At 61.7% G+C, this 50183-nt stretch carries 53 protein-coding genes and 1 pseudogene (1 of these 54 only partly in view); 20 read left to right on the top strand and 34 right to left on the bottom strand.

Annotated features, from left to right (window positions below; translation table 11 throughout):
• The first annotated feature begins 224 nt into the window (after positions 1 to 224).
• On the top strand, positions 225 to 1157 hold the full coding sequence (locus ACO2Q5_RS18470; protein ID WP_423293767.1) for a DUF2493 domain-containing protein: 933 nt from the start codon (positions 225 to 227) through the stop codon (positions 1155 to 1157).
• Positions 1158 to 1664: 507 nt separating this feature from the next.
• Here the strand turns inward: ACO2Q5_RS18470 and ACO2Q5_RS18465 are convergent.
• From ACO2Q5_RS18465 to ACO2Q5_RS18440, 6 genes are all read right to left on the bottom strand, one after another.
• The gene (locus tag ACO2Q5_RS18465; RefSeq protein ID WP_423293765.1) at positions 1665 to 1814 is read right to left on the bottom strand and encodes a hypothetical protein; all 150 of its coding nucleotides are present in this window, start codon (positions 1812 to 1814) and stop codon (positions 1665 to 1667) included.
• A gap of 136 nt (positions 1815 to 1950) precedes the next feature.
• On the bottom strand, positions 1951 to 3486 hold the full coding sequence (locus ACO2Q5_RS18460) for a GTPase (RefSeq protein ID WP_423293763.1): 1536 nt from the start codon (positions 3484 to 3486) through the stop codon (positions 1951 to 1953).
• Entirely contained in the window at positions 3473 to 5374 is a 1902-nt protein-coding gene (locus ACO2Q5_RS18455) for a TerB family tellurite resistance protein (protein WP_423293761.1), read from the bottom strand. The genes ACO2Q5_RS18460 and ACO2Q5_RS18455 overlap by 14 nt, the downstream gene beginning before the upstream one ends.
• Complete coding sequence (locus tag ACO2Q5_RS18450) at positions 5371 to 5793, bottom strand: hypothetical protein (RefSeq protein WP_423293759.1); 423 nt, start codon at positions 5791 to 5793, stop codon at positions 5371 to 5373. The genes ACO2Q5_RS18455 and ACO2Q5_RS18450 overlap by 4 nt, the downstream gene beginning before the upstream one ends.
• A gap of 233 nt (positions 5794 to 6026) precedes the next feature.
• Positions 6027 to 7082 (bottom strand): Fic family protein, encoded by a 1056-nt coding sequence (locus ACO2Q5_RS18445; protein WP_423293757.1) that lies wholly within the window; start codon positions 7080 to 7082, stop codon positions 6027 to 6029.
• Positions 7083 to 7225: 143 nt separating this feature from the next.
• Complete coding sequence (locus ACO2Q5_RS18440; RefSeq protein ID WP_189382947.1) at positions 7226 to 7426, bottom strand: hypothetical protein; 201 nt, start codon at positions 7424 to 7426, stop codon at positions 7226 to 7228.
• A 264-nt stretch (positions 7427 to 7690) separates the two neighbouring features.
• On the opposite strand from ACO2Q5_RS18440, the gene ACO2Q5_RS18435 reads away from it, so the two are divergent.
• Positions 7691 to 8053, top strand: coding sequence for a bactofilin family protein (locus ACO2Q5_RS18435; RefSeq protein ID WP_423293755.1), 363 nt, complete (start codon positions 7691 to 7693; stop codon positions 8051 to 8053).
• Between the two features lie 6 nt (positions 8054 to 8059).
• Here ACO2Q5_RS18435 and ACO2Q5_RS18430 read toward each other — a convergent pair whose 3' ends face one another.
• The 4 genes from ACO2Q5_RS18430 to ACO2Q5_RS18415 form a co-directional block, all read right to left on the bottom strand.
• The gene (locus tag ACO2Q5_RS18430) at positions 8060 to 8320 is read right to left on the bottom strand and encodes a WGR domain-containing protein (RefSeq protein ID WP_423293753.1); all 261 of its coding nucleotides are present in this window, start codon (positions 8318 to 8320) and stop codon (positions 8060 to 8062) included.
• A 158-nt stretch (positions 8321 to 8478) separates the two neighbouring features.
• Positions 8479 to 8715, bottom strand: a complete 237-nt coding sequence (locus tag ACO2Q5_RS18425) for a hypothetical protein (protein ID WP_189382953.1) — start codon at positions 8713 to 8715, stop codon at positions 8479 to 8481.
• Entirely contained in the window at positions 8712 to 9425 is a 714-nt protein-coding gene (locus tag ACO2Q5_RS18420) for a hypothetical protein (RefSeq protein WP_423293751.1), read from the bottom strand. Before ACO2Q5_RS18420 ends, ACO2Q5_RS18425 begins: the two co-directional genes overlap by 4 nt.
• Positions 9425 to 10150, bottom strand: a complete 726-nt coding sequence (locus ACO2Q5_RS18415; protein WP_423293749.1) for a division plane positioning ATPase MipZ — start codon at positions 10148 to 10150, stop codon at positions 9425 to 9427. The genes ACO2Q5_RS18420 and ACO2Q5_RS18415 overlap by 1 nt, the downstream gene beginning before the upstream one ends.
• Positions 10151 to 10854: 704 nt before the next feature.
• On the opposite strand from ACO2Q5_RS18415, the gene mobC reads away from it, so the two are divergent.
• The 3 genes from mobC to ACO2Q5_RS18400 all read left to right on the top strand — a co-directional run bounded on the left by mobC (position 10855) and on the right by ACO2Q5_RS18400 (position 15323).
• A complete protein-coding gene (mobC, locus tag ACO2Q5_RS18410; RefSeq protein WP_423293747.1) occupies positions 10855 to 11253 on the top strand; it encodes a plasmid mobilization relaxosome protein MobC in 399 nt (132 codons plus the stop codon).
• On the top strand, positions 11246 to 13072 hold the full coding sequence (locus ACO2Q5_RS18405; RefSeq protein WP_423293745.1) for a relaxase/mobilization nuclease domain-containing protein: 1827 nt from the start codon (positions 11246 to 11248) through the stop codon (positions 13070 to 13072). Before mobC ends, ACO2Q5_RS18405 begins: the two co-directional genes overlap by 8 nt.
• A gap of 157 nt (positions 13073 to 13229) precedes the next feature.
• A complete protein-coding gene (locus tag ACO2Q5_RS18400; RefSeq protein ID WP_423293743.1) occupies positions 13230 to 15323 on the top strand; it encodes a UPF0149 family protein in 2094 nt (697 codons plus the stop codon).
• Between the two features lie 135 nt (positions 15324 to 15458).
• Here ACO2Q5_RS18400 and ACO2Q5_RS18395 read toward each other — a convergent pair whose 3' ends face one another.
• A complete protein-coding gene (locus ACO2Q5_RS18395; protein WP_423293741.1) occupies positions 15459 to 16295 on the bottom strand; it encodes a universal stress protein in 837 nt (278 codons plus the stop codon).
• A gap of 177 nt (positions 16296 to 16472) precedes the next feature.
• Between ACO2Q5_RS18395 and ACO2Q5_RS18390 the strand changes: the two genes are divergently transcribed.
• Both ACO2Q5_RS18390 and ACO2Q5_RS18385 read left to right on the top strand, forming a co-directional pair.
• Positions 16473 to 16715 carry a helix-turn-helix domain-containing protein gene (locus ACO2Q5_RS18390; protein ID WP_423293739.1) on the top strand — a complete coding sequence of 81 codons (243 nt, stop codon included), beginning with the start codon at positions 16473 to 16475 and terminating at the stop codon, positions 16713 to 16715.
• 232 nt (positions 16716 to 16947) lie between these two features.
• Complete coding sequence (locus tag ACO2Q5_RS18385) at positions 16948 to 17310, top strand: bactofilin family protein (RefSeq protein ID WP_423293737.1); 363 nt, start codon at positions 16948 to 16950, stop codon at positions 17308 to 17310.
• Positions 17311 to 17333: 23 nt separating this feature from the next.
• On the opposite strand, the gene ACO2Q5_RS18380 is transcribed toward ACO2Q5_RS18385, so the two are convergent.
• From ACO2Q5_RS18380 to ACO2Q5_RS18365, 4 genes and pseudogenes are all read right to left on the bottom strand, one after another.
• Positions 17334 to 17633: a type II toxin-antitoxin system RelE/ParE family toxin gene (locus ACO2Q5_RS18380; RefSeq protein WP_423293735.1), complete on the bottom strand. Its 300-nt coding sequence runs from the start codon at positions 17631 to 17633 to the stop codon at positions 17334 to 17336.
• A complete protein-coding gene (locus ACO2Q5_RS18375; protein WP_423293733.1) occupies positions 17630 to 17887 on the bottom strand; it encodes a type II toxin-antitoxin system ParD family antitoxin in 258 nt (85 codons plus the stop codon). The genes ACO2Q5_RS18380 and ACO2Q5_RS18375 overlap by 4 nt, the downstream gene beginning before the upstream one ends.
• Before the next feature lie 151 nt (positions 17888 to 18038).
• Positions 18039 to 18818, bottom strand: a pseudogene (locus tag ACO2Q5_RS18370) (IS481 family transposase); the annotation flags it as partial.
• 57 nt (positions 18819 to 18875) lie between these two features.
• The gene (locus ACO2Q5_RS18365; RefSeq protein WP_423293731.1) at positions 18876 to 19613 is read right to left on the bottom strand and encodes a TrmB family transcriptional regulator; all 738 of its coding nucleotides are present in this window, start codon (positions 19611 to 19613) and stop codon (positions 18876 to 18878) included.
• Between the two features lie 350 nt (positions 19614 to 19963).
• On the opposite strand from ACO2Q5_RS18365, the gene ACO2Q5_RS18360 reads away from it, so the two are divergent.
• The 6 genes from ACO2Q5_RS18360 (at position 19964) to ACO2Q5_RS18335 (ending at position 25355) form a co-directional block, all read left to right on the top strand.
• Positions 19964 to 20734, top strand: a complete 771-nt coding sequence (locus ACO2Q5_RS18360) for an ABC transporter permease (protein WP_423293729.1) — start codon at positions 19964 to 19966, stop codon at positions 20732 to 20734.
• Between the two features lie 7 nt (positions 20735 to 20741).
• A complete protein-coding gene (locus tag ACO2Q5_RS18355) occupies positions 20742 to 21566 on the top strand; it encodes an ABC transporter ATP-binding protein (protein WP_423293727.1) in 825 nt (274 codons plus the stop codon).
• Positions 21563 to 22615, top strand: coding sequence for an ABC transporter substrate-binding protein (locus ACO2Q5_RS18350; RefSeq protein ID WP_423293725.1), 1053 nt, complete (start codon positions 21563 to 21565; stop codon positions 22613 to 22615). The genes ACO2Q5_RS18355 and ACO2Q5_RS18350 overlap by 4 nt, the downstream gene beginning before the upstream one ends.
• 50 nt (positions 22616 to 22665) lie before the next feature.
• Positions 22666 to 23367 carry a flavin reductase family protein gene (locus ACO2Q5_RS18345; protein WP_423293723.1) on the top strand — a complete coding sequence of 234 codons (702 nt, stop codon included), beginning with the start codon at positions 22666 to 22668 and terminating at the stop codon, positions 23365 to 23367.
• Positions 23354 to 24277: a carbon-nitrogen hydrolase family protein gene (locus ACO2Q5_RS18340; protein WP_423293721.1), complete on the top strand. Its 924-nt coding sequence runs from the start codon at positions 23354 to 23356 to the stop codon at positions 24275 to 24277. Before ACO2Q5_RS18345 ends, ACO2Q5_RS18340 begins: the two co-directional genes overlap by 14 nt.
• Before the next feature lie 178 nt (positions 24278 to 24455).
• Entirely contained in the window at positions 24456 to 25355 is a 900-nt protein-coding gene (locus tag ACO2Q5_RS18335) for a type IV secretion system protein (RefSeq protein ID WP_423293771.1), read from the top strand.
• Positions 25356 to 25562: 207 nt separating this feature from the next.
• Here the strand turns inward: ACO2Q5_RS18335 and ACO2Q5_RS18330 are convergent, their stop codons facing one another.
• Entirely contained in the window at positions 25563 to 26282 is a 720-nt protein-coding gene (locus ACO2Q5_RS18330) for a hypothetical protein (protein ID WP_119136622.1), read from the bottom strand.
• A 152-nt stretch (positions 26283 to 26434) separates the two neighbouring features.
• Here ACO2Q5_RS18330 and ACO2Q5_RS18325 point away from each other — a divergent pair, with 152 nt between their 5' ends.
• Positions 26435 to 27295, top strand: a complete 861-nt coding sequence (locus tag ACO2Q5_RS18325; protein ID WP_199725322.1) for a LysR family transcriptional regulator — start codon at positions 26435 to 26437, stop codon at positions 27293 to 27295.
• 92 nt (positions 27296 to 27387) lie between these two features.
• Here ACO2Q5_RS18325 and ACO2Q5_RS18320 read toward each other — a convergent pair whose 3' ends face one another.
• Positions 27388 to 28020 carry a tyrosine-type recombinase/integrase gene (locus ACO2Q5_RS18320; protein ID WP_058099359.1) on the bottom strand — a complete coding sequence of 211 codons (633 nt, stop codon included), beginning with the start codon at positions 28018 to 28020 and terminating at the stop codon, positions 27388 to 27390.
• A 173-nt stretch (positions 28021 to 28193) separates the two neighbouring features.
• Positions 28194 to 28871, bottom strand: a complete 678-nt coding sequence (locus ACO2Q5_RS18315; protein ID WP_058099360.1) for a TetR/AcrR family transcriptional regulator — start codon at positions 28869 to 28871, stop codon at positions 28194 to 28196.
• Between the two features lie 65 nt (positions 28872 to 28936).
• On the opposite strand from ACO2Q5_RS18315, the gene ACO2Q5_RS18310 reads away from it, so the two are divergent.
• The 3 genes from ACO2Q5_RS18310 (at position 28937) to ACO2Q5_RS18300 (ending at position 31793) form a co-directional block, all read left to right on the top strand.
• Positions 28937 to 29656, top strand: a complete 720-nt coding sequence (locus ACO2Q5_RS18310; protein WP_058099361.1) for an SDR family oxidoreductase — start codon at positions 28937 to 28939, stop codon at positions 29654 to 29656.
• A gap of 561 nt (positions 29657 to 30217) precedes the next feature.
• The gene (locus ACO2Q5_RS18305) at positions 30218 to 31285 is read left to right on the top strand and encodes an AAA family ATPase (protein ID WP_423293717.1); all 1068 of its coding nucleotides are present in this window, start codon (positions 30218 to 30220) and stop codon (positions 31283 to 31285) included.
• Entirely contained in the window at positions 31278 to 31793 is a 516-nt protein-coding gene (locus ACO2Q5_RS18300; RefSeq protein WP_423293715.1) for a hypothetical protein, read from the top strand. The genes ACO2Q5_RS18305 and ACO2Q5_RS18300 overlap by 8 nt, the downstream gene beginning before the upstream one ends.
• A gap of 315 nt (positions 31794 to 32108) precedes the next feature.
• Here ACO2Q5_RS18300 and ACO2Q5_RS18295 read toward each other — a convergent pair whose 3' ends face one another.
• From ACO2Q5_RS18295 to ACO2Q5_RS18225, 15 genes are all read right to left on the bottom strand, one after another.
• Positions 32109 to 34091 carry a type IV secretory system conjugative DNA transfer family protein gene (locus ACO2Q5_RS18295; protein ID WP_423293713.1) on the bottom strand — a complete coding sequence of 661 codons (1983 nt, stop codon included), beginning with the start codon at positions 34089 to 34091 and terminating at the stop codon, positions 32109 to 32111.
• 2 nt (positions 34092 to 34093) lie between these two features.
• Entirely contained in the window at positions 34094 to 36253 is a 2160-nt protein-coding gene (locus ACO2Q5_RS18290; protein WP_423293711.1) for a hypothetical protein, read from the bottom strand.
• A gap of 63 nt (positions 36254 to 36316) precedes the next feature.
• On the bottom strand, positions 36317 to 37303 hold the full coding sequence (locus ACO2Q5_RS18285; protein ID WP_189382240.1) for an ATPase, T2SS/T4P/T4SS family: 987 nt from the start codon (positions 37301 to 37303) through the stop codon (positions 36317 to 36319).
• On the bottom strand, positions 37303 to 38622 hold the full coding sequence (locus ACO2Q5_RS18280; protein ID WP_423293709.1) for a TrbI/VirB10 family protein: 1320 nt from the start codon (positions 38620 to 38622) through the stop codon (positions 37303 to 37305). Before ACO2Q5_RS18280 ends, ACO2Q5_RS18285 begins: the two co-directional genes overlap by 1 nt.
• Entirely contained in the window at positions 38619 to 39335 is a 717-nt protein-coding gene (locus ACO2Q5_RS18275) for a TrbG/VirB9 family P-type conjugative transfer protein (RefSeq protein ID WP_423293707.1), read from the bottom strand. The genes ACO2Q5_RS18280 and ACO2Q5_RS18275 overlap by 4 nt, the downstream gene beginning before the upstream one ends.
• 1 nt (position 39336) lies before the next feature.
• Positions 39337 to 39996, bottom strand: coding sequence for a virB8 family protein (locus tag ACO2Q5_RS18270; protein ID WP_423293705.1), 660 nt, complete (start codon positions 39994 to 39996; stop codon positions 39337 to 39339).
• Between the two features lie 68 nt (positions 39997 to 40064).
• On the bottom strand, positions 40065 to 41063 hold the full coding sequence (locus ACO2Q5_RS18265) for a type IV secretion system protein (protein WP_423293703.1): 999 nt from the start codon (positions 41061 to 41063) through the stop codon (positions 40065 to 40067).
• Entirely contained in the window at positions 41063 to 41542 is a 480-nt protein-coding gene (locus ACO2Q5_RS18260) for a hypothetical protein (RefSeq protein WP_423293701.1), read from the bottom strand. Before ACO2Q5_RS18260 ends, ACO2Q5_RS18265 begins: the two co-directional genes overlap by 1 nt.
• Positions 41543 to 41544: 2 nt before the next feature.
• The gene (locus tag ACO2Q5_RS18255; RefSeq protein WP_423293699.1) at positions 41545 to 42342 is read right to left on the bottom strand and encodes a type IV secretion system protein; all 798 of its coding nucleotides are present in this window, start codon (positions 42340 to 42342) and stop codon (positions 41545 to 41547) included.
• Complete coding sequence (locus ACO2Q5_RS18250; RefSeq protein WP_423293697.1) at positions 42339 to 43430, bottom strand: lytic transglycosylase domain-containing protein; 1092 nt, start codon at positions 43428 to 43430, stop codon at positions 42339 to 42341. The genes ACO2Q5_RS18255 and ACO2Q5_RS18250 overlap by 4 nt, the downstream gene beginning before the upstream one ends.
• 242 nt (positions 43431 to 43672) lie before the next feature.
• Positions 43673 to 46015, bottom strand: a complete 2343-nt coding sequence (locus ACO2Q5_RS18245) for a type IV secretion system protein B4 (RefSeq protein ID WP_423293695.1) — start codon at positions 46013 to 46015, stop codon at positions 43673 to 43675.
• Positions 46005 to 46271, bottom strand: coding sequence for a VirB3 family type IV secretion system protein (locus ACO2Q5_RS18240; protein WP_423293693.1), 267 nt, complete (start codon positions 46269 to 46271; stop codon positions 46005 to 46007). The genes ACO2Q5_RS18245 and ACO2Q5_RS18240 overlap by 11 nt, the downstream gene beginning before the upstream one ends.
• 15 nt (positions 46272 to 46286) lie before the next feature.
• Positions 46287 to 46586 carry a TrbC/VirB2 family protein gene (locus tag ACO2Q5_RS18235; protein ID WP_423293691.1) on the bottom strand — a complete coding sequence of 100 codons (300 nt, stop codon included), beginning with the start codon at positions 46584 to 46586 and terminating at the stop codon, positions 46287 to 46289.
• 21 nt (positions 46587 to 46607) lie between these two features.
• The gene (locus tag ACO2Q5_RS18230; protein WP_423293689.1) at positions 46608 to 47222 is read right to left on the bottom strand and encodes a lytic transglycosylase domain-containing protein; all 615 of its coding nucleotides are present in this window, start codon (positions 47220 to 47222) and stop codon (positions 46608 to 46610) included.
• A complete protein-coding gene (locus ACO2Q5_RS18225) occupies positions 47206 to 47544 on the bottom strand; it encodes a hypothetical protein (protein ID WP_423293687.1) in 339 nt (112 codons plus the stop codon). The genes ACO2Q5_RS18230 and ACO2Q5_RS18225 overlap by 17 nt, the downstream gene beginning before the upstream one ends.
• A 197-nt stretch (positions 47545 to 47741) precedes the next feature.
• On the opposite strand from ACO2Q5_RS18225, the gene ACO2Q5_RS18220 reads away from it, so the two are divergent.
• The 3 genes from ACO2Q5_RS18220 to ACO2Q5_RS18210 all read left to right on the top strand — a co-directional run bounded on the left by ACO2Q5_RS18220 (position 47742) and on the right by ACO2Q5_RS18210 (position 49840).
• A complete protein-coding gene (locus tag ACO2Q5_RS18220; RefSeq protein WP_288998113.1) occupies positions 47742 to 48146 on the top strand; it encodes a hypothetical protein in 405 nt (134 codons plus the stop codon).
• Positions 48143 to 48781 (top strand): hypothetical protein, encoded by a 639-nt coding sequence (locus ACO2Q5_RS18215; RefSeq protein ID WP_288998115.1) that lies wholly within the window; start codon positions 48143 to 48145, stop codon positions 48779 to 48781. Before ACO2Q5_RS18220 ends, ACO2Q5_RS18215 begins: the two co-directional genes overlap by 4 nt.
• Before the next feature lie 216 nt (positions 48782 to 48997).
• Positions 48998 to 49840: a hypothetical protein gene (locus ACO2Q5_RS18210; protein WP_423293685.1), complete on the top strand. Its 843-nt coding sequence runs from the start codon at positions 48998 to 49000 to the stop codon at positions 49838 to 49840.
• 71 nt (positions 49841 to 49911) lie between these two features.
• Here the strand turns inward: ACO2Q5_RS18210 and ACO2Q5_RS18205 are convergent, their stop codons facing one another.
• Positions 49912 to 50183, bottom strand: partial view of an efflux RND transporter permease subunit gene (locus ACO2Q5_RS18205; RefSeq protein ID WP_423293683.1) — the 3' portion only. Its footprint extends 2902 nt past the window's final position; the window shows 272 of its 3174 coding nt (coding positions 2903-3174); the start codon falls outside the window, past its right edge — the gene reads right to left on this strand; the stop codon is at positions 49912 to 49914.

The raw sequence follows: 50183 nt of genomic DNA, 5'->3' as shown, positions 1-50183 counted from the left end.
CGGACATATCCAACCACTCCTTCTTCCCGGGGAACCGTTGAAGCCAGACTCGACGGTTGGGGTGGGGGTGTCCACATCATCAAATCAGCCGCCCCCCGTCCTCCTCCACATGCGTTCCGGCCCCGAAGGCGGGGTGAAGGGGCGTCCCCCGTGACAGCTTTCGCAGCCCATGAAGGCCGCGCGGGATGACGCGCGGACGAGAGAGGCCCGGAGGCAAGAAACCAATGACGATCCACACCCACGACGACGCGTATGAACCCGCCCACACCGCATCCCAGACCGCCCATGCGCTCGACGAGCTGCAGCTCTATGGCTACCGCCCCTTTGACGAGCCCGATCCGCGCCCGATGCCCGATGGGCAGCGCCTCGCGGTCGCCGTCGCCGACATCTTCGATGCCCTCGTCGCGACCCTGGAAGACACCCGCATGGAACCCGACCTCGAAGAGGTGCTCTGGGGCCAGGTCAACCTCTTCCACCGCGCGACGGCAAGGGTTGAGCGGTCGCTCGATGAGAATGAACAAGCGCAGCGCCGCCTTCAGCGCGAGCAGGACGGCTCCGAGGTGAAATCGACCGAACTCGAGCGCCTGACGGCCGAAGGCCTGACGCTGATCGAACGGCGCAACTGCATGGACATGATGCGCGATCACGCTGCCACCGAGTTCGTCCATCACACGGGATCGACTTGGCGCCCCCGCACCGGCTCGATGGTGAACCGCCAGCACATGACCGCAGCGCTGATCGACAGCCGCGACTTCCTGGCCGCCAAGCGGCGCGCGGAGACCGAGGTAATGCTTCCCGCAGGTCCAAAGGTCGCCCTCACCGGCGGGACCGACTTCAACGATCACCGCCTGATCTGGGGCAAGCTCGATCAGGTCCGGACCAAGTATCCCGACATGGTCCTCCTGCACGGTGGCAGCCCGAAGGGCGCAGAACTCATCGCCGCCAAATGGGCTGAGGCCCGGGGCGTGACGCAGGTGGCCTTCAAGCCTGACTGGACCAAGCACGCCAAAGCCGCCCCCTTCAAGCGCAACGACGCCATGCTGGACGTGCTGCCCGTGGGCGTCCTTGTCTTCCCGGGCAATGGCATCCAGGAGAACCTCGCCGACAAGGCCAAGAAGCTCGGGATCCCGGTCATGAAGTTCGAGAAGGGGGCGTGAGCCCCCTCAGTATCCGCTTACGGCCCTAAGCCGCCGGTCAGCGCGCCACGATGCCGCACTGCCGAATTCTCCAAAGCCGCCCTTCGAGGGGTGGCGCGGCGAGACACGCGACTGGCATGGCTGATGTAGCCCTGATGTTGTCGAGAATGGACCGCAGAATCACAAGCCGCCGGCTTCTGGGCGAGGCGCTGACGCTGCTAGACCAGACGGGCGTCTTGTCGAGAGGCCCTCTGCCCGCAGTCAATTTTTCCCGCATGACGCAGCAGTTCTAGCCGGTTCATGATCTGGCATGCCTGCTCCTGCGCCATTCCTGGCAAAGCACCACGTCGGGAGGGCAGAACGGAATCGCGATCCTGTTCTCGACGAACCAGCTGTCGAGGCCTGGATCGGCAAACTCCTGCACCGTGGCCTGTCTGCCGAGGGCTGGGATGATCATGATGGTCAGGCTTATCTGAGCGCGGGTCATGGCCACATGAAACAGTCGGCGCGGCGCTCCGGATCGTCGCCCTACGCGGGCCTGTCCCAGTCGCCATTCAGGATCACCACATGGTCGACTTCCAGCCCCGTCGCCCGGTGCGCCGTCAGCAGAAGCAGCCCCCGCTGTTCGCCGAGCGTGTCGCGGGAGCATTCGGCCAGCCCGTCGATGATGTCCGGCATCTCTGCGGTGTCCTGGTTTGCGTGGCTTCCTGGTCGAAAGAGCCGGTTTGCTTCACGATATGCGTGGCAAGTAGGTCACGGGCCTTAGGGGGCAGTGCGGCTGTAGCTCAGAGTCTGAGCACGATCGGGATGGACCTCAGCTACGCCAGCCCCTCCACAGCAGCTGTCCGGCCTTCAAAACCCCTTTCCCAGCGGTGCTCGTTTCCGCGAGCAAGCCTCCGGCCTTGGCCGCGCTGCTCAACCTGCGCCGGTTGCGCTGGACCAGCATCGCCTCCGGAACGGCGAGGCCGATCTGCGTTTCAAGCTGCGCGATGTTCCAGCTTGGCGTCGTGGCCACGGCGGGCACAGGCAGGGGTTCACCAAGGTCATGGGAGATGCTGCGCATCACCTCGGCCACCAGCGCCTGGTCCTGCGGGCCCATCAGGTTCTCAGGCAATGGCCAGGCCGGGATCAGCTGGTCGATCCCGGTGACCACGACGATGATGCGCGGCGCCCGGCGCGCGGGGTTGTCCGCCATGGCTTTGCGGAAGGCGCGCAGCAGGGCAAGGTCCGGCGCGCGGGCGGGTCGGTTCGCCCGCACGACCCAAAGCAGCAGATCGGCCCCGGACAGCTGGGCCAGCAGCCGTTTGTTGACCGCCTCGCTGCCATCTATCCCTTCGGTATCGGCGAAGGTGAACCCCTCTCCCGCCAGATCCAGATGGTGACTGACCAGCGCGGGCGTGGTCGGCGTCACATCGGTCTCGCCCCGGTCCTCGCCGGCCAGGGCATTGATCAGGCTGGTCTTGCCCGAGCTAACCTGACCCACCACCACCACGCGCAGAGGCAGATCCTCCTGCGCCTGATGGGCAAGGTCCGCAGTCTGGGACTCAAGGGTGATCTCCAGAAGCTCCGCATCGGAAAATCGCAGATGGCCGCCGAAGAGGTCCAGCGAGGCCTTAGCCACTTCTTCAAGGAGCAGGCGCTGCACGATGGCCTCTCCTGTGCTTTTGACAGTCTCAGCGTCCACGCCCAGCATCAACCCTTGCGCCTCGTTAGCGATCGCAACGGGCATGTTCCTGTAGGCCTTGTAGAGACGGTGCGCGGTTACTGCGTGCCCGATCCATTTGCGGTGACGCCAGATCCAGAACAGCGTCGTCAGGCTGACCGTCTCCGCCAAGGGAACATACTTGCGGATATCGGACCGTAGCTGCGCCGTGACGCGGTTGGCCAGCAGCAGCGCCTCGGGGATGGAGAAACTCAGGACATCGCGCTTCCCGTCCGAATGCAGGACGGCGGCACGCTTTGCGGTCTCAAGGGCCTCGTTCTGCATCGCAGGCCAAGGCAAGGGGGACTTCAGCTTGTCCCGGATCTCCTGACAGAGGGTCTGGAAGGCCTGCCGTTCACGATGGGTCCAGTCCGGGTTTTCGGCGACGAGAGGCGTGTCATCGGCGGGTGGGGCGGGCGGCTGCGCCGAGGCGCGGCGCCGTTCAACCCAAAGCACCAGAAGCGCCACAAGCCGGTAGAAAACGATGAGCCCGCCGGTCACCAAAGCGAAGGTCAGCGCCAGACCATTCTCGGCCAGCCAGACGATGCCCAGGGCGAAGAGAAGAAGGAAAGGCAGCGCGACGACGGCCAGAGTGACCAGCTGCCGCCCGCGCAGAAACTGCCGGAGCAGCGCCTTAATCGGCAGCACGGTTCTTCCCCTTCAGCGCCGCCGCAAAAATCTCGCGCAGCGCGGCTTCATCCACAGGTCTGTTTTCCCTTGCATAGTATAGGTAGTAGCCTGCCGCCCGGCCAAGCGCCCATGTGGCGGCCCCGCTCCAGCCCGCGCTGACGACCGGGGCGACGGTCTGGCCGAACACCGGCACCAGCTTCGCAAGTTCCCGCGCGCCCAGGCCCAGGGCCTGGGACCCGACCACACCCGCGCCGAGAGTGGCCGCAAACTTCGCGAGGGCGGATCGGTCCCATTCCACATCGTAGCGCTTGGCAAGCGCGGTCAGCATGGCCAGCTGCAGGCCCGGCACCGAGAACAGCCCGACCAGCGGCAGGGCCCCGCCCGCCGTGGCGCTTCCCGCATAGCCCAGCACCAGGGCGCGGTTGCGGGCGAACTCCGCCTCCTCGGCGGTGGTGGCCTCGGCGGCATGCAAGTAGATCGCGACCGAGGGCAGGATCTGCTCCAGCTCGGCATGAAGTGCGGACAGGTCGGCCGTGCGCGGATCCTTCAGTTCAAGCCGCAGCTTCGGCAGCGCCCTGCCCCATGCCTTTTCCACCGCCTTCTGGTTGATCTGCTCCATGCGGTCCCGGCTTTGCGGATCGGGCAGAAGGTCGCCCGCCGTATGCAGCACGACGATCGGCAGCTTGCCGTCCTTCTTGCGGATCTTCGCCAGCGCCTCGGTGATCATGCCCTGCACCGGATCGTCCAGACGCATCAGCACCAGCATCAGATTGGCCGATTTCTGGATCTCGGCCAGATCCGCCGCCGGATCATAGGCGATCTCGCCCAGCCCCCGGGTGTCCAGAAAGCGCAGCACGGGATCGGTGGCCGGAAACTCGAAGGCCTGCGCGGTACGCGTGCAGGGGACGAAGCCATTGCCGATCTCGGCCGTGCTGGCCCCGGTCAGCGCCTGCATCAGCGAGCTTTTCCCAGCCGCCGTTTTCCCCAGAAGCCAGATCACCGGCACCGGCGGCCTGACCAAGGCGGGGACCTCGGCCTCCCCTTCCGCCTCCGCGCCGCCGAACAGACCGGAGGCCCGATCCCAGAGCCATCCCCCCGCCGAGGAGACCTGATCGGCAACCGACCCGGCAAGCCCGGTGATGAACCCCCGGTCGCCCGCATCCAGCACCTTCCGCACCCGGTCGATCGCCGCCTGCTCGGCCTCGGACACCGCACCATCGGCCTCCGCGATCTCGGTCAGGAAGGCGATCAACCCTGCCGACATGGTCTGATAGTTGCAATCCGGGTTCTGCCGCTTGAACTCGGCCAGGACCTGCGCGACCTCCTCGACGGATTTCCCTTCCGTGCTTTCTTCGATCAGCGGCAGGGCCGCGGCGATGTAGTCGGGGGCCAGCCCCCAGCCGGTGGTGAAGTAATCCCGGATCGTCTCGCGCTCGGCCTCGTCCAGGTGACCGGCATCCCGTGCGACCAGAACCGCCAGCCCGGCCATCAGGTCGAAAAGCGTGGCGCCGAGCAGGTCGAGGGGCGTGTTGATGAACTTCGGCACCACCTCGACCCGCGACCCGGTGTAGCCGCGCCACAGGCGCAACACGCCCCAGCTGAGCGCACCCGTCGCCGCCGCCCCGCCCACCACCCAGCCGATGGGCGTAGCAGCAGCCAACCCCAAGGCGACGCTCAAGCCGCCCAGGAAGGTCGAGGGCGCGGCCGCTGCGCCTGCGACGGCCCCGCCTGCCGCGGCACTGGCCCCCACATGCCACAAGTCCGCCAGCGCACGACCGGTGGTCAAACTGCCGTAAGCCGCTTCGCCGATGCCAAGCCTGGCCTTGAAGGTCAGAGGCACGGCCACAACCTGCCGCACCCCGTCAAATCCGACCGGCCGCGCCGGGGCAGCTTCGGGTTGCGTCACGGGGCCACCGTCGCCAGCTTCCGCTCCAGATCCCGCAGGCTACTTGCCCAATTGGCCTGGGCGAAATCCGCCATCATCCCCTTTGTGACCGCAAAGATAAGCATTAAGGGCGTCAGAACAGCCCCGAGAGCCACTGCAATCTTCCCCATCGAACCCAGCACAAGCCCGACCGCGACTGTGACGACAATGCCGAACACCGTGTTGGGGAAAGATCTCACGATCTCCAGCGCCAGTGTCAGGATCTTGCGGCCGATCGGGATCAGCACGCGCCCGAAATGGACCGTGATCCGCGCCAGATCGCTGAGCAACGCCTTCGCATCCGCGGAAAGCGCCATACGCTCGATCAGATCGTCCAGGATCCTCAACGGCAATGATGAATTTGGATCATCGGCAATCTGCTCGGCCGGCGTCTGCGTCATGAATACCCCGAAACGAAAACCAACAGACGACCATCAAACCGCCGCCCCAACATGACACTAGGAAGATCGCCGTGCTCCGGCAAGGCCACTCCGTTAGGAAACTTGCAGCACTGTCAGCTTGCCTCTTCCGGGCAAGTCCAATGTCTGCTTTCCGAGGTCGCTGCGACTGCCGTGCCACAGCGCTGTCAGGCCGCTTTCCGCCCATCGCGTCGATGGAGATTGCATAATCAAAATTATCGGAGCGAATACCAAGCCCCCCTCCCGGCTCCGTTCAGGCTCAGGTGGCCATCTGCCACCAGCGCGCGGAAGTGCTGCTTCAGTGTGTTGCGATTCTGGCCGGACAGGCGCTCGGCGTCGCCGATGGTCAAGCGACCGTGGTCTCGCACGAGGTCCAAGAGTTGCGCCGAAACTTCCGGGAGGCTACCCATCAAAAGTCGTTCACGCTCAATCTTTACGCGCAGACGATGCATCTGGCGCTGCAGCGCGGACAGGAAGAAGCCGAGCCAAGGTTCCCAGTCCGGACTGTCAGACCTGATCGTTCCCTGGGTCTGTCGAAGGGCCAGATAGTAGGCCTCCTTGCTTTGCTCGATCACGCTTTCGAGGGAGGAGTACGGTACATAGGCATAGCCTGCGCGCAGAAGCAGGAGGGTCGTAAGGATCCGACTGAGACGTCCGTTGCCGTCCTGGAACGGATGGATCTCGAGGAAGACCACGACGAAGACTCCGATCAGCAGCAGCGGATGCAGTTCACGGTCCCGGGTGGCGGTGTTGTACCAGTCGATCAGTTCAACCATGCGGCCGGGGGTGTCGAAGGGGGTGGCGGTCTCGAACACGACGCCAATCTGCCGCCCTGTGTCGTCGAAAGCCGCGATCGAGTTTGGCGCGGTCTTCCAGGCTCCCCTGTGGCGCTGATCCTTGCCGCTGTGCCGCAGAAGGTCCCGGTGTAATTGGCGGATATGGTTTTCGGTCACGTCCATGTCGCGCCACGAGGCGAAGACCGCATCCATGACCTGGGCGTAGCCTGCTACCTCCTCTTCGTCTCGGGTCGAGAAGGTCTGGATGTCGAGGTTGGAGAGAAGACGCTGGACCTCCTGATCTGAGAGTCGGCTTCCTTCAATGCGGGTCGAAGAGCCGATGCTTTCGATCGTAGCGACGCGGCGCAAGGCGGACAGCCGCTCGGGGGCGAGACTTCCGAGCGCGCGCCATGCGCCCTTGAACTCGTCGATTTCGGCGATGATCGAAAGAAAGTTCGGGGTGATGCGGAGCGTATGGATTTGGATCATACCCATTTAAATACCCAATAACACCCATTTTCCGCAACCCATTTCTTGACCCAATTACACCCGATTAGCGGCGGAACCACCGGTCGCGCATGGGATCCGGACAAGTGCAGACAAGTTGGCGGTCGACTACTGGGCCCGACCCGAGCGTATCAGGCCATGCCTCCGTTGCCGGCTTCGGCAAGGCGGGCCAGATGAGCGCGCGCTCCGGTCGTTATAGGCCCTTCCCTGCCAATGGGCTCCCAGGCGTCAAAGGGAACGGCAAGGCGCAGCTTCATCTCGCCTTCGAACTGCGTATGCCTGAAGTTGGAGGCGGGATCAGTCAAACTATTGCGCTCTTCGTGTTGCATCATCACCCTCGCCGGAAGTTCACGGCAATACGTTAGCCCTTCGTTTTCATCGTGGACAACACCAACCAACAGCCTGACGTACCCTCATGAGCGATCGGCGCAGACTCTAAGGTTCATGAGGGACGACCGGCGATGACCCTGGCCGGATGAGTTGTACAGCGCCGAAGGCTGCCGCCCTTCTTCGCCGATCACAGCGCCGCGTGTTGCCCTTTCGTTTCGATTCTGGTCCAGTCGTGCGGCACGAAGTTGAGCTGAGGCGGCACCAAGATGAAGACACCACATGGCGATCTGGACCGATGGCCGGACCCGGTAAGTCCGAACGCTCGCCGCAGCATCTTCGCGCAGGACCTTGTCGTCGAAGGCGATGCCACCTCCAGTGGACCGATCGAGATCCAAGGCAATGTCGTTGGCTCACTGCGAGCGCCGGAGATCGGCGTGACTGGTTCAGGTCGTGTTGAAGGTTCCGTCGCCACCCACGACCTCGTCGTGCTTGGGGCGGTCTCTGGTATGATCTCGGCGCGAAACGTTCAGCTCGCGCCGAGCGCAGTCGTGCAGGCCGATGTCATCCATGAGCGGATCGCCATCGAGGCCGGTGCGGAGCTTGAAGGCAGGCTTCAGCGGAAGGCCTGACCGATCTCACACCGCAAGGTATGGCGGCAGCAACTCGCCGGACGGCCGATAGCCCCGCCGCACCTTCTGGCGAAGCGTTCGGACTGCAGCCTTCTCCGCCTTTGCGGCAGACAGGCAAGTTTCGACACTTGTCCGACCGCGCGTCCCGATCCTGCCCCAGGTCCGAAGAACGGAGACCTCGCCGAACAGTGTCGGTGCGACGTCAATGCAATAGAACCGGGCCATATTGGCATCGGGATCGATGCGGTGCAGATGTGCCAGAACCATGTGGGCCTCCCAACACAGAATCCTCCCTGCGTCGCAGCAAGTCCAATTACTTTTCTGAATCGAAACCAGCGGATCGATTCAGAAACTTCATGGCTTGCCCCCCCCCGGTTCGCGCGCATTGGCCACCAAGTGGTTGCCCACGTTGCGACCTGTCATTGTCAGGTGGTCTCCTTTCCGAGCAACTGTAGGACCTCCAAAACAATGAAGCACTTCGCGCGCCGCTTGTTCGCTGTGTACCAAACCGTCTTGCGCTCGCCGGTATGGCTGAACTCATAGGTGACGCCGAGGATCTTCTCGCGATGATCCGGGTCGACCATCCATTCCACAGGCCTGCCAACATCAAACTTGGCTGCCGACGTGTCGTCGTCGAGGGCATTCGATTTCTGATCAGTCATTTCTCTTCTCCCTCGGTTGTCGTGTGCAGCGGCGCCTTGTCCAAGGCGATGTCGAATGCCTCCTGGAACCGCGCGCGGAAGGCCGGGCCCATGACCCGCGCCAAACCAAGAACCCCAAGCGGATCGTGCCGGGCGGCCAGGTCGGCTGCAAAAGGCGGTCGCAGGGTCAAGGTCACGCTGGTCGGATGCTTGCCCCGTGCACCGCGAGGTTCACTGACTTCGGGCATGCCATCGCGTTCCCAGTCGTCAAAGGCCTCGTCACGCAGTCCCTGCGCCACGCGACGGATCAGGAACTGGACCGAGCACCGCGCCACTGAGGCCCAGGCTTCAGCGAGATGGGCTTGCCTGGCGGTGAGCGACACCGCGACATAGACGACCTGACCCCGGGCCGTTGCGGATGGGGCAGGCACCGCATGGCGCTGCGCCAAGTGCAGTGGTGTCCGCGGTTCACCCTCCTCTTTCCGGGCTTCTTCTTGGCCGCGGATGGGCAACCCGCCATCATCATCGCGTTGGGGCATGACATGTGCGGCGGCTGTCACGATTGCCGGTTGCTCGGGCTTCGATTCTGGCCGGGAGCAGACCGGCGCCGACGGCATCGCGCTCGGTCTTTCAACCTCCGCCGGGGGCGCGACCATCCCACCAAACCCAAGCTTCGCTGAAAAACCCGCGTCCTGCCGGATGATCCGCATCTGATCTTTACGCGGTGCCATTATGCGACCTCCGCCGGGGCCGCGATCAACTGATCGATTTCGTCGAGAAGCTCCCCGGCCTCCTTCACGGCTGTCTGCAGATGCGCCGCCAAGCCGCGATTTGGCGTCTTGTCCGCGATCGGGCCGAGGAGCCCTTCCTTGTCCATCCGGACATAGGCGCTGCGATTGGACAGCCAGGCCTCGCAGGCAGGCAGCGACCGGAAGAGTTCATCCGCCACCGCGCGCTCCGCTTCAGAGAGCCGGACCTGCACGCGACTGAACACCACGGAGAAGCCGGCAAGCTCATCCGGATTGTCGACCCGCCCGCGCAGCTTCAAATACCAGTTGGCGGTCTCGAGCGTCTCGCTGAGATCGCCGCGCGACAGCATCATCGGGCAGATGATCCGGTGGGCGGCAACGGCCAGCACATCCTGTGCCTCTGACCCGCCGCCGAAAGTGTCGATCAGGATCAGATGCTCCTGGTCTGGCTGTTCATAGATATGGTCAATCGCCTCGACGACCCGGTGGGCATCAAGTGTGTGGATCACCTCAACATGGGGTGACCAGTTTCCGGCCTCTTGCCCCGCCTGCATCCACTTGAGGCAAGACTTCGAGGCATCCGTGTCGAAGATCGTAACCGTCTCACCGCGACTTGCTGCGGCAGAAGCAAGGGCGCGGCAGAGCGTGCTCTTGCCCGATCCGCCCTTCCTGTTCATCACCAGCACAACCCGTATTCCATAACCCATACCACCTTCCTCACTTCGCAAATTAACGATCCCATTTTTCTGAATGCAGATCGCTGAAAACTTTTATCCTAAATCGCATCGCATAAATCCGAACCACGACAGCGGATATCAGAAACCATCTCGCGCAACTCCTATTGCGCAAGGCGTATCTCTTTAATCACTTGTCTGATTACTGGATGCGTATGTCTTTTATCTGATCGCGCAATGCGTGTATCATAAGGCGTAGCCCTGATCACACGTCGCCGATGCCACAAGACGCATCCCACACTTCCTTTCTCCGAACCCGCAACACTGAACGGTTGGGTCCGTACATCAAACAAAACAGGGCGTTACCGCCACTTCTGCCCGGGAAATGCCCTCCTGCCAAGGGCTTGGAGGTGCACCTTCTCCGGTTGCGCCTTGTGCATTCAGCGATCAGCGAAGTGCACTCGGTAGCAGGTGAGTTACCCAAGGTTAACACAACCTGCAAGGGTTCATGTCGCGCATAGATTGTGCTTGATCAAGGGCTGAAAGAAGGGGATAGAGAAGGTGGCAGGAAATGCGATGTGTCTACAAATAATCGGTGGCGGAAGTTGGCAGAAAAATCAGAGCCGCGCAAAATACGACTTAAGTCTGGGTCCGGTGTTTCAGCCAAAGCGAATTGCGATCTGGCTTATTCTGCAGCGCAGCAAGTGGCGCACCGCGGGCGACCGCGAGCCGAGAGTTTGGGCCAGGTTGTCAGCTGCCGTCTGCCTGCCGAGGAACTTCAGGCCTTCGATGCGCTCTGCACCCAACTGGGCGCGAAATCCCGTTCTGACGGTGTGCGGTCGGTGGTGCGGATGGCGTCGGGCTTCCTCGACTTCAGCAGGGAAGACAGCACGCGGCTGGAGGAGATCCGCTACGAGCTGGCCAAGATCGGCACCAACGTGAACCAGATCGCGCTGGCTGCAAACCGGGGCAGGGCGCCGATGGTCAAGGCGCAGTGGGCGTCGGTGGAAGAGCTGCGCCGGTCGCTGCCAATGGTGGCAAAGGCGATGAGCCAGATCATCGCGGAACGCCGGCGGCAGGGCGTGGCGCTGTTCCGCAAGTTTGTCGAAACCCAAGAGGGCGCGCGCCATGGTTAAGCTTGGATCGCGGCCCATCGGGCTGGCAGAGGCTGTTCTTGGCGACCTCGACTTCCTGCGTCCCCAGTCAGGGCGCGTGAAACCCGGTCCTTCTTCCTCCTCTCGGCAGGGCTTTCGATTCTCGCCGCGCGCCAGCCAGCTGTGGCGTTTTTCGCTGGGATCGAACGCGGCGGTCATCAAGAAGATCGGCAAGGGTGGCACGGCGAACGCCAAGGAGCTGGGGGCCCAGATGGACTACCTCTTCTCGAAGTCGGCATCGATCTTTGGCAACGGGGTCGTGCTGGATGCAGATGCCAAGGGGCTGACCAAGGACGAACGAAAAGACATCATCGGCGACTGGGTCGAAGATTGGCGTGGGTCGCCCAAGAACGGGCACACCAGCCATCTGCTTCTGAGCTTTCCGTCCCATGTGCGGGCCGAGAAGGCCAAGCTGATTGCCGAGATCTGGGCCTTCGAGATGTTCCAGTCGGGTGACCATCAGGACGATGTCTGGTCCTACGTCGCGGCATTGCACACCGACCGGGCACATCCGCATGTCCATATCGTCGTGAACAACCGGGGCACGCTGAACGACAGCTGGTTTTTCATGGCGAAGGAGCATGCGTTCAACCTCGACACGATGAAAGAGCGCATGGTGGCCATTGCGGCCGAAGAAGGTGTGTTCCTGGATGCGACCTCGCGGGCAGAGCGGGGGTTGCTGACCTACGGTCCTTCGCGGGCAGAGATCGAACGGGCGCGGGAAGAAGGCAGGGCACCGGAGGTGCGGCCGCGTGAGGGCAGGGCGCTGGAGGATGCACTCGCTACCATGGCGCGCACGGCAGACGTCATGCGCAGCCTGAGCCATGTGGCGGCACTGACCGGGTTGCCGGAGATCGCCGAGAAGATTGCCAAGGCCGAGGAAGTGCTTCGACAGGGCGGAATACTCCACCCTTTCCCGGCAGAGGCAGCGACGCTGGAGCGCGCTGACTTGGAGCGGCATTTCAGCGGATGGATGACCGAGACGGAGGGCAGGATCCGCAAGGCCCCGGTGGTCGAGCGCAAGGAACTGCGGGACGAGCTTTATGGCTATGCCATCGACATCGCCCGTGGCCTCGGTGATGCCCGCGGCGCGCAGCTTCTGCAGATGATGCCGCAGTCTGCAGTCTACGGCATGGCGCTTGAGGACGATACCCTGACGCGGGGCCGGGCGGAAACAGCCCTGCAGCCCGGGGCGGCGGAGCGGCTGCGCGCGGAGATCGTTGCGGGTGCAAGTGCGATCGGTCTGAGCGGTGAGCGCATCGCCAGCCGTCTGGAAACGGGTGCGGCGAATGCCTGGGAAGAGCGGGACTGGGTCCGGAGTGATCTTCTGATCCTCGCTGGCCAGCGGCGGCTGGACCTGCGTGATCTGGATCAGGGGAAGCGCGTGGCCGACGAGCTGCAGGCATTCTATGACCGCGCGGCGGCGGCGATTGACCACACCGTTTCCCATGAAACCGTGCCTGCTAACGACCGACTTGTGCGCACGCTGCGGTCGATGGGTCGGATCCTGCAGACCGAGGGCAAGGTCGAGTTCCGTGGGGATGCTCATGCGGAGCGTTTCGCAGACGAGCTTCGGCGGCGCTATGGCGAAGCCATCGTGGCAGATCTTGCCGCGGGTCGGACGGACGTGCTGGCGCGGGATGTCGAGGATGAAGCCGAGCGACGCTGGATCGCGCGGGCAGTGGTCTCAGCGGCGAAATCGCATGTGGCCTTGGGTCTGACTTTGCGGCAGACGACGGTGGCAGAGCGCGATTTGGCCGGACAATCGGAGCGCAAGGGCGCGACGGACTGGGATCTGTGATCCGGTCCCGGTGCCCTCCCGGTTTGCTCCTGCGGCTCTCGGCCACGGTCGGCGTTCTCACCATTCTGTCGTCAGACATCGCCGCCATATCTTCCTGACAAGCCAAAGCCGCTTCGCTAGGCTGGTCGCCGAATTCGGACTGTTCGGCGGGTGGGACGTGGCAAAGAGTCGGATCGATGAGGCATTGGCCGCCCTTGCGGCTGCGGGCGACGATGGCTTCGGCGCGCGGCGCGACGTTCTTGAACGCATGAGTTTCGACCTCTTGCATCGTCCGGCCCTGGGCGGCCAGATCGTCGCGCAGCTCTGTGCTATCGAAACGCCTTCGCCGAATGACGAGGGCTTTCTGGATCTTCTCGGCGCAGGCCTCAATGCCGCCCGTATCGCCAGGGAAAACGGCAAGGCGCGCGGCCAGACCTTTCTAAAAACTGTCGAAGACGCGCTTGATCTTGCGCGACGACAGGGGCGGATGACACCAACTCACAACCTCATCTTCGCCCAGCTCTGGACGCGCAATGGCCTGACCGCCCCGGCTTCTCTGGAGTTGCACCGCGAGGAGGTCATTTCGGAAAATGGGCGACGTACGGCCAATCCCGTCGAAGGCGAAGCCCTGCTTGACGGGCTTTTCGCTGAATTGATCCAGCAGGCAGACGGCGATCCACTTGCATTGCACCAGGCCCTGACCGAAAACTTTCCGGCCATGCCCCCGGAGATGCGCGATCATGTGGTGGCCTATTCGGTGGGCCGCAGCGATGCGCTGCATACTGATCTGGCCTGTTTGTGGTTGCTCGACCCGGCACCGCATATCCGTTTTGCCGCAGCGCAAGGTCTGGCCGATCGGCTTGCGCGCGGCGACCTTCCGGGTCGCATTCTGGCAACATTGGTCGTGCTGCGGAGTTGGATGCCCGAGGATGCGGCACGGGGAAGGGTCGATTTGGTCATCAAGGAGGCCATGCGCAAAGGCGTTGTTGCCGACCCGGCCCAGACCCCATGGAAGATCCACGGCATCCGCATCACCTTACCGGATGGAGGTGGGGCGCAGAGCATCGGTGTCGCGCTGCAAGCCGGATCGCAGCGCAAGATGGCGATGCTGCTCCTGAAACAAGGGCAAGGCGTAAAGGACGCCTACACCATTCCATGTGCCAACGCCCGGGAGCAGAAGTCTATCATCGAGCGCATGTCGGAAGATGTCGGCGCATTGACCGGGACGGCCGACTGTTTGCGCCGGGCCGTGTCTCTCGCGCTTGCCGATGGTCTTGCCCGCGATCTGCCTCCAGTGCCGGGGTTGATCGAGGTGGCGCGCCTCTGCGGCCTCGACGGGCTGCGCCCGGAGGCCAGATCGACGCCAGATCTTATTGCCGGCATGGGATCGTTCGCGACCGTCAAGGCGCTTCCGCTGCGGAAACAGGGTGCCCTGATCATGGCCAGCGAAGACTGGTGGGATCGGCACGAGATCATCGAAAGCTGGTTCGAGGACAGCGATGAAGCCCGTGCGGTCCTCGACAAGGCGCGCAGCGCCCGCTCGGCGGAGGCCGCGCTCTGGAAATGGCTCGAGACCCGGCGCGACTGGTGGGCCCGTATCATGGCCCGCAGCGCCGATGTGCTGGAGACAAGCCTTCACCCGGATGCGACCGGTTTTGTGGCTTGCGCCATGGCGCTTCTTGATGGCCGGGAGCTGAAGAAGATCCCGCTCATGCTCGATATACACGAACAGACGATCGAGGCCTGGGTGCGGGATGATCCGGATTTCGATCCGGAGGCCTCGCTCGAGGATCTGGCCGAAGTGGCCCCCGAACCCGAGAAGAAGGGTGAAGTTGCAGCGCTGCTGCGCGGAACGGGTCTTTCGTCTGACTGGCTTGATGGCTACCTGACCGGGATCGTCATCGCGCCGAAAATCATCATGCCGAACCAGTGGCTGCCCCGGATACTCGACGCCGTTCTGCCCCGGATCGACCCGTCCCGCTTCCAGCGGTTCATGGACCTTCTGATGATGCGAGCCCAGGCGGTTGCCGAAATAGCGTCTGAGCCCGCCGAGTTCGCGGCCTCGATATCCAGTCGATCGAAGAAGGCGCAGGGCGATTGGGCCTCCGGGTTTTCTGAGGCCTTGGACAGGTTCCAGTCGGCATGGCCGAAGAAGGGCATGACCAAGGAGGACCGCAGATTGATTGAGATCGGCGCGGTGGGCCTCTCTGGTGCCGATCTGCCTGAACTCGCGGCTTTGATCGCAGAACGGCAGGCGAAAAACTCAGGGTGAAGATAGGGCGAGAAGCGTCGCGAAGGGCGGAAAGCAGCCCTTGAGTGAGGTCCACGGTTGTCGTGGAAGCGGACGCTCGTTGGAGGGAACCGGACTCCTGTCCAACCTTCTTCGCCTTTTGCGAGACACCCGCGGTCAATGTGAAAGCAAAACCGCCAGTCGCAGATCAGAAAACACTCCCTTTGTTGCGCCACCGAGGATGAAATCGCGAAGGCGCGAGTGGCCGAAGCCACCCATGGCCAAAAGCTGTGCCCCTTCGGCAATCGCGGTATCCTGCAGGGCTTTTGCTATGGACCGGCCATCGAGCGAGATGTCGATCGCCTTGGCGGCATATCCCCGGCGTTCCAGAGACGCTGCAAGCGTTTGCGCAAGGCCAGAACTATCAAGTGACTTCTCCCCCTGAACCGTCACCACAGAAATCCGGCCACCATCAGACAGAAGCGGAAGGGCATCGGACAACGCCCTGGCAGCGACCCGGCTTCCATCCCACGCAACGACAATGTGATCGATGGAATGCGGTACATTCGTCGCGGGAACAAGGATCACCGGGACGCCCGCGTCGAATACGACGGAATGCGCCAGGTCCTGTGTTGACAACGCGTCAGCCGACCACGGCAGAATGGCCAGATCAAAGACCCGTGCCTCGGTCGATGCCGCGTCCAGGGCCGCGCCCATCATCGCGGTATGGCTGCTTGCCGACAGGTCGCGTTCTGTACCGAAGGCACCCTTGATCAGGGTTTGCAGGCGGGCGCATTCTGCCTTGCTGCGCTCCTCGGCGGCACGCGCCATTCCTTCCACGTTGATCAGGTAGCCGCTGGCCACAGAGCCTGTCTTCGGGACATCCAGAGCAAACGTCGAGACATGCAGACCGCATCCCAGCGCCGCCGCCAAGTTGACCGCAGCCAGAACAGCCGGATCAGGTGCTGCTTCCGGATAAGTGTTCAGCGGCAGGTATGCGATGCGATGGGACATTGTTGTTTCCTTTTCTGAAGCGGCAGTTCACCGGCAATCAGCCGTCTGGCCGCGATGGGGCGCGACATCGGCTGCTGAAATGAGATTATGCGATCGGAAGATGACCATCATTGATCCAAGTCAATCAAACGTGGCCATACGTCAGTATAGATGTCTTTCAGGACGGAGAGTTAGAGAATGCCGCAGGACAGGTATCAGACGGTACAGGACGTAGCCGACAGGCTGAACGTCGCAGAGGCCACTGTGCGGCAATGGATCAAGTCTGGCGCACTCCGCGCCATCGATATCGGCAAAGGCTGGCGGATCGCGGATACCGATCTGGCACAGTTCCTGAGGGCGCACGAAACGTCACCCCGCCCGTCGGAAACCCGTCCCGGACAAACCGCAGAAAAGCAGAACGACAATGAACCGCCTCGCTGACAAGACCGCAATCGTGACTGGAGGTGACCGATGTTGCCGGCGAGGATGACGATGTTCTGCATGCTAGGACCCATAGCTCATGAGGGACGACGGGCAGACGATCTTGGCCGGACGAGTTGTGCGACCATGACGACTGCCGCGCTTCTTCGCCGATCACAGCGCCGCGCGTTGCTCTTTCGTTTCGCATCTGCTGCAGTCTGGAAAAGCGAAGATGAGCGGAGGCGGAACCAGCATGAAGACCCCAAATGACGACCTCGACCGTTGGCCTGATCCTGCTGGATCGAGCTCACTTCGCAGCGTTCTGGCGCATGACCTGATCGTCGAGGGTGATGTCATCTCCAGCGGTCCAGTCGATTTCCAAGGCAAGGTTGCTGGCTCGGTGCGCGCGCCGGACGTTGTTGTTGCTGATTCAGCTCATGTAGAAGGCTCCATTGTCGCGCACGACCTCTCTGTGCTCGGAGCGGTTTCCGGCACGATCTCGGCGCGGAACGTTCGACTCGCGCCGAGTGCAGTCGTGCATGCCGACGTCATCCATGAACGGATCGCCATCGAGGCTGGTGCAGAGCTGGAAGGCAGGCTACAGCGCAAGGCCTGACAGGCTTCAGTCCGCCATCCCTGTCATCCGTCTGGAAACAGGATTGCCTCGACGTCCATCGCGCCATTCAGGATGTGCAGGATCGTGATCCGCGCGTTGCCAATGCGATAGAAGATCAGGTAGCGACCATGGACGCGGCGTCGAATTCCATGATGTTCGTAGCGTGCCACCACTGGCCAAGCTTCGGGCAGGTCAGCGATGTCGAGACAGCTGCGATAGAGTTCACGCACGAAGCTTGCCGCACGCAGTGGGTTGTCGCGCGCGATGTAGTCGCCGATCGACTCGAGCTCGGCCTCGGCGGCCGCCGTGAGTTCGACAATCATTCCCGAACGGGACTCATGGCCTGGTACTTGGCCTCCAGCCGTGAGGCGACCTCAGACATAGGTTTGACGCGACCGGCCTCAGCGTCTGCAAGTCCTCGCGCGAGGGACTGATCAAGGACTGACAAGCGCGTTTCGCGTTCCTGAATCAAGCGAATGCCCTCACGAAGCACTTCGCTCTTCGAGTTGTAGCGGCCGGTCTCCACCAGTTTGGCGACGAAACGTTCGAGTTGCGGTCCAAGGTCAGCACTAATCATGGCGCCCTCCTATCCTCGGACCAACATGACAATCTTGATAACTGTTATCAACTCTCATCTCGATGCTTGCTGATTAAGTCGTTCGACGGCATCGGCAGGACTGCTACTCAGTGATGCGTCGCGGTACCCGCGCCGCACTTTCTGACGAACAGTAGTGGAAGCGCTTGACGGTCGCCTCCTTGATCGTGCGGTTCATCCGCTCGACCTGGCCGTTGGTCCAAGGGTGGTTCGGCTTGGTCAGGCGGTGCTCGATGCCGTTTGCCTCACAGATCATGTCGAAGCGCATCGGCCTGGAGTAGATAGTATTCCGGTTCCGAGGCTGCTCCGCGAATTGAATGCCGTTATCCGTGAGAATGGTGTGGACCTGATAGGGGACGGCCTCGAGCATATGCTGCAGGAACTCCCATGCGGTCTTTCTGTCAGCCGTGGCAACGAGCTGCGCGACCGCAAACTTTGACGTTCGGTCGATACCGACGAAGAGAAAGAGCTTGCCCTCGGCGGTCTGCACCTCGGCAATGTCGATATGGAAGAAGCCGATGGGATAGCGTTTGAACTTCTGTCGCTTGGGCTTGTCCCCTTCGACATCTGGCAAGCGCGAGATGCCGTGCCGCTGCAGGCACCGATGCAGCGCCGAACGGGTCAGGTGCGGAATCGACGGCTGCAGGGCATAGAGGCAGTCATCAAGCGGAAGCAGCGTATGGCGCCGGAACGCCACAACCGCCGCCTCTTCAGCCTCGGTCAGCACTGTGGACCGCGGCTCCGTCGGCCCGGTCTTCATGTCCTCGACCGTCGCGCGCTTGCGCCACTTCGCCACCGTCTTCGGGTTGATGCCCAGTTCGCGGCTCAGCTGCGAGAGAGAAGCTTGCGATCGCTGTATTGCAGCTCTGACGGCGTGCGTGGTCGTGGCGCTCCCGTGACGAACTTGTCCCATAGTGCTTCCTTCCATTCCCTCGAAAGGATCGCACCATCAAACCGTGGGATCAAACACCTAGGCCTCACGGCTTAGCGCCCACATCGCGTCGAACATCGCGGTCTGGAAGGCGGCAAATTCGGCGCTGTCGATGACCATGCCGTAACTTTCACGCGCCGATGAGATCAGGCAGACCTTGTTGCCATAGATCAGCGTCGTCATCGCCAGCGCATATTCGGGCGGGGCATAGCGCAACTTGCGCAGCCATGTGTCGCTGGAAGGCCAGATCGGTTCCAGATCATTTGCCTCGGATCGGATCACATGCAGCCAGACGCCCCGGCGGGCACGCTCCTCGAAATAACGTTCGATCTCATCCAGCCCGGGCTCGACCATCAGCTCTTTCATCGAGAAGGTCGCGCGCAGCACCTTTTCCTCGCCCGCGATCGTGTCCCAGAGCGCGGTCATGATGCCCTCACGCCCGGGATGAAAGCGCACATTGGGTTGGCCGCGTTCGTGGTGATACATCGACCGCAGGATGGGCATCATCTCGTCAAGCATCTGGCGCCGGGACTCGGCCCGCTCCAGCAGCACGCCGGGTTCGCGCGCAAGCACCAGCCGCCGCTTTCCGCGTTCGACAAATTCGACCAGCCCCTCGGCCTCAAGCTTCAGCAACCCGTCATGCGCGGTCGTGCGCGCCATGCCCGCCTTGGCCGCAACATCGCTGATCGAGGCGCCGCCAAGATTGATCGTCGTCAGATACAGCCGGTGCAGCGTGCCGGTGATGCCGATTCGCGCGAGTTTTTCTTCGATATCCATTCTGTATCCAGTCTGTCCCCTGAAGACCCTGCCCGAGTCCTTGTCGCAGCGCCACCCGCAGTCAATATGTCGGAATGATCCGACAGAATATGGGGACATTCAGGTCGGGAGGCAAGGATTTTTGCCAAAATTCCAAGTATAGTGCCTATTATATAAGCATATATAGGCGCAAACCCAGATTTTATCCTGTCATCTCTCGATTCTTATTTGACGGCTTTCACCGACACATGATCAACCCGACAGCAAGGCGGCAGATCGCAATCCACCCGCTTCCCATTACGGAGACAGACATGCAGAACAGCGCTGGATCACCAGCCCTATCGCCGCAAGCCGTTGCACGCCAAGGCGGCATGGCGCGGCTATTCAAAAACCGCAGCTTCCGGGGCGCGGTGGGTCTTTTGTCGTTCTTTGCGATCTGGCAGCTGCTGACCAGTATCGGCGTGATCGATGCCTTCCTGCTGCCGTCGCCCGTCGCTGTGGCCGGGGCGCTGTGGGATATGGCCGTGGACGGCTCGCTCTGGATCCATCTTGGCGCCAGCCTGCGGCGTGTTGCCATCGGGTTCGTGCTTGCCTGTATCGTGGGGATCGCGCTTGGTCTGGTCAGCGGCTGGTGGCGCGGTGTTGCCGATTTCCTGCGCCCGGTGATCGAGGCCCTGCGCCCGATTCCGCCGCTGGCCTGGATCCCGATCACCATCCTGTGGTTCGGGCTGGGCGACAGTGCCTCGTATTTTCTGGTGTTTCTGGGCGCGGTGTTTCCGACCTATGTCGCGACCTATACGGCGGTGCGCGGGCTTGACCGCAACCAGATGAATGCCGCGCTTTGCCTTGGAGCCAAGCCCTGGCAGCTGATCTGGGACGTGCTGGTTCCTGCCTCGCTGCCGATTGTCCTGCCGGGGATGCGGATCGCCCTTGGCATCGGCTGGATGTGCGTGGTCACCGCCGAGCTGATCGCCGCGCAGACCGGGCTTGGCTATCTGATCCAGCAATCGCGGATGCTGTTCCAGATCAACAATGTGGTGGCGGGTATGGTCACCATCGGGCTGGTCGGCTTTGCCATGTCGGCCGTGCTGGAAATGATCGAGCGCCGGGTGAATGCCTGGGCCCCTTCGGAACGGAGCTGAGATCCTGATGATGCAGACAGTCATTACCTCTGGCACGCCCTCGGCCGCCCCCGTCCAGATCGACATCCGCCATGCCGGCAAGGTTTTCGGCGGCAAGGGCGGCGACAGCGCCGTCATCGCGCTGGACGATGTGAACCTGACCATCCGCAAGGGCGAATTCATCTCGCTTCTGGGGCCGTCGGGATGCGGCAAATCCACGCTCCTCAGCATTGTAGCGGGCTTTCAGGGCGTAAGCTCGGGCAAGATCGAACAGAACGGCCGCCCGATCCTGCGCCCCGAGCCGTCGCGCACCGTGGTGTTTCAGGACTATGCCCTGTTTGGCTGGATGACCGTCCAGCAGAACGTGGAATTCGGCCTGAAGGCCAAGGGCATGGCCAAGCGCGACCGGGCCGCCATCGCCCGCGAACTGATCGCGCTGGTCCGGCTTTCGGGGTTTGAAGACAAATACCCGCATCAGACCTCGGGCGGGATGAAACAGCGCGCGGCGATTGCCCGGGCGCTGGCCCCCGATCCCGACATTCTGCTGATGGATGAACCCTTCGGGGCGCTTGATGCCCAGACCCGGGTGCTGCTGCAGGAAGAGATCGCCCGGATTTCATCCGAGGCCGGAAAGACCGTGCTTTTCGTCACCCACGGGATCGACGAGGCGGTGTTTCTGGCCGACCGCGTGGTGGTGATGAGCCCGCGCCCGGGTCGGGTGCGCCAAGAGGTGAACGTGCCGTTGCCGCGTCCGCGCACGGCCGAGATGCGGTCCGATCCATGGTTCGTTCAGACCGTCAATGAGCTTTGGGAAACATTGAAGCCGGACTGGCAAAAAGGGGAAGAAGAATGACGTCGATGATCACACGCCGCCGTTTCGGCCAGCTGGCCGCAGGCTTTGCCGCGACCGCGCCTTTTGCGGCCCCCGCAATCCTGCGCGCGCAGGAACTGGATGTCGTGCGGATGGGCTGGTTCAACACCACCACCGTTTCGGCCCAGATCGCCCATGTGCTGATCCGCACCGATATTGCCGAAAAGCACGGGATCAAGATGGAGATGCTGCAGCTTGCCGCATCGCCCGCCATCACCGAAGGTCTGGTCTCGGGCGCCTGCGACATCGGCACGCTGTCGGACTTCGCCGCAGTCACCACCATGGCCATCGGCGCGCCGGTCACCACCGTCTCGTCGCAGGCGCGGTTCCGTTCGGGTGTGCTGGCGACCACCAAATCGGGCATCACCTCGGTCGAGGAACTGCGCGGCAAGCAGGTTTACGGCACCTTCGGCATCACCGCCTTCCAGAACGCGCAGGATGCGATGATCAAGGCGGGGCTGACGCCCGGCAAGGACATGACCTTCGTAAACGTCGGCCCGGCCGAGCTGGCCGATGCCGTGGGGTCGCAGCAGATCGATGCCTTCTTCACCTATGACCCCTTCGTTGCCTTCTTTGAAAACTCGGGCATGGCCAAGGTGATCTCGCAGGATCTGTCGCCGGTCATCGCCCTGACCGCGCGCAATGAATTCGTCGAAGGCCGCCCCGACGTGCTGAAACGCTATCTGGTCGCCAGCAACGAGGCGCTGTTCTTCGCCAGCCAGAATCAGGAACTGGTCAATGGCTGGTTCCGTTCGCTTGAACCGGCCAAGAACATCCCGCTCGAGGTTCTGCAGGAGGCGTCAAGCTATGATCCCGCCTGGGGCGCCAAGACGCTGACCGATGTCCGGGCCGAACTGTCCGCCGAGCAGATCGCCAAGATCGGTGTGCTGGGGGTCTGGGGGGCCGAGAACAAGCTTCTGCCGCGCGAACCTGTGGTGGCCGATTTCATCAATACCGAAATCGCCGCTGCGGCAGATGCCGAGTTCTGGGCCAGCGGCTTTGACGCGGCCTCGGTCAAGGTTCTGGGCTGAGGACATGGATCCGGGGGCGGTGGCAGAGCCGCCCCCGGGACCCGCACGATATGACCGATACCCCCCTGAACCCGCCCGACCGGCATTTCGACATGGCAGCGCTTGGCGGTGACGAACGCTATCGCCTGCTGGCCTCGTCGATCATGCCGCGCCCGATTGCCTGGGTCGTGACCTGCGATGCGACGGGCCGGGTGAATGCCGCACCCTATTCCTTTTTCAATATGTTCGGGTCCAACCGCCCGGTGGTGGCGCTTGGTCTGTTGCCGCGCCCCGACCGGCCCAAGGATACGGCGGCGAATATCCTCGCGACCGGCGAATTCGTCGTGAACCTTGTGCCCTATGCGCTGGCCGAGGCGATGAATCAGACCTGCATCGACGCGCCCCCGGGCACGGACGAGCTCGATCTGGCCGGGCTTGCGACCAAACCTTCGCTTGCGATCCGTCCGCCCCGGATCACCGCATCCCCCGTGGCCTTTGAATGCGTGCTGCGCCACCGGATCGAAACCGGGCCCGGCCAACTGCTGATCGTGGGGGAAGTGCTGCACGCCCATTTCGCCGGGCATCTTCTGACCGGCGACCCCGCCCGCCCGCGCATCGATGCGGATGCGCTGGATCTGGTCGGCCGGATGCATGGCCCCACGGCCTATACCCGGACCCGTGATCAGTTCGATCTGTCCCGCCCCGTCTGGCAGGACAGCCTGCCCCCCAAACAGGGGGAACCCAAGGAGAAGCTAGAAAATGACAACGGTTAAGGTGGCCGCCGTTCAGGCCGCAACCATTCCCTTTGATGCCGCTGCGGCCACGGCCCGCACCATCGCGCTGCTGGAAGAGACCGCAGCCACCGGCGCGCGGATTGTGGTTTTCCCTGAAGCCTTTATCGGGGGCTATCCGCGCGGCCTTGATTTCGGCTGTGTCGTCGGCCGCCGCACGCCCGAAGGGCGCGGCGATTTCGCCCGCTACGCCAAGGGCGCGATCACCGTGCCCGGCGCCGAGGTGGATCAGATCGCCGAGGCCTGCATGCGCCTTGACCTGACCGTGGCACTGGGTGTGATCGAGCGGGATATGGGCACGCTTTACTGCACGATCCTCTACTTCACCCCCAAGGGATATGCGGGCAAGCACCGCAAACTGATGCCCACCGGATCCGAGCGGCTGGTTTGGGGTTATGGCGACGGGTCGACGCTTGAGGTGGTCGATACCGAATGGGGTGTCTTCGGCGGCGCGGTCTGCTGGGAACATTACATGCCGCTTCTGCGGGCGGCCTTTTATGCCAAGGGTGTGCAGATATGGTCCGCCCCCACCGCTGATGACCGCCCGACATGGGTATCCACCATGCAGCATGTCGCGATGGAGGGGCGGTGCTTCGTCATCTCGGCCTGTCAGGTCATGCAGCGGTCAGATTATCCCGAGGATTACGACAGCCGAATCGAGGCCGCGCCTGCGGATTACATCATGCATGGCCGGTCGGTCATCGTCGGGCCTTTGGGCGAGATTCTGGCCGGGCCGCTGGTTGATGCCGAAGGTATCCTGGCCGCCGACATCAATCTGGACGACATTCTTGGTGCCAAGCTGGATTTTGATCCGGTCGGTCACTACGCGCGCCCAGATGTCTTTACGCTGCATGTGAACGAGCGGGAAAACCATCCGGTGATCAGCAGTTAATTGTCAATCCCAGCCAAGACGGCCGTGCCGTACTAGGCGCGAAGGCGGGTTTCTGCAGTAAGGGCCTAGGGCTGGTGGACATCGGCTGGCTGAGAGAAAGAGTACGGCTGCGCTATTCGTGACGGGTCCGGGAATGAGGATTGGCCTCAGGCGGCCCGTCACGGAGCGACAGCCATGAATAATATGCAGTTATCGTTACTTATTTACAGCAGCTGCCATTCTGGTTGCTAGGTTCTTCTGGTACCTGATCAAGCTGACGCTGATAGGTCTCTTTGCCTTCAACTGGGCCAACTTCAACGCAGTTGCCAATGCCGTCATCGGCGGGCTCGACTACGTCGCCGGGGCCCTGATCTCCTCGGTTGGCGGCGGCGGGGCAGGGGCCACGTACTTTGCCGCCGAGTTCGATGATCTCATCACGGAGTTCAGCCAGTACCTGAACGCTATCGGTAACAACCTGAACTGGATGACTGGCGCGATCCTCGGCGGAATCGGCCTCGTGTTGCTCAGCCTCCTTGGCTTCATGACCGGCATCGTCCTCATCTTCGCCAAGATGATGCTGACCCTAATGCTCGGCCTTGCACCGATCATGATCGCGCTGTCGCTCTTCGATGCAACCAAGGATTTCTTCCACAGATGGGTCTCGACGACGATCAGCTACGCCTTCTTTCCCATCGTCATCGCCGCCATGTTCTCGACCGTCGTCGGCATGGCGAATTCGCTGCTGGCCCAGCTCGGCGATCCGAACTCAGCCACCAACATCGGCTCGCTGGTGCCGTTCTTCGTGATGGTGTTCCTGGCCAAGGGCTTCGTCGCGGCAACACCCCTGATCGTGCGGGGGATTTCGGGGAACCTAATGGTGGCCGCGGCACCCGCGATCGTCAGCGGTTCTGCAGGAGTGCTGCGGGGGCTCGTGAATACCGCAGGTGTGCAAGGCAGGGCGCGGATCGGAGCGCTGACCACGGGTGAGGCGATCGGGCGGGGGGCGGTGCAGGCCCCTGCAGCTGTGCGGAGCGCCGCAGCGACCGCGAGCGCACAGGTGGTCAGGATGGCTGAGAGAGCAAAGCGGTTGGGGCGGTAAAATCCAATGCGCCGCCGCCATGATGCCTTCTCGTTGATGCGAAGGGCGGGAAGTGTGCATTCGCTGCGCCGGTCACGAACGGCAGCAGTGCGAACAAAGCGCCAATTCGCTGCAGTTACTCGAACGACCGCTTCACGATGATCTAAATTCGTTCGGGAAAGCGCCTGATGCGTTGCACCAGGCGCCTCTTGTTCCTGTCACATCGCGTTACTTGATGGCGAGGATGTCGAAGTTGTGGACGTTAGCGACCACACCGTCGTCCCACCCGCCAGCGACCAACTCCGCTGCCCGTTCGTTCAGCAGCCCGGCGACTTGACCGGCAAAGTGTGCTTCACGGCCAGCATTGTTGGCGAAGATGTCGAAGATTGCGAAGGATGTCTCGTCAATCTGCAGCGCCGCCCAGAACAGTGTGCCGGGTTCGCTTTCTCCGACGATGGGACCAGCTGCGGTCAGCAAGGCTGCCAATTCCGGCCCTCTGCCGGGTGCTGCTTCGAGCGTGATGTACGTGGCTGTCGTGGCCGAGTAGAGATCAACCGGTTCTTTCACCGACAGGACATCGGAATTGTTGATATTCGCGACAACACCATCGTCCCAGCCCCCGGCGACCAGCGCGTCGGCATTTTGGTTCAAAGCCGCGGCTACAGCGCCGGAGAAATGCGCATTGCGCGCTTTTTCATCCACGAAGATATCAAAGATCGCGAGCGTATCGTCGGCTTGCAAGGCAAACCAAAGCACGGTGCCTGGTTCGGTGTCCGCGACAATCGGGGCGGCTCCGGCCAGAAATTTGGCGAATGCTTCGGTCTGGCCTTCAGCGGCGGGCATGGCGATGTAGCTGGCAGTGTGATTTTCCATTGGGGTTTCCTGTGCGAGTGCAGATGTCGTGATCAAGGCCAAAGCGGCGAGTGTCTTGAGAATTTGGGCTTTCATGGTCGCCTCCTGATCGACAGGTCGTTGTGGTTTCGATGCACCCTTTTCCCATGCCGAATGCCTCAGACACCAATCCCGAACTTCTATTCTTTGATAGACATGTGCTATGGTGAACCTCATGGCGGAAAGTGACGGAGACCGTGGCAGTGGAGATGAACCAGATCAGGTATTTTTTGGCTGTCTGCCAGCATCGCAACTTCACCCATGCCGCTAGCGCCTCAAATGTTTCCCAACCGTCCCTGACGACCGCGATCAAGAAACTTGAACACGAGCTCGGTGGTGATCTGTTTGTCAGGGACCGCGCGGGATGCAGGTTGACGGCACTCGGAAAACTCATGCAGCCAAGGCTACAGAAGGCGCATGACGAAACGCAGGCAGCTAAGGCAGAAGCCGTCCGCCACACGCGACTAGAGCGGGTTCCTGTTTCTGTCGGTGTTGGCGAAACGATTGGTCACAACCGGATTTCAGCCGCCGTGGAACGCTTCCGTACACGATTGCCGCAAGCCGAAATAGAGTTGATCGTGGCGTCGGCCTCCAAGCTTCTGGCCGGATTGCGAGAGGGTGAATTTGACGTCGTAGTCACAGCAGCGACGGTCAGTGAAGACCTCTATCGAATAGACCGGCTCTATGACGAGTCCTACAAGGTTGTGGTGTCCAAGTCGCATCCGTTGTCTGAACGAGACGCTGTTTCTCTTTCGACACTCGCTGAAACTGACATGCTCGATCGACCCAATTGCGAAATGCGCGATGCGTTGCATCGGGCATGTGCAGACCAAGGTCTCGAACTCTACGCAGCCTATCGGTCAAATCGCGTGGATTGGTTAGTCGAACTCGCGCGGCAGGGATTAGGCGCGGTGATTTTGCCAACCACGGCAATTCCAGCAGACAGGGGCCTCGTTTCGATACCCATCGACGGCCCTGAAATTTCGCGAACTGTTTCTGCTCTTCGTTATCGGCACCAAACGACGAGACCAGAGACAAATGATCTGATCCGTGAGATTGCGCGTGTGTAGGCGTAGTATCATTGATGGCCGACATTCGCGCATAGTGCAGTAACTGGTACTTTGGGCCGACCAGCGCGGAATGCGCCGGTCGGATTAGTTTTCTAAAGGTCGATCCCCTCAGAGAGCGTCAAAGCATCCTCGATGTCGACACCGAGATAGCGCACCGTGCTGTCCATCTTCGTATGGCCAAGCAGCAGCTGGACCGCCCGTAGGTTTCCGGTCTTCTTGTAGATCTGCGCCACCTTGGTTCGCCGCATCGAATGTGTACCGTAGGCGCTAGGCTCCAGTCCGACCGATACAACCCATCCCCGGACGATCCGGGCATACTGTCGCGTCGACAGATGCGGACTGCCATGGATTCGGCTGGGCCAAAGGAACTCCAGGCCGATCATTTCGGGGTCGTGGATCCAGCGCTCGAGAGACAGCCGCGTCGTCTCGGTGATTTCGAACCGGACCGGCTTCGCGGTCTTGCTCTGGATCATCGACGCTCGTTCCTTGACACGCCCAGCAGCGAATACATCCCGGACCCTGAGACTGACGAGATCGCAACCACGCAACTTGCTGTCCACGGCCATGTTGAACAGCGCTAGGTCACGTAAATTGCCTGCCATCTCGAGGCGAACGCGTATGGACCAGACATGCCGGGGTAGAAGCGGGCGTTTCTGGCCAACAATACGTCCCTTGTTCCAAGGCGCACGGACGGGACGAAGGATAGGAAGAAAATCAACGGGCATGGGACTACCTCCAGTCCACCGGCCCCACCCTTCTTCGGTCATGCCGACCACGAGACTGTATCACGTTTCGGGCCAAGACGGGCATCGTCGGCCTGAGTGCGCATGGATGCAAGTGCGAACGCCTGCTCGCGACAAATGGCCGACGAGGTCCGTCATGCCAATGCGGATCGCACCTACTGTAGCGTGCGTTGGCGCAAAGAGTCCTTTGCGGTCATCTGTATCCGATGCTGGAAGCTGATCAGCCAGGCACAACACATATCGGTCAGGCTGGCCTTCAGCGCCGTAATTTGTTCCATGCCCAGCTGGCGCTCAAAGGCGTTGCGCACGGCTCCGTAGACCACGGTGGTCAGGGTCAGGTTGATCTCTGCGGCATGCTCCGGCGGCAGATCCGAAGCCTGACGAAACATCTTCGTCGTTGCTGCATCGACCCGCGTTGCGAAAGCCTGCATCAACTCACTGTTGTCGAGCGCCGCAACTGAACGATAAAGGGCTTGCGTCAGATCGGCCCGCTCGGTCTTGGTGGTCCAATAGGTCTCAATCAGCGCAGAGACCATTTTTGATGCGGGTTGGCCCGCCATGAGGGAGCAGGTTCCTTCAACACGTTCTGCCAAGGTGTTGAGGTAACGCTCGTTCAACGCGATGATCAGCGCCTGCTTGTTCGGGAAATACTGATACATCGTCCCGACCGATACGCCCGCGCGCTCGGACACGCGCGTTGTCGTGAGGCGCGCCAGACCCTCGGCCAGCAAAACCTGAATGGTCGCCTCAAAAATCGCGTCCACGGTCACGCGCGAGCGGCGTTGCACGGGTGTTTTACGGGGCTTGGACCATTGCGATACTTGGGGTGGCATATGCGAATCCAAAACCTGAAAACTCCTTCATATATTGTTCGCAGAGCTATGAAGGGAACACAAAAATGGCAGAGAACCGCATTGCGCTCGTGACCGGCGCCAACAAGGGCATCGGGTTGGAGATATCCCGCAAGCTGGCGCAAGCCGGTGTTCATGTGCTGATTGGCAGCCGTGACAAAGCACGTGGAGACGAGGCCGCCGCCGTTCTGGCGCGGGATGGACTGACCGCAAAGGCGGTTTTGCTGGACCTCGACAGGCCAGAGACCATTGCCGACACGGCCGAAGCCATCGCTGCCGATTACGGCCGTCTGGATATTCTGGTCAACAACGCGGGCATCTTCGATTTTGCTGACGCGACACCCAGCAAAGCCTCAATAGACGCCGTGCGGCGCGTGATGGAGGTCAACTTCATCGGCGCACTGGCTGTCACGCAAGCGATGCTCCCGTTGCTGCGCGCCGCGCCTGAAGCGCGGATCGTGAACCTATCGAGCGCGCTTGGGTCGCTGACGATGAACGCCGATCCCACCTCGCCCTACTATTCACAGCAGTTCATCGGTTACAACGCCTCGAAGGCGGCACTGAACATGTTGACGATCCAGCTGCATGAAGAGTTGCGGGGCACGAAGATCAAAGTGAACTCGATCAGCCCCGGTTTCGTGAAAACCGACCTGACCGGCTATGGCACGATGACCCCCGAAGAAGGCGCGAGGCTTCCGGCGGAATATGCGCTGAACGCTAAAAGCAGCGGTGGCTTTGTAGAGCCGGACGGAAGATCGCCGTGGTAATGGGAGTGGGACGGGGCGGAGTTACTGCTTCGTCCCGCATAGCCGACGGTGGCGGCGTGCTCAGGCCGCATCAAGCCTAAGCGTCAGCTTTCGGGAATGCTGCATTGCAGTAGCCGCAGGCGCCGACTGGCAGGTAAGGGCCGCGCTCGCTTGTCGTGACGAGCAAGACGGCTGAGGGGCCGAACCTGACAGTTGCTGTGGCGCAGCATGTTGCTCGCGAGCCCAAAGCTGCCGTTCACCCCGTTCCGTTTGAACGTCCGTTGTTCAACTTTTGTGCCCGTGGCCAGTGCAGCGGCCTGCGCCGCGTTGAAATGCATTTCTGGCGATACAGTCCCGTGTTTGGCGCGTCTCAGGGCCTCCTTGAGTTCCACTCGTTCTAGGATCATCGTAGATCGGAAGCCGAGTGTGCAACTGGCGTACATCGGCTGTCGCAGGTAGCGAGGTGCGCGGTCTTTCGGTTCCAGAAATCTATCCCAAGTGGGAATCCTTGAATACTTAAAGCTTGCTAAGAGACTGAATTTTCGTGAAAATGATATCAGACATAGATCGAGGGCCAGGATCATGCTGAAGAACGCTACTTTTAGCAATTTTACAAGCATACCGAGTGATAAGTGGGAATTTTCTCCTGGACTCAATGTGATTGTCGGGGAGAATGGTCTAGGTAAATCTCACGCTCTTAAAGCACTTTATTCAGTTTTGAACTCACTGAAACCAGATGGCTCGCAATTTAGTAGCCCGCCCCCTGAGAAGATTGGGAAATCTCAACTTGAGAAAATAATTGCAGATGAGTTGGTCGGTAATATGCGACCAGATAGCTTGGGGCGATTGGTAAAGCGCAAGCAAGGCAGGAATAGGGCCGAAGTCACCCTCAATTTCAAAGACAAGGCGCTCGATTTAAGCTTTGGCTTCGCAACAAACTCAAAGACTCAGGTAGAGATTGCCGATCTACCTACTGCAGCCTTAGCCAAGCCCCCGGTATTCATTCCCACCAGGGAGTTGATTACTCTGTGCCCGTGGTTTGTTTCACTCTTTGACACTTACAGCGTGCCTTTTGAAAAAACATGGCGTGACACAGTTCTTCTGCTGGGGGCCCCAAGTTTGCGGGGGGCGCGCGAAAAGAAGATTGGTGAACTCTTGTCTCCCATTGAAGACGCCATGGGGGGCAAGGTTGAGGTAGATGCGAACGGTCGATTTTTTCTTAGAGTAAATGGCGGGCGTATGGAGTCCGCATTGGTTGCTGAAGGCCTTCGCAAGTTCGCGATGTTGGCACGCTTGATAAGCACAGGTGTTTTGCTGGAACAAGGCTATCTCTTTTGGGATGAGCCGGAAACCAATCTTAACCCAAAGCTCATAAAGGTTCTTGCGGCAGTTATCGTCAGCCTAGCAGATCAAGGCATTCAAATTTTCCTCGCTACGCACTCAGTATTTCTTGTAAGGGAGATTGCGATCTTAACCGACGGTCGCAAGAAGAAGTCGCAGTCGCGTTACTTCTCTTTGGCTGCTTCGGGGGATGAAGAGGTTTCCCGGCTCGAGCAGGGCAATGAAATTGATGAACTGAGCACCTTAGTTCTGCTTGACGAAGATCTTCTTCAGTCGGATCGATATGTGGAGTCATCTCTACATGATTGATATAACGTTGATTGAAGGCAGATTGTCATTTGATTTTGAGCAAGTTAATTTTGCACAAAAATATGATGATTGGCGCCACTACAGGAAAGTCTTCAATTCAGCTTGTGAGTCGTCAAAAGCTGTTGACTTTTTGGCATCAAAGGCGGGCACTCTCTGGCTTATAGAGGTCAAGGACTACAGGAGGCATTTGAGAACGAAGCCTTCTGATCTGGCAGATGAGGTCATGTTAAAAGTCCGTGACACAATGGCGGGCCTTGTCAGCACTGCGTTCGTTGGGATGGATTCTGATGAGAAAAGTACATCGCGGAGTGCGCTTTCACATCGCAAACTCCGAATTATTTTTCACCTTGAGCAGCCGTCTAAACCATCGCGACTATTTCCAAGGTCAGTAGATCCAGCTGATATTTTAATGAAACTAAAGCAAAAGCTTCGCTTCGCTGACTATCACCCGATTGTAGTAGATAGAGCGACGTTTCCTGCGTCACTTGGGCGAGTGACCAGCATATAAAGGACGTCTTGGTAGTTGCTGTCTAAGCAAAGGCGTTCAATGCGACCGAAATGGACAAAATGACTGGCAGCGACCGTCCCAGTGCTGGCATTGGTGAACGCTGTAGCGTACGTCCGCTCTCCGTCCGACAGGCCATCTTGGTGAGGATGGCGCGCCTTCCTCTGCCGCAGATGCAAAGGGCCGCTTTTCCGCATCGCAGACGTTCCGCAGCTCGAGATGCTGCGCCCCATGTCCAATGGCCGGTTCGGGGAATGCCGCCGCGCAGCACCGGTGAGGCTCGACCGTCAGCTATGGGCCGGGTTCTGCTAGAGGTTTTCAAGCCTCCATGCCTGTTAGCTTTTGAGAAAACTTGCTCATCTTGGCGACTGCGATCGCGACGGATGGCTTCAGGGCATCGAGATCAACCGCGGGTGTGGCGACCGCTTTTCCTCCAGCCTGCGCTTCGGCACCGGTTTCTGCCCGCACCGCCTTCGCGGAGATGTCTGGCCGCGCGACAATCTCCGCTGCGAGTTTTGGCTCAGGCTCCACCGGGGCGTCCGACTTCGGCTTCTCCGGCCTTACAAAATCGACGACCATCCTTTCGGCCAAGCGCCGCTCCAACGCTTCCATCCGCGCGGTCAGCCCCTGAACCGCGGCGGTCTCCTTCGGCGGGTAGGGCAGCGGCCCGGATTGCGCTTCGAACAGCGTCTTGAAAGTCGGGTCTTGGAAATACACGATCCGATGGACGAGGAGCGGGTTCTGCCGCTCCGGGATGAGGATGGCCTGATCCGGGTTCAGCCGCCGAACTTCGTCGGGGGTCAGGAGGGGCCGCTCCTCCATCCTCCGACTGACGGACCGCCGCTGCATGAAATCCCGATCCCTCGACACGCTGTCCGACACAGAAAGCTTGGTCGTCTTGCCCAAAGCATCCGAAATCTCCCCGGCGGTCTTCTTGTCGTTGGCCGCGAGGTAGAGCTTCATGCCGGCGGCGGATTCGAGCGACATGCGGACGTTTTCGCCATAAATGTTGTCGAGGCCGGGGATCGACTGGGTGATGATCGAGACCCGCGCGCCGTGGCCGGCGAGCTGCTTCAGGGCCTGCTCGACGATGGGCATTGGCCCGAGTTGGTCGAACTCGTCGAGCATGACCATGACCGGCCAGGGCTCGACTTTTGGGTCAGGAAGGGTCGAACGCATGGTGGCAATGAGTTCGCCGAAGAAGAGCCGCACCAAGGGTGACAGTGTGCGGATGTCATCGGCGTTGACGACGACATAGATCGACATCGGGCGTTTGCGCAGATCCGTGAAGGAGAAGTCGTTGCCGGAGGTAGCCCGGTCCACGGCCGGGTTGTTCCAGAGCGTCATGCCTGCGCCACCCAGGACTGAAGCGTGGGACGACAAGGTCCGGTCGGAATAACCTGCGAACTTGCGGAATGTCTGGGCGGCGTTGGGGTGTTTCACCTCCTCGGCATGCTCGCCGTAGACCTCCTGGGTCGCACCCCGACCAAAGAGGATGCGGCTGATTTCGCCGATGGTGGGCTTGCCGCGCTCAATCGCCAGAAGCCCTGCAGCCACGAACAGCTCGCGTCCCTCGGTCAGGAAGTCGCCAGCCGTCCCTTTGTCCGAAACCGTCAGGAAGTAGTCCGAGATCTTGGCGAGTTCCGTGTATCGCTGTTCGGGGTTTTCAATGCGGGCGACGCGCTCGAGCGGGTTGTAGCGATGGGTCGGGTGTTCGAAGTCGAAGGGCGAGAAGCGATAGACCGCATCGCCCTCGGCTTGCCGATGCCGCGAGGTGGCCTCGAAGATCTCCCCCTTCACGTCGAGAACGACGATGCTGCCGTTGAACAGGAGCGTGTTCGGAATGACATAGCCCACGCCCTTGCCGGCGCGGGTGGGTGCGACCACGAGGCAATGCGGGAATTTCTGGAAGGTGGCGCTGACGTAGGGCGCGCGCTTTGAGGGAGCCCCGAGCTTACCGAAGACCATGCCTGCGCCTAACGGCTGCAAAAGGCCATTCGCTTTCATCTCGGCGCGGGCCTGGAACTTGGCCTGACCATAGCCGGTGAGCTGCTGGCGGAAGGTCAGGGCGACGGCGGCGATCGTGAAGACCACGGTCGAGGCACCGACGATCTGCCAGGGCAGCACCCAAGGCACGGACGTCAGCCGCGAAAGCCCGGGAAATTCCTCGATCAGAACAAAGATGCCAGTCGCGTTCGGATCGCGACCGAGGATCAGGTTGAGGACGAGGCCTCCGGCAATGAGGCCGACCAGAGCACCGGCCGTCAAGCCTAGCGGAAGAAGGAGCGCGATACGTTGCATGGTCAGAACTCCCGGTCCTTGGCATGCGTCCGGTCGTGAACAGGCGCGCGCGCATGTTCCGGCGGCTTGGGCGCGGCATCGGTTGCAATGCGGCGCTCAGCGGCTTCTACCTCATGGGCGCTGAGGCCGAGAGCGGGGTGTTCCTTTGCCGCGGAGATGACCGCTGCGGCCATGGCCTGGCGGGCACTCGCGTCGGGAACATCCTTGGCCAAGGCCTCGGTGCGTCCGGCGGCGATGTCTTTCAGCGCGTTGGCACCGTACCGCTCCTTCATTTCTTCCGCGAAATCCCGCGCTTGGGTCTCGTTGCGGAAGGCGACCGAGCCTTGCTGGGCATGGAGTTTCGCCATCTTGTCCAAGGCCTCAACCATCGGGTCAGGGGCTCGCGAAACGTCGATGCCGCGGGCGGACTGGATCATCTCGGCGGCGCGTTCGTAGAAACGATCCAGGCGTTCGGCGGCTGCACCGCGCCCTTGCGGGTTGTCGAGGTCATAGCCGTGACGCTTGGCGACGTCGCTGAGATCGGATTTCACCCAAGCTTTCTCTTCGCGGGCGTTGGCGGCCCCGGTCTCCAGGCGCTTTTGAAGCTTTTCGGCGTCGAGACCTGCGAGGCGGGCGTTGAGGGTCAGACTTGCCTGCAGATCGCCGGCGCCGCCGGTTTGAAGTGCCGTTTCTTCGCCGGCTATCGTCAACGTCGTTGGACTGATTGTCGTGCTGTAGAGGGTCGAACGGGGAGGGGCCTCGCGCCCGGTCTGCTCCCGATCCAGACCAAAGGCTTCTGCTGCATCTTTGGCGATGCCCTGCAGTTCCGATCGCAGTTCTTCCTGCCGGTCCGACGGCAGCCTGTCGATCTGTTCGCTCGACCTTGCCACCCAGGCGGATATGGCCCTCGCCGGGTCTGCCGTGAAGTCGCTGCGCAGCCGTTCTTCCTCTGCGTGGCCCATGAGAACCGGGCTTTCAGCCAGATGCCTGGCCAGGGCTTCACTCAACGGACCCTCGTCCGGAAACTTGGCCAGAACCTCGGCACCTCCATCGCGACCATAAGAAGTGACCGCAAGGAGTTCATCGGGCAGAAAGCCTGCGGATCCTTCGCCGTCGACAAACCGGCCCGTGCCAAGCGTGGCCTCGGCATCTGGAATATGCTCAGCCACCACTTGCCGCAACGCGGGATCGGCAACCAGACGTTCAGCATGATCACGGGTCGCCTCGGTGTCGCGGCCGAGGGTCAGTACCAGTTGAGCCTCTTCACCTGCATAGATCGCGGTTTCAGGTCGGGGGAATTCCGGCTGTTCCCGATGCTCCAGGACGAGGCCTGAGGGTATGCGTTCTGTGTCTTCGTCAAGGTCGCGTTCTGTCGCGGCCACCCGGCTTACAGCAATTTCCAGCCCCTCTTCGCCACCTTCGTAGAAATCCCAGGCGTGACGCAGGGCGTCCCGGCTGGTCGCAAAGGTCCGGTCCGAGAAGCTGATTTCCGTTTCCCCGTCAGGCAGCTTGGCTTCAAAACCCACATGCAAGCCCTTGTCGGTCGCCACGGCCACCGGGCGCAACTCGACATCCCGGTCCGTAATTACCCAATCCCCAGTGGCAATCACCGGCGACTTCTCTGCCGTGACGGCCTGACCGACCTGCGCTTCGGCGTCCACCACCCCTTCCCGGGCCTTCACCGCCGCCTGCAAGATGGACCCTGGTGCAGGTTCCTCCGTCCGATCTGACCAAAGGCTTGCCGCCTTCTCGGGTTCGCGGCGCGCGAAGGCCTCGAGGTCGTCTTTCAGCCCGGCGTCCAGCCGCTCGACGACATTTTCGCCATTCCGACCGGCTTGGACCCTCTCCAGGCGCTCGGAGATCGAAGCCTCCATAGCCGCCAGAAACCCGGCCCGAAATTCCGCATCGGGGGCATGCGAGTCCGGCAGCGATTTGAAATACCGCGTCTCGCCGCCCCCGTGGACCCCATGGAGTTCCGTGCGGGCCATGGTCCGGGCGGTGTTGCCGTCGACATGGGTGACCGAAGGCCGCTCAGCCGGATCGGCCCGGAAGAAGGCTTCGCCGGCTAGACGCGGGTCTTCGAACTCCTGCGAAGTCCCGGAGAAGGTCAAACGGACGGAGAAGTATTCCTTCCTCCGATCAGCGGCCCCGTTCGTCTGCAGGCCGTCAAAGTCCTGATCCATGAATGCAACCTTTCGGCCCGCTGGCCGGTCAAGAGAGGAAGAGGGTGGGCTGGGCGGTGCCTGTCAGTCGTCGAGCCCAGGGAAATACATCTCCATGATCCCGCGGCGGTCGCCCTGGCGGCCCATCTGCAGGATCACGTCGATCGATGTCTCGAGGTAGCGGATGACCTCGGCGAAGCTGAGTTTGGTGCCCTGTGCCATGACGAGAAGCGCCAGCCGGTCCATCGCTTTGCGCGCCGAATGGGCGTGGAGCGTGGTGAAAGAGCCGGAATGGCCGGTGTTGATCGCATCGAGAAACGTCGCGGCTTCCGCCCCGCGCAATTCGCCGAGGATGATCCGGTCTGGCCGAAGCCGCAGGGTCGCCTGCAGAAGCTTGTCCGCCGAGCGGGGCGAGGCCTCGTCACGCTGCGCGATCAGGCTTACGGTATTGGGCTGGCCGGGCAGGAGTTCGAGGGAATCCTCGATGGTGACGATGCGCTCATCGGGAGCGACCATCTCCAGAAGCTTGCGGCCGAGCTCGGTCTTCCCCGTCGAGGTGCCGCCCGAGACGATGACGTTCAGCCGCTCAGAGACGAGCCGCCCGAGAAAGGCATCGACATCCGCCCCTTCGGATCCGGCACGGATTTCCGCGACCATGACCCGCCGTTCCTCTTCCAGAGACTTCTCCTGTCCCCGCAAGAAGCTGAAGGAGCGCGGCGCGCGCCGATGATCCCCTTGTCGCGATCGAAACACCCGGATGCCGATGACCGTGCCGCCAGAGACAGCAGGTGTGCCGACCACCTGACAGCGCAGCATCAGATCACGGTAGCGAACGGCGGCCGAGACAAGCGGTGCGGCCTCTGTGAAGGTGTTCGAGGTCGAATTGGCGATCTGCGCGGCGAGGTCGCGCACTGAGCGCGCGGGCAGGGGTGCAAGCCCGCTCGGTCCCATATGGATTTGCCCCGACCTCTCGACCCAGATCGTGCCATCGGCATTGATCGCAAGTTCCATGACGGCCGGGTCAGCGAGTGCCGCGTCGAGTTGCCCGAGATAGGTATCGAGATAGCTCATCAGTAGAACTCGATATCGGCGTCGACCCGGACCATGACGACAGCCCCCTGATTGACGCTGATCGTCGGCGGGATGCGCAGGTAGTCGGCCATGACATCATTCACCGCCTCACCGAGGTCATTGCCGACGTTCTCGGCGGTGTCGGATGCCACCTCGTCGCCTTCGTATCGGGCGGCGGCGATCGCAGGGACGGCCCCGATCACCGAGATTAGGGCGGCGGTGCCGAAGCGCTGCAGGAAGTGGTTGCGCACCTTGCCGGGAAGGCCGGAGCGCCCGATGCGGTCCGTGCCGTAAGCTGCGAGTTCCACGGACTGGCCATCGGTGGTCACGATCCGGTCCCAGGCGATCAGCACCCGGCGTTGACCGGCATCGACCTCGGAATCGTAACGGCCAAAGAGACGGGAGCCGCGCGGGATGAGGACGCGGGACATATCGAAGGACCAGACATCGTGACTGACCACGGCGGCGACATTGCCGGAAACATCGGTGCTGACGGCGGTCTCCAACGAGGCCTCGATCAGGGTGCCCTGCATAACGGTATAGGCAGGGTTGGCGATCACCTCCGCTTGCCGGACCTCGGTCGACTTTGCCCCCGCGCGCCGGAAGGCCTCATCGCCTGTGGCAGCGGCACCTCCACCTCCAGGACCGGTCGGGGCGGCACCTCCCGTCTCCCCGCCCATATCCATGGAGGAGCGCATCGCGACCATATCGGAATGGATCTGCGCCTCTTTCAGCATCTCAGCTTCCTGGCGCTTGCGGGCCAGTTCCTCTTCGCGGGCCCGGGCCGCCTCGGCCTCGGCGTCACCCTCGACGAGCGCCTTGGTCTCAAGCTCGGTCTGGAGCCGGATGTTCTCGCGTTCGAGATCGGAGAGGGCCGCCTCGCGCGCCTTGGCATCGGCATCGAGGGCCACCAGTTGGGCCTTCAGATCGGCGAGCGCCGCCTCATCGGTGACGGTCACGGGATTGGCTTTCAGATCGGCGATCTGGGTATTCAGCGCCTCGATCTCGGCCTTGAGCCGGTCCGCCTCGGAAGTGTCCGGGACGGCAGGGACGATCTGCGGTTTTTCTTTCGTGATCGAAAACCCGTCGGCACCGCCATCCCCTTGGAAATCACTCACCGAGGCGGTTTCCAGCGCAGGTGCCGGGGCAGGGGCCTCCGGGGCGGCGATGACAAGCCAGGCCCCAACGCCGACGCCCGCCACAGCAGTCACGGCCGAGAGAGCATAGGGGTTCACGCCGCTGCGGCGCTTTGGTGCTTCGGCAGGTCTCATGCGGGCCATGCGCGCGGCAAGTTTGCCGTCCTGATCGTCTTCGCTCATTGGTCGGCCCCCGCTTCCGCGGTCACGCAGACATACTCATCCCCGTAGCGCAGAACCCAGCGTTCCGAGCGGGTGCTGACGGTGATCGTGGTGCCGCGCACGGCGGAGTTGACCGAGTATTCCTGTCCCTTGGCATCGGCCCGGAAGATCGTCGGCATCGGCGCGCCGGGCGGGATGAGAAAGGTGGTCTTCCGCCCATCATCCGAGATCGACACCGGCGCGAAGTCGGGGAGCCGCTTGCCCTTTTTCATGACCTTGTAGGTCATCGGTAGGGCCGCCGGGATGTCTGTTCCGGGCGAGGTGCCGCGGGAGCTGCCTGGCACGGTGAACTTCACCGAATAGTTTGGACTGCCCTTCGCACTCTCCGTCACTTGAAGGAAATAGATGTTCTTCTGGGTCTCGACCGTCAGGTTGGTCGTGGCGCCCGCCACCACCGGCTTGATGATGAAGAGGTTCGACCGCTCGAGCTTGTCGATCTTGAAACTTTCGAGATCGCCGATGGCGATCGACTGGATCTTCTCGCCATCGCCCAGTTCGACGAGGGTCACGGTCCGGAGTCGCGTGGTGATGCGATAGACCTGACCCTCCTGATAGGTGGCATAGGTCACCCGCGCGTCATGACTGCCGGATTTCGGGGCGGTCTCGGCAAAGGCGGGCAGGGCCGCGAGGCTGGCCAAAAGACCCGCCGTGATGAATATGAAGCGTCGGGTCATATCAGCCTTCCGAAGGGGTGAGGGCCTCGGATGTGAGGCGATAATCGGTAACGAGGAACCCGGTCGGGTTCTGCCAGACGAGATCGAGTGCGGTCTGTTTGGTCGGCTCAAACCGGTAGGTGACGGTCGCGGTAAACTTGCCTTCCCGGTCGGGGATACCCTCGCCATCCGAGACCCAGGTCTTGGTGAAGCGGACTTGTGCCGTAGTCTCGGTCACCGGCGTGATCGAGAGAATGTCGACCCGGACCTTGGAGCTCTCTCCGTAAAGTTTCGGCGGGTAGTTCGGATGGCCTTCGGTCCAGAGCGCCACGAGCGACGACTTCGCATTGGCCTCGGACCAGGTATAGGCGCGGAGAATCCGTTCCTCGTTGTCGTGCTGGTCATAGGTTTCGCGGTCGGTGACATAGGCGAAGAGAAGGCTTTGCCGTATGGCCTCGGCCTGTTCCATTCCGGCCTTCTCGACCGCCACCACGCGTTCGGCCACGCCCGTGTCCTTGTCGACGATGGCGAGGAAGGCTTCGGTCTCCTTCAGGGGCAGTAGGGTGACGACGGCGATCATCCCCATGAGGCCGATGGCGAGCCCGCCGCCTGCCACGGCGTAGGCAATGCGCTCGCGCTTCTTCACGCCGAAGAACATCTCGGCCTCGATAAAACTTCTCAATTCAGGGGGTGAACCTGTCATGGTCTTGCTCCGGAAAACGGGGGTTGGCGCGGCTGGCGGTGGCTGGATCAGCTGTCGCGGATGAACTGGCCGAGCCGCATCCGCGCCGCATGGCCCCGCTCGGCATCCGACCGAGCCTGATCGCGCAAATGGTGGTGTTCGGTCTTGCCGGTCATGAAGCCAGAGCGGAACTCGTTCATGCGCCGGGCAGAATAATCGCTTGCCTTCTCCAAAGGCTTGCCCGCAACCCGGAGGGCCTGGGGCGCAATGCTGGCAAGGCTGATCTGCCCAGTGATATGCGTCACGGCATTCGGGATGGCCATCAAAGCGAAGATACCGACGAAGACGATGACGAAGAAACCGAGGATCGAACCGAGATCGGTGACCGCATCCGCGTTTCGAAATACATCATGCGCCACCGTGACGACGGCGACGATGATCCCTGCGGAGGCGACCGGGTACATCAGATAGCCAATCATCGCCGAGAGCCAGGCCTCAAAGATGCCCTTGGTCTTCTCGAAAATTGTGGCGCCAATGGCGAGCGGGGCAACGCCCAGAAGGAAGGCGATCATCAGTTTGGCGAAGCCGACGATGAAGACATAGACCGCCATCAGAATGCCGAGGACGACATAGAGGATCGCGGCGACGAAGCCGCGCATGATTGAGGACATGGCGGACGAAACAGAGTCGACGTTGCCGGCCATCATGTTGGCCATGTCATCCATGGCTGCTGTGGCGGAGGTCGCCACACCGCCGCCGCCAAGGCGGAAGTATTCCAGTGCCAGATCGCTCAGACCATTGCTGGCAGCCTGATAGATCTGGCTGAAGTTCGACCAGGTGAGACCGAACATCAGCACCATCACGATGCGGAAGGCGAGTTGCACTGCATCGCGCATGGCGATGCGGTAGACATTGAGGGCGGCATTGATCCCGACCATGACGAGGAGGAGCGCGAGGAGGCTCGAGTAGATCGGGCCGACGGCACTGGCTGTTGCCTCAAAAAACCGTTGGCCCGCCGCCGTGATCGCCGCATCCAAAGTCGTCAGAATGGTCGAGACGCTATCCATCAGAAAGAACCGCCACACATGGTCTCGGCGATGGGAAACAGCTCATTCGAAGTGTCGAAGACCACCTTGGTGTCCTGCCAGCTCAGGCGCTCTTTTCCGGTTTCTTTGCGGATAGCTGCTGCAATGAGGTCCACGTCGGACCAGGCTGCAACTTTCCCTGCACATGTGCAGTCGCTTGTGGCGATCACGTTGCGCACCTTCACGTAGCCATAGATATCCCGATAGGCACGGGCCTCAGGCCCACTCTGGCTCATGGCATATTCCGGCGGCCACTGAGCCTCACAGTTCCGGAACTCTTCATTCACTGCTCCCGGGATCGGCTGGACATCGTCCGGCACATCGATCTTCGGCAGGACGTCGAGGAAGGCCTCTTCCTGCGCCAGATCGGCCGGGGCAGGGGTCTCGGCCGGGGCCATCCCCGTCCACAGGGTCGCCAGGATCAGCGCCGTGCTGAAGGGTCTCGCTTGCAGCTTCCTCATTTTCATTCCTTCCGGATCACTTTGATGAACTTCTCTTCCTCGGCGGCTGTGGCGGCATCCATGACGCCGGCTTCCCCCATGCCCATGAGCTGGGCGGACTCCATGTTCCAGATATTGGCCATGGCGATGGAAAGCTCGGCCGTGACCCTCGTGTTGAGGTCGATGGCTTCCTTCAGCCCCTCGGTGTCCGGGATCTCCTGGACCAGATCGTGCACCCGTTCGAGGCTTTCGGACGCCTTGACCGAGGAGGTTTCCGCCGCGGCCGACAGGAAGGCGGCCGTGTTGGCCTGCGTGCCAATCCGCGCCGCGCCCGGATCCTCGCTTTTCGAAAGCGTGTCGACGGTGGCGGTGTCCAAACCGACCGAGGCGAAGAAATCCGACACATATTGCCCGGCCGGCATGTCGCCGACCTTGCCCGAGGTGGTCATCAGGGAATACTTCCCGTCCTTCGCCGCGAGGAGCCCGCCGGTCAGGTCAGCGACATCCGGCAGGATGTCGTCAAAGAACGTGTCAGGGTCAGGAATGCCAAGGGCTTCCAGCGTCAGCCCGTTCCGGAGTGCGTCGAGCTGCGCCTTCAGGGTGGCGATCTGCTCGATCTGTTTCAGGATCTGCTCGTCGAGCTTCAGGTTCGAGGTGATCATTTCGCGCACCTGCAGCTTTGCCTCGGTCAGCACCTCGCCGATCTTGGCAATGCTGGTGAGGTCGATGGTCGGCACGCCTTGGGCCGCCGCTGGGAGCGGCAGCGCCAGTGCTGCGGTGAGGAGAAGGGCACTGACGCCCCGGATGCGCTTGGAGATCATTCGGAACCAGCCTTTACCTTGATGAATGTTGCGTCGCGGGCGTAAGCCTCGATCCAGAGCGCGTAGCGCGCCTGGTCTACCTTGACCCGTGCGGCCTTGACCCGGTCGACCATCAGCGCGATCCGCACAGCCTCGGCACGCGCATAGCTGTTGAGATCCAGCGCTTCCTTGGCCGACTTGGTGGTCGGAATCTTTTCGATTAGGACGCGGAGCCGTTTCAGCGAAGCCTCGATCTCGAGGCTCGCTTCCATCCCATAGTGCAACCCTGCGTCCGAGACATTCGAGGCCGTGGCTATCGCCATGTCGCGCGGATCGAACGTGCCGACCTGATCGATGCCGCTGATCTTGGCCGCATAGGCGTTGAAGAACCCGGTGATACGGACGACGTAATCCTGGGTCTCCTTGAAGGGCGGGATGCCGCCGTATTTCGAGACATTGCCGGGGCCGGCGTTGTAGGCCGCCAAGGCCAGCGGAACGGAGCCAAACTTGTTGAGCTGGGTCAGGAAATACCGGGCACCACCGTCAAGCTGCAGCATCGGGTCGTCATAATAGGCCGGGTAGATGCCGAGATCTTTTGCGGTATCCGGCATGACCTGCGTCAGGCCGAAGGCACCGACCGGCGAGCGCGCGCCGATGGAAAACCCGGATTCCTGTTTCACAAGGCTCTGGAACCAGATGCGGAATTCGACGGGGTTGAGACCAGCACGCGCGAGGCCCGGATGGCCCGCGTACTTCTTCGCGGTAGTGACGATCATCTCCTCGATGCCGGTCTTGCCGTCGCCAAAGAGCCGTGCCGCATAGGGGCTGTTATCTTCGACATCATAGAGGACTTCTGCCTCGGCCCCCGGGATCACTTCCAGGTCGCCGATCCAGGGCGTGTTGCCCGTCATCATCGCGAGCGTGGCGTCGAGCGCATCAAGCTGTTGCTGATGCAACTCGGCAATCCGCGCCTTCTTGTCGGCCTCAAGTTCCCGAGCGCCCGTCAGGTAGGACATCTGCGCGATTTCCAGGCTGTGCTGGATGATCGACTTGCCGTCGGCAATCGGCACGCCTTGCGCGAAGGCCGCCAGCGGCAGCGCCGCCGCCATCAGGGCAAGCGCCCTGACAGGTCGTCTGGATTTAGCGGCAGGGAATGACATCGACGGGCGAGGTATTGCCGCGCGAGACAAGGCCCGCATCCGGGCTTGCGCCCTTGGTGGAAGTGGTCACAGTAGAGCCAGCGGTGGCCCAGCAATTGGTCTTGGCGATCGGCACTTCGGCGCAGCCCGCGAGGCCAGAACATCCGATTCCGATAAGCAATGTTATGTAACATACTGATTTCATTTATCAATCATTCCTTCCAGAATTTGGGCCGCGCGGCATAGTCCGCACCGAAGGCATTGAGACCGGCCTGGCCACCGCCAAGCGCTGTCAGCAGAGGCCCGAGCGCCTTCAGATCGACGTTCAGAACCGTCGAGCCGCGTGGGGAACGTGACAGGACCAGCCGCTGACCCGAGATCGGGTTCAGGACGAAATCCAGCTCGCCATCGGTTAGGCGGAAGCTGTCATAGTCGCTTGATGCTGCTTCACCGTTCGGGAAGAGAAGCTGGTTCGGCAGCGCTTCCAGGATCGAGCGGGCTTTCGAGCCGCGGATCTGGCTCGGGAACTGGGTCATCATCACCACGACCACGTTCTTCTTCCGGGCCGTCACCAGCCATTCGGCGAGCTTTCTGGCGAAATACTCGTCGTCGAGAACCTTCCAGGCCTCGTCAATGAGGATCAGTGTCGGGCGCTTTTCCTCTATCAGCATCTCGATGCGGCGGAAGAGATAGCCGAGGATCGCCGTGCGTTCGGTGCCGAGATCGAGGATCTCCGTCAGATCGACTGCGGTCACATCATGGCTGGCGAAATCCACCACCGGCTCTGAGGCTTCACCGAAGACCCAGCCATAGCGACCATCCGGTCCCCATTCCCGGAGTCGCTGCGCCAGATCGAGGCCATCGCCAACATCGCCAAAGAGTTCCTGGAAACTCTGGAAGTTCCGCAAGCCCTCGCGCGCCTTGCCGTTCTGGGCGATTGCGGATTTGAGGGCCTCGGATTGCAACGGTGTCATTGGCCCGGAACGGGATTCGAGAAGTGCCACCAGCCAGTCGAGAAGCCAGGCTTCGCCGCGTTCTCCGGCCTCGGTCGCGAGCGGGTTCAGCCCCGTCGGGCGTCCTGCGCGCACCTCGGCATAGCGGCCGCCGAGTGCGTGTACTGCCATTTTGAGACCAGCTTCCTTGTCGAAGATGATCGTCCGGCCCCCTGCCCTCTGGGCTTGGGCTGCAAGGAAGGCGACAGTCGTTGTCTTGCCGCCGCCGGATTTTCCCAAGACCAGGGTATGCCCATTGGTCGGCTCTGCCGTCGGGTCGCCCGGTTCATGGAAGCTGAAGCGATGGAGGGAGCCCTGCAGCGTCTGAAAAGCCGTGATCGGCGTCGCCCAGGGAAGGCGCGCCTTTTCCGTGCCGGTGTCGGCGGCATGAAGGGCCGCCATGTCCGCGAAATTGATCGACGACACTGTCATGTCGCGCGCCCGATAGTCCATGTTGCCGGGATGCATCGCAAAGAACGCAGCTTCGAGCGCTGTGACCTCGCGCACGAGCCGCATGCCGTTCTGATGCGCGATACCGCGGATGTGGGCGACCTCGGCGTCGAGCGCAGCCTCAGTCTCAGCAAAGACCGTGATCGTCATCTGGTGCACGCCGAAGCCGAGTGCGCCGCTCTCGGCCTTGTCCGCCGCCTCGAAAAGCTGTGCCTCAACCGTGGCGGCAATGTCTTCCGCGGACCGCATTTGCGCGACGCGGCGCTTCACCCGCTCGGCGATGCTGCCGCGTTCAATCGGCGTGTAGCTGTGGGTGATGATCGTATCCTGCGCGGCCCCGAGCGCATCGAGCATGCCGGGCCAGGTCGCTGTGGCGTAGGATTTGACATAGAGAACGGCGGCAAGTCTTGGGATGGACGTCCCCTCCTCGATCTCGATCACGCCCTTGCAAAACTGCACGGAGGTACCGGCGGCATCTTCCGCGAGGAGGCAGTACGGGCTGCGCGGGTGGTCACGCAACTCACCGGTCAGAAGCGAGGCGTAGAAGCCAACCAGGCTTCCATCGCTGATCTTCATCCGGCGGGTCTTGATGCCGAGACCGGTCTCGAGGATGGAGGCCACCTCGCGCAATTCTTCCAGTCGCCGTGCCGTGTCTTCGCCCCAGACCCGGGCCGCAGCTTTGCCAAAGAGCGGAACGGCCAGCGGGGCCACTTGTCGACGGACGACGGTCAGGATCAGCACAGAGTCCTGCAGGTTGCGGCGGTTGAGCTCCCTGCCCCAGGCCCTGTCGATGTCGGCCGCAAAGCTCGTCCCATGGATGGGCGCAATACCGGTCTCCGCGGGACGCATCATCCGGTGCAGGTAGAAAGTGAACCGCTCGTCGAGCGTGTCGAGGAGATGCGCGAAGCCTGCACGAAGGGCTGAGACTGCAGACGCACCCGATGTGACTCCGTCGATGCCCCTCACCTCCAGCGACAGCATCAGCGCATTGTCCCGGGTGCGAACGACCTCGTCATCAAGTTCGATGACGTAAGGAAGATGGGCGTAGATCTTCGGGCTGGCCGGGATTAACCGCCCTGCCCTACCCTTTGGCTTGTCCCGCTCAAGAAACATGGCGCCGCCTCCGGTTCAGGATGGCGAGCGGCGTCACCTGCATCATGACCGCAAAGACATGATGCCCGTTGGGGTTCACCTTGGTGGCAAGGCGTGCAAACCCGTACCAGACCGGGGCAGTCAGGAACCACCAGACCGGTTTGAAGAGGATGAAAGGCAGCACGGTCATCGCTCCCACTGCCATGGCATAGGGCATCGGCAGGCCGAGGAACTTGGCTTGCCGAGAGAGCCCGAGGATGACCGCGCTTTTCTCCATGGGTCCGGCCTCGCCTCAGCTGAAGGACGAGCGCAGGTTGGCGACGATGGCGGGACCGGCGAACACAAGGAAGGCGCCGACCACGACGAGGGCTACCCAAGCCCAGGAAATGCGGTTGAAGGCGGCAAGGAAGCCAGTGACTACGAAGGCGATGCCGAAGAAGGCAGTCGCGAGCGTACCCCGGAACGAGGCAAGGATGCCGGTCGCCACGGTCTCGGCTTTGGTGAAGACCACCTGTGCCAAAGCGGGCTCGGCTTGTGCCAACACCAGGGTGCAAAGGGCCAGGCCCAGAAGAGCCACTTGTTCGTTACGCATGTCTTGGATTTGTCCTTCTGGTCAGAGATCGGCGAGGATGCGGTCGTAAGCCGCCATCACCTTTACGATGTGGGATTGGGTCTCAAGGTAGGGTGGAATGCCGTCATATTTGCGCACGGCTTCCGGCCCGGCGTTATAGGCGGCAAGCGCAAGCTCGAGGCTGCCGAACTCGGCCATCTGCTCAAGGAGATAGCGCGCACCACCGTCGAGGTTTTCGATCGGGTCGGCCGGATCGACGCGCAGATAGTCCGCTGTTCCGGGCATCAGTTGCGCGAGGCCAAGGGCGCCGGCATGGCTCACCGCTCCTTGGGTGTAATTGCTTTCGACCTTGATCATCGCCTGGAAGAACGCGGCCCATTCCGCCGGTGAGAGGTCGAGCGCCGAGAGAGCCGGATCATCCTGATAGCGGGCAGCAATCAGCCGGATCGCGGGTAGCACTTCAGTCGGTGCCGCAACGCCCTTGGAGCTGAAAGAGACCTCGACGGTCGCCGCCTCCCCTTCCCGGGCATTTTCCTCCGATTCCGGGCGCGCCGGAACGATCAGTCTTCCTTGGCCGTCATAGCGCAGGACGGAGGTATCAAGAGAGGCGAGCTTGATCGCTGCCCCCTGACCTTCCCGTTCATTCCACCGGATCACCTCGGCCTGCGAGGCTCCGCATGCCGCGGCGGACATCGCCAGCGACAGCAGGCACGTCGAGATGATCGAGGGCAAGCTTGCCAAAGGCGAGGCCGAACATGCCGATCGGCGAGTTGACGATCCGTTCCCGCGCAAGAGCTGTGACAAGCATGAAGCGTTCGCCTGAGGCATTGACGACATAGAACAGCCATTCGCCGGAAAAGCGCCCCTCGGGGTCCGGAGCTGATACACACTCGATCTCAACCGTTGCTCCTTCCGTTGCCGCCATCTTGCGGAAATCGCGTTCCAGCAAGACGGGCAAAGCACGTCTTCTTTTCGTCATGGGTTCCCCTCGGGTTCGGTCTGTCGGGGATCGTTGTAACGGAAAGTTTTCCGTGCGGCGATGCCTAACAGAAAGTCTGGCGCATACAACGCAAAAATGACAAACACGATAAAATAAGTCTGTAGGGCGAACAGCCCAAGGCCTCCGTAGCATGGGCGGTCGGGCGACAGATGACAGGGCAAGGATCGGAGATCTCGATGAATTCAGAAGTCAAAGATGCCTCGTATCGCCAGAGAAACAGGGGAAATCGCCCCCCGTTTCCGCTGCCGATCCGAGGACGGCTCTTACGCCAGGTGGGCGTGCTGCGTGTCGCATTCGCCGTCGCAACCTGCGCCCCTTTCGGTGTGGTCCCCGCCTCAGCACAACCTGAAGTGATTCGTTGCCTGCCACCCGAAGCACCGATGACCGAGCTGCCGGTCGACGTCCTGGCCGAGTACCGCAAGGAGATTGCAGGAGAGTTCGAGGCGTATTTCTCGTCGATCACGGAACACATCGCCTGCCTCGATGAAGAGCGCGCCCGGGTCCTGGATGAGGCCCGTGCTGCGACCGAGGCCTACACCCGCCTCATCAACACCATCCCTGTGAGAAAGGATCTCCCGTGAAACCTCACCTCCCTGCTCTGCTCCTCGGTCTCGGGCTTTCGACCGCCACCGTCTTACCCGCTGCTGCCTATCCGGTCGACTGCGCGATTCTGCTCTGTCTCGCAGGGGGCTGGCCCGCCTCCGCCGAATGCGCTCATGCCCGCGCAGTCTTCATCCGGCGCATCACACCTTGGCCGATCGAGCCGCCGCTGCAGATCTGGAACTGTCCAATGCGGGCGAGTTTCCATGGTGAGGAGCAACCGATTGAGCGCCTGTTCGACATCGCCGTTCGCGGTGAACCGGTGCCGCTCATCTCGAGCCCGGAAACACCGCTGGCGCTTCAGCTCGTCCAGGATCGGGCCGATGTCGACATCTCTGATCCGGCCTTTGACTTCGTCCGCTCGATCCGCGTGTTCGAGATCACCTACCAACAACGAAGGAACCGGGATGGCGACTGCAACAGCTGGGGCGTCGTGTACATGGGCTCCTATGGCGCTCAGGGCGACTACAGCCGTCGCCGGAGCAGTGTTTCTGCTGTTCCAGCTGCGTCAGATCTCGCTGTGCCGGCGGACTGCCGCGACTATCGGCACCGGTCAGTCTTCGTCGAGTGGCGCGACTATAAAGGCAGCTACGGACACGAAGAGGTTCATTACTGAGCCCTGAACGACCTCTCTCTGCCGAAACGATCGAAAGACGTAGCTCCTAGAAACAGAAACGACGCCAGACCATAGGCCCGACGCCGCACTGAATTCCCTCGTGGTAGTGGGAATCTAGCGCGAGCTTTGGGTCCGTTCAACCGGCAAATGCCTTTGCCGAAACGAAATTTTGCACGCCTCGCGGTCTGGTGTCGCCCCAAGACGGAACGACACATCATGGAACTCACGACCGGTGCCATCCTGCGCCGCATTACCGAAACGCCGCTCTCAACATCGGCTCATAAGCTCGCGACGATCATCCTCGACGGGATCGCCTGGAAGGATGGCTACAACGGGCTCGAGCGCGGAACGGCCGTGTTCACGCTGGCGCATCTCGCCGAAAAGATGGGGGTGTCGCGGCAGCACTTGACGGCGCTTTTGGTCGAGCTTTCAGCATCCGGTTTGGCGCTGGTCCGTTGGAAGCCGAACGGCAAGTTCGCGCCCTGGCTCTTCCGGTTTGGAGGAAACGCAGATGCCGACGCGCCGCCAGATGTCGTGACATCTAGAGGCGACACATCACTATCTAGAGAGTCTAAGAACAAAATTATCTTTGCAGGGAGGATCGAGATTGATGCAGGGACCAACGTCTATCGCTCACCCTGGGCGGACCTGATCAAGACTGCGAAGGCGTCACTCGCTTGCTGGAACGTCGATACGCAGGTCATTTGGGAGCGCTTCGTTGCCTTCAACCGGGCGCGTGGCAACGCGGCAGTGCCAGCGGGGTTTCTTCTGGGCTTCATGCGGCGGTGGCGCACTTCACCGGGCGCCGCCGCTCGGCCGGAGGACGCACCGACACCGCAACGTGCGCTTGAACCAGAAGAGCGCGAGCTCCATGGTCAGATCAAGGCTGCCCCGAGTGCCAACCGCCAGTTTCACGCGTCGGATCTTTGTCGCCTCATCGGGCAAGCGGCCTACGAGGCTCGCGTCCTCGACGTCATCCGGCAGTTCGGTTGCCCAAGGTTCACTGCCACCCTGGTGGTACACGGACGGGCCGTGATAGCTGGCGAGATCCCGCGTTGACCTTGGCTGAAGCCGGAGCTGGAGTCGACTGCGTGGCTTTTCTTCGACTACATGATGAGGATTTGTCTTTTTTACAGGGACTTAAAAAAACCGCCTAAAGCCGCAAGCTCATGCTCGCTCGCCTTGGTTTCCGCCTTCGCCAGCCCCCGTCCCTTGATCAGCGCATAGACCGCCGGGATGACGACCAGTGTCAGGATGGTGGAGGACACCATGCCGCCTATCATCGGAACGGCGATGCGGCTCATCACTTCGGACCCAGTGCCATGAGCCCAAAGGATCGGCATCAGACCCGCCATGATGGCAACAACTGTCATCATCTTGGGTCGCACCCGCTCTACCGCGC

This window comes from Neotabrizicola sp. VNH66, assembly GCF_049445895.1.
Taxonomy (GTDB): Bacteria; Pseudomonadota; Alphaproteobacteria; order Rhodobacterales; family Rhodobacteraceae; genus Pseudogemmobacter.
Note: the sequence above shows the minus strand (reverse complement) of the source record. Positions and strands in the feature narration are given on the sequence as shown.

What these genes read in the sequence shown, in the direction of transcription:
- ACO2Q5_RS18470 (WP_423293767.1), top strand. Translation starts at nt 225, where the DNA reads ATGACGATCCACACCCACGACGACGCGTATGAACCCGCCCACACCGCA.
- ACO2Q5_RS18465 (WP_423293765.1), bottom strand. Translation starts at nt 1,814, where the DNA reads ATGCCGGACATCATCGACGGGCTGGCCGAATGCTCCCGCGACACGCTC.
- ACO2Q5_RS18450 (WP_423293759.1), bottom strand. Translation starts at nt 5,793, where the DNA reads ATGACGCAGACGCCGGCCGAGCAGATTGCCGATGATCCAAATTCATCA.
- ACO2Q5_RS18445 (WP_423293757.1), bottom strand. Translation starts at nt 7,082, where the DNA reads ATGGGTATGATCCAAATCCATACGCTCCGCATCACCCCGAACTTTCTT.
- ACO2Q5_RS18440 (WP_189382947.1), bottom strand. Translation starts at nt 7,426, where the DNA reads ATGATGCAACACGAAGAGCGCAATAGTTTGACTGATCCCGCCTCCAAC.
- ACO2Q5_RS18435 (WP_423293755.1), top strand. Translation starts at nt 7,691, where the DNA reads ATGAAGACACCACATGGCGATCTGGACCGATGGCCGGACCCGGTAAGT.
- ACO2Q5_RS18430 (WP_423293753.1), bottom strand. Translation starts at nt 8,320, where the DNA reads ATGGTTCTGGCACATCTGCACCGCATCGATCCCGATGCCAATATGGCC.
- ACO2Q5_RS18425 (WP_189382953.1), bottom strand. Translation starts at nt 8,715, where the DNA reads ATGACTGATCAGAAATCGAATGCCCTCGACGACGACACGTCGGCAGCC.
- ACO2Q5_RS18420 (WP_423293751.1), bottom strand. Translation starts at nt 9,425, where the DNA reads ATGGCACCGCGTAAAGATCAGATGCGGATCATCCGGCAGGACGCGGGT.
- ACO2Q5_RS18415 (WP_423293749.1), bottom strand. Translation starts at nt 10,150, where the DNA reads ATGGGTTATGGAATACGGGTTGTGCTGGTGATGAACAGGAAGGGCGGA.
- ACO2Q5_RS18405 (WP_423293745.1), top strand. Translation starts at nt 11,246, where the DNA reads ATGGTTAAGCTTGGATCGCGGCCCATCGGGCTGGCAGAGGCTGTTCTT.
- ACO2Q5_RS18395 (WP_423293741.1), bottom strand. Translation starts at nt 16,295, where the DNA reads ATGTCCCATCGCATCGCATACCTGCCGCTGAACACTTATCCGGAAGCA.
- ACO2Q5_RS18390 (WP_423293739.1), top strand. Translation starts at nt 16,473, where the DNA reads ATGCCGCAGGACAGGTATCAGACGGTACAGGACGTAGCCGACAGGCTG.
- ACO2Q5_RS18385 (WP_423293737.1), top strand. Translation starts at nt 16,948, where the DNA reads ATGAAGACCCCAAATGACGACCTCGACCGTTGGCCTGATCCTGCTGGA.
- ACO2Q5_RS18380 (WP_423293735.1), bottom strand. Translation starts at nt 17,633, where the DNA reads ATGATTGTCGAACTCACGGCGGCCGCCGAGGCCGAGCTCGAGTCGATC.
- ACO2Q5_RS18375 (WP_423293733.1), bottom strand. Translation starts at nt 17,887, where the DNA reads ATGATTAGTGCTGACCTTGGACCGCAACTCGAACGTTTCGTCGCCAAA.
- ACO2Q5_RS18365 (WP_423293731.1), bottom strand. Translation starts at nt 19,613, where the DNA reads ATGGATATCGAAGAAAAACTCGCGCGAATCGGCATCACCGGCACGCTG.
- ACO2Q5_RS18360 (WP_423293729.1), top strand. Translation starts at nt 19,964, where the DNA reads ATGGCGCGGCTATTCAAAAACCGCAGCTTCCGGGGCGCGGTGGGTCTT.
- ACO2Q5_RS18355 (WP_423293727.1), top strand. Translation starts at nt 20,742, where the DNA reads ATGATGCAGACAGTCATTACCTCTGGCACGCCCTCGGCCGCCCCCGTC.
- ACO2Q5_RS18350 (WP_423293725.1), top strand. Translation starts at nt 21,563, where the DNA reads ATGACGTCGATGATCACACGCCGCCGTTTCGGCCAGCTGGCCGCAGGC.
- ACO2Q5_RS18345 (WP_423293723.1), top strand. Translation starts at nt 22,666, where the DNA reads ATGACCGATACCCCCCTGAACCCGCCCGACCGGCATTTCGACATGGCA.
- ACO2Q5_RS18340 (WP_423293721.1), top strand. Translation starts at nt 23,354, where the DNA reads ATGACAACGGTTAAGGTGGCCGCCGTTCAGGCCGCAACCATTCCCTTT.
- ACO2Q5_RS18330 (WP_119136622.1), bottom strand. Translation starts at nt 26,282, where the DNA reads ATGAAAGCCCAAATTCTCAAGACACTCGCCGCTTTGGCCTTGATCACG.
- ACO2Q5_RS18325 (WP_199725322.1), top strand. Translation starts at nt 26,435, where the DNA reads ATGAACCAGATCAGGTATTTTTTGGCTGTCTGCCAGCATCGCAACTTC.
- ACO2Q5_RS18320 (WP_058099359.1), bottom strand. Translation starts at nt 28,020, where the DNA reads ATGCCCGTTGATTTTCTTCCTATCCTTCGTCCCGTCCGTGCGCCTTGG.
- ACO2Q5_RS18315 (WP_058099360.1), bottom strand. Translation starts at nt 28,871, where the DNA reads ATGCCACCCCAAGTATCGCAATGGTCCAAGCCCCGTAAAACACCCGTG.
- ACO2Q5_RS18310 (WP_058099361.1), top strand. Translation starts at nt 28,937, where the DNA reads ATGGCAGAGAACCGCATTGCGCTCGTGACCGGCGCCAACAAGGGCATC.
- ACO2Q5_RS18305 (WP_423293717.1), top strand. Translation starts at nt 30,218, where the DNA reads ATGCTGAAGAACGCTACTTTTAGCAATTTTACAAGCATACCGAGTGAT.
- ACO2Q5_RS18300 (WP_423293715.1), top strand. Translation starts at nt 31,278, where the DNA reads ATGATTGATATAACGTTGATTGAAGGCAGATTGTCATTTGATTTTGAG.
- ACO2Q5_RS18295 (WP_423293713.1), bottom strand. Translation starts at nt 34,091, where the DNA reads ATGCAACGTATCGCGCTCCTTCTTCCGCTAGGCTTGACGGCCGGTGCT.
- ACO2Q5_RS18290 (WP_423293711.1), bottom strand. Translation starts at nt 36,253, where the DNA reads ATGGATCAGGACTTTGACGGCCTGCAGACGAACGGGGCCGCTGATCGG.
- ACO2Q5_RS18285 (WP_189382240.1), bottom strand. Translation starts at nt 37,303, where the DNA reads ATGAGCTATCTCGATACCTATCTCGGGCAACTCGACGCGGCACTCGCT.
- ACO2Q5_RS18280 (WP_423293709.1), bottom strand. Translation starts at nt 38,622, where the DNA reads ATGAGCGAAGACGATCAGGACGGCAAACTTGCCGCGCGCATGGCCCGC.
- ACO2Q5_RS18275 (WP_423293707.1), bottom strand. Translation starts at nt 39,335, where the DNA reads ATGACCCGACGCTTCATATTCATCACGGCGGGTCTTTTGGCCAGCCTC.
- ACO2Q5_RS18265 (WP_423293703.1), bottom strand. Translation starts at nt 41,063, where the DNA reads ATGGATAGCGTCTCGACCATTCTGACGACTTTGGATGCGGCGATCACG.
- ACO2Q5_RS18260 (WP_423293701.1), bottom strand. Translation starts at nt 41,542, where the DNA reads ATGAGGAAGCTGCAAGCGAGACCCTTCAGCACGGCGCTGATCCTGGCG.
- ACO2Q5_RS18255 (WP_423293699.1), bottom strand. Translation starts at nt 42,342, where the DNA reads ATGATCTCCAAGCGCATCCGGGGCGTCAGTGCCCTTCTCCTCACCGCA.
- ACO2Q5_RS18250 (WP_423293697.1), bottom strand. Translation starts at nt 43,430, where the DNA reads ATGGCGGCGGCGCTGCCGCTGGCGGCCTTCGCGCAAGGCGTGCCGATT.
- ACO2Q5_RS18245 (WP_423293695.1), bottom strand. Translation starts at nt 46,015, where the DNA reads ATGTTTCTTGAGCGGGACAAGCCAAAGGGTAGGGCAGGGCGGTTAATC.
- ACO2Q5_RS18240 (WP_423293693.1), bottom strand. Translation starts at nt 46,271, where the DNA reads ATGGAGAAAAGCGCGGTCATCCTCGGGCTCTCTCGGCAAGCCAAGTTC.
- ACO2Q5_RS18235 (WP_423293691.1), bottom strand. Translation starts at nt 46,586, where the DNA reads ATGCGTAACGAACAAGTGGCTCTTCTGGGCCTGGCCCTTTGCACCCTG.
- ACO2Q5_RS18225 (WP_423293687.1), bottom strand. Translation starts at nt 47,544, where the DNA reads ATGACGAAAAGAAGACGTGCTTTGCCCGTCTTGCTGGAACGCGATTTC.
- ACO2Q5_RS18220 (WP_288998113.1), top strand. Translation starts at nt 47,742, where the DNA reads ATGAATTCAGAAGTCAAAGATGCCTCGTATCGCCAGAGAAACAGGGGA.
- ACO2Q5_RS18210 (WP_423293685.1), top strand. Translation starts at nt 48,998, where the DNA reads ATGGAACTCACGACCGGTGCCATCCTGCGCCGCATTACCGAAACGCCG.